The organism is Myxococcus sp. AB036A (assembly GCF_006547355.1).
GTDB lineage: Bacteria > Myxococcota > Myxococcia > Myxococcales > Myxococcaceae > Myxococcus > Myxococcus virescens.
The window spans coordinates 1-56,958 of the sequence record NZ_VHLC01000021.1 but is presented as its reverse complement, the minus strand read 5'-3'; the positions used below and the strand labels follow the sequence as shown (position 1 = coordinate 56,958).

At 69.3% G+C, this 56,958-nt stretch carries 48 protein-coding genes and 1 pseudogene (1 of these 49 only partly in view); 19 read left to right on the top strand and 30 right to left on the bottom strand.

What is annotated here, in order from left to right:
* Window positions 1-381 carry the 3' end of a hypothetical protein gene (locus tag FL344_RS11515; protein ID WP_011552729.1) on the top strand. The gene continues 1,155 nt to the left of window position 1, outside the view, so 381 of the gene's 1,536 nt are visible here — the last part of the coding sequence; the start codon falls outside the window, past its left edge; its stop codon occupies window positions 379-381.
* 80 nt (window positions 382-461) lie between these two features.
* On the opposite strand, the gene FL344_RS11510 is transcribed toward FL344_RS11515, so the two are convergent.
* The 6 genes from FL344_RS11510 to FL344_RS11485 all read right to left on the bottom strand — a co-directional run bounded on the left by FL344_RS11510 (window position 462) and on the right by FL344_RS11485 (window position 6,854).
* Window positions 462-2,309 carry a GspE/PulE family protein gene (locus FL344_RS11510; RefSeq protein WP_141618544.1) on the bottom strand — a complete coding sequence of 616 codons (1,848 nt, stop codon included), beginning with the start codon at window positions 2,307-2,309 and terminating at the stop codon, window positions 462-464.
* Between the two features lie 181 nt (window positions 2,310-2,490).
* A complete protein-coding gene (locus FL344_RS11505) occupies window positions 2,491-3,261 on the bottom strand; it encodes a uroporphyrinogen-III synthase (RefSeq protein ID WP_141589082.1) in 771 nt (256 codons plus the stop codon).
* Window positions 3,262-3,273: 12 nt separating this feature from the next.
* A complete protein-coding gene (gene hemC / locus FL344_RS11500) occupies window positions 3,274-4,218 on the bottom strand; it encodes a hydroxymethylbilane synthase (protein WP_141618543.1) in 945 nt (314 codons plus the stop codon).
* Window positions 4,215-5,540 carry a glutamyl-tRNA reductase gene (gene hemA, locus FL344_RS11495; RefSeq protein ID WP_141589084.1) on the bottom strand — a complete coding sequence of 442 codons (1,326 nt, stop codon included), beginning with the start codon at window positions 5,538-5,540 and terminating at the stop codon, window positions 4,215-4,217. The genes hemC and hemA overlap by 4 nt, the downstream gene beginning before the upstream one ends.
* A 2-nt stretch (window positions 5,541-5,542) precedes the next feature.
* Window positions 5,543-6,358: an inner membrane protein YpjD gene (locus FL344_RS11490; RefSeq protein ID WP_141589085.1), complete on the bottom strand. Its 816-nt coding sequence runs from the start codon at window positions 6,356-6,358 to the stop codon at window positions 5,543-5,545.
* 34 nt (window positions 6,359-6,392) lie between these two features.
* Window positions 6,393-6,854, bottom strand: coding sequence for a hypothetical protein (locus FL344_RS11485; RefSeq protein ID WP_090489132.1), 462 nt, complete (start codon window positions 6,852-6,854; stop codon window positions 6,393-6,395).
* A 99-nt stretch (window positions 6,855-6,953) separates the two neighbouring features.
* Between FL344_RS11485 and trxA the strand changes: the two genes are divergently transcribed.
* The gene (gene trxA, locus FL344_RS11480; protein ID WP_090489134.1) at window positions 6,954-7,286 is read left to right on the top strand and encodes a thioredoxin; all 333 of its coding nucleotides are present in this window, start codon (window positions 6,954-6,956) and stop codon (window positions 7,284-7,286) included.
* A gap of 76 nt (window positions 7,287-7,362) precedes the next feature.
* Here trxA and FL344_RS11475 read toward each other — a convergent pair whose 3' ends face one another.
* A complete protein-coding gene (locus tag FL344_RS11475; RefSeq protein ID WP_228564956.1) occupies window positions 7,363-8,064 on the bottom strand; it encodes a polyphosphate kinase 2 family protein in 702 nt (233 codons plus the stop codon).
* A 177-nt stretch (window positions 8,065-8,241) separates the two neighbouring features.
* Between FL344_RS11475 and FL344_RS11470 the strand changes: the two genes are divergently transcribed.
* Entirely contained in the window at window positions 8,242-8,577 is a 336-nt protein-coding gene (locus FL344_RS11470) for a hypothetical protein (protein ID WP_090489138.1), read from the top strand.
* Window positions 8,578-8,632: 55 nt separating this feature from the next.
* Here the strand turns inward: FL344_RS11470 and FL344_RS11465 are convergent, their stop codons facing one another.
* The 5 genes from FL344_RS11465 to mreC form a co-directional block, all read right to left on the bottom strand.
* A complete protein-coding gene (locus tag FL344_RS11465; RefSeq protein ID WP_141618541.1) occupies window positions 8,633-9,322 on the bottom strand; it encodes a PilZ domain-containing protein in 690 nt (229 codons plus the stop codon).
* A gap of 127 nt (window positions 9,323-9,449) precedes the next feature.
* Window positions 9,450-10,577 carry a rod shape-determining protein RodA gene (gene rodA / locus FL344_RS11460; RefSeq protein ID WP_141589134.1) on the bottom strand — a complete coding sequence of 376 codons (1,128 nt, stop codon included), beginning with the start codon at window positions 10,575-10,577 and terminating at the stop codon, window positions 9,450-9,452.
* A 7-nt stretch (window positions 10,578-10,584) separates the two neighbouring features.
* Window positions 10,585-12,624 carry a penicillin-binding protein 2 gene (gene mrdA, locus FL344_RS11455; protein WP_141618540.1) on the bottom strand — a complete coding sequence of 680 codons (2,040 nt, stop codon included), beginning with the start codon at window positions 12,622-12,624 and terminating at the stop codon, window positions 10,585-10,587.
* Entirely contained in the window at window positions 12,621-13,121 is a 501-nt protein-coding gene (locus FL344_RS11450; RefSeq protein WP_090489146.1) for a hypothetical protein, read from the bottom strand. The genes mrdA and FL344_RS11450 overlap by 4 nt, the downstream gene beginning before the upstream one ends.
* A complete protein-coding gene (gene mreC / locus FL344_RS11445; RefSeq protein WP_011552715.1) occupies window positions 13,118-13,978 on the bottom strand; it encodes a rod shape-determining protein MreC in 861 nt (286 codons plus the stop codon). The genes FL344_RS11450 and mreC overlap by 4 nt, the downstream gene beginning before the upstream one ends.
* A 211-nt stretch (window positions 13,979-14,189) precedes the next feature.
* Between mreC and FL344_RS11440 the strand changes: the two genes are divergently transcribed.
* The gene (locus tag FL344_RS11440; RefSeq protein ID WP_194863080.1) at window positions 14,190-15,755 is read left to right on the top strand and encodes a peptidylprolyl isomerase; all 1,566 of its coding nucleotides are present in this window, start codon (window positions 14,190-14,192) and stop codon (window positions 15,753-15,755) included.
* A 105-nt stretch (window positions 15,756-15,860) separates the two neighbouring features.
* Here the strand turns inward: FL344_RS11440 and FL344_RS11435 are convergent, their stop codons facing one another.
* Complete coding sequence (locus FL344_RS11435) at window positions 15,861-16,955, bottom strand: sensor domain-containing diguanylate cyclase (protein ID WP_141589090.1); 1,095 nt, start codon at window positions 16,953-16,955, stop codon at window positions 15,861-15,863.
* Window positions 16,956-17,008: 53 nt separating this feature from the next.
* On the opposite strand from FL344_RS11435, the gene FL344_RS11430 reads away from it, so the two are divergent.
* Both FL344_RS11430 and FL344_RS11425 read left to right on the top strand, forming a co-directional pair.
* Window positions 17,009-17,605, top strand: a complete 597-nt coding sequence (locus FL344_RS11430; RefSeq protein ID WP_141618538.1) for a nucleoside triphosphate pyrophosphatase — start codon at window positions 17,009-17,011, stop codon at window positions 17,603-17,605.
* Window positions 17,602-18,285 (top strand): YggS family pyridoxal phosphate-dependent enzyme, encoded by a 684-nt coding sequence (locus FL344_RS11425; RefSeq protein WP_141589092.1) that lies wholly within the window; start codon window positions 17,602-17,604, stop codon window positions 18,283-18,285. Before FL344_RS11430 ends, FL344_RS11425 begins: the two co-directional genes overlap by 4 nt.
* Here FL344_RS11425 and FL344_RS11420 read toward each other — a convergent pair.
* On the bottom strand, window positions 18,272-18,493 hold the full coding sequence (locus FL344_RS11420; protein WP_090489156.1) for a hypothetical protein: 222 nt from the start codon (window positions 18,491-18,493) through the stop codon (window positions 18,272-18,274). The two genes, FL344_RS11425 and FL344_RS11420, sit on opposite strands and share 14 nt — an antisense overlap.
* A 306-nt stretch (window positions 18,494-18,799) precedes the next feature.
* Between FL344_RS11420 and FL344_RS11415 the strand changes: the two genes are divergently transcribed.
* The 5 genes and pseudogenes from FL344_RS11415 (at window position 18,800) to FL344_RS11395 (ending at window position 22,944) form a co-directional block, all read left to right on the top strand.
* Window positions 18,800-19,603: a DUF3108 domain-containing protein gene (locus FL344_RS11415; protein WP_141618537.1), complete on the top strand. Its 804-nt coding sequence runs from the start codon at window positions 18,800-18,802 to the stop codon at window positions 19,601-19,603.
* A gap of 26 nt (window positions 19,604-19,629) precedes the next feature.
* Window positions 19,630-21,318: a DUF4091 domain-containing protein gene (locus tag FL344_RS11410; RefSeq protein ID WP_141618536.1), complete on the top strand. Its 1,689-nt coding sequence runs from the start codon at window positions 19,630-19,632 to the stop codon at window positions 21,316-21,318.
* 17 nt (window positions 21,319-21,335) lie between these two features.
* The gene (locus tag FL344_RS11405; RefSeq protein ID WP_141618535.1) at window positions 21,336-22,232 is read left to right on the top strand and encodes a DUF3108 domain-containing protein; all 897 of its coding nucleotides are present in this window, start codon (window positions 21,336-21,338) and stop codon (window positions 22,230-22,232) included.
* A gap of 4 nt (window positions 22,233-22,236) precedes the next feature.
* Window positions 22,237-22,443 (top strand): annotated as a pseudogene (locus FL344_RS11400) (di-heme oxidoredictase family protein); the annotation flags it as partial.
* A 129-nt stretch (window positions 22,444-22,572) separates the two neighbouring features.
* Window positions 22,573-22,944 (top strand): hypothetical protein, encoded by a 372-nt coding sequence (locus FL344_RS11395; protein WP_194863079.1) that lies wholly within the window; start codon window positions 22,573-22,575, stop codon window positions 22,942-22,944.
* Window positions 22,945-23,125: 181 nt separating this feature from the next.
* Here FL344_RS11395 and FL344_RS11390 read toward each other — a convergent pair whose 3' ends face one another.
* The 6 genes from FL344_RS11390 to cysS form a co-directional block, all read right to left on the bottom strand.
* Window positions 23,126-24,544, bottom strand: a complete 1,419-nt coding sequence (locus FL344_RS11390; protein WP_141618533.1) for a hypothetical protein — start codon at window positions 24,542-24,544, stop codon at window positions 23,126-23,128.
* Window positions 24,545-24,611: 67 nt separating this feature from the next.
* Window positions 24,612-25,130 (bottom strand): DUF507 family protein, encoded by a 519-nt coding sequence (locus FL344_RS11385; protein WP_011552704.1) that lies wholly within the window; start codon window positions 25,128-25,130, stop codon window positions 24,612-24,614.
* 137 nt (window positions 25,131-25,267) lie between these two features.
* Window positions 25,268-27,208 carry an excinuclease ABC subunit UvrC gene (gene uvrC, locus FL344_RS11380; RefSeq protein ID WP_141589098.1) on the bottom strand — a complete coding sequence of 647 codons (1,941 nt, stop codon included), beginning with the start codon at window positions 27,206-27,208 and terminating at the stop codon, window positions 25,268-25,270.
* Between the two features lie 12 nt (window positions 27,209-27,220).
* Window positions 27,221-29,335 (bottom strand): excinuclease ABC subunit UvrB, encoded by a 2,115-nt coding sequence (gene uvrB / locus FL344_RS11375; RefSeq protein WP_141618532.1) that lies wholly within the window; start codon window positions 29,333-29,335, stop codon window positions 27,221-27,223.
* A 53-nt stretch (window positions 29,336-29,388) separates the two neighbouring features.
* Window positions 29,389-31,116 (bottom strand): M28 family metallopeptidase, encoded by a 1,728-nt coding sequence (locus tag FL344_RS11370; protein WP_141618567.1) that lies wholly within the window; start codon window positions 31,114-31,116, stop codon window positions 29,389-29,391.
* A complete protein-coding gene (cysS, locus tag FL344_RS11365; RefSeq protein WP_194863078.1) occupies window positions 31,116-32,609 on the bottom strand; it encodes a cysteine--tRNA ligase in 1,494 nt (497 codons plus the stop codon). Before cysS ends, FL344_RS11370 begins: the two co-directional genes overlap by 1 nt.
* Window positions 32,610-32,707: 98 nt before the next feature.
* Here cysS and FL344_RS11360 point away from each other — a divergent pair, with 98 nt between their 5' ends.
* Window positions 32,708-34,177, top strand: coding sequence for an FHA domain-containing protein (locus FL344_RS11360; RefSeq protein ID WP_228564955.1), 1,470 nt, complete (start codon window positions 32,708-32,710; stop codon window positions 34,175-34,177).
* On the opposite strand, the gene FL344_RS11355 is transcribed toward FL344_RS11360, so the two are convergent.
* Window positions 34,155-34,802, bottom strand: a complete 648-nt coding sequence (locus FL344_RS11355; protein ID WP_141618529.1) for a hypothetical protein — start codon at window positions 34,800-34,802, stop codon at window positions 34,155-34,157. The two genes, FL344_RS11360 and FL344_RS11355, sit on opposite strands and share 23 nt — an antisense overlap.
* Before the next feature lie 91 nt (window positions 34,803-34,893).
* The gene (locus tag FL344_RS11350) at window positions 34,894-35,388 is read right to left on the bottom strand and encodes a CarD family transcriptional regulator (RefSeq protein ID WP_013939202.1); all 495 of its coding nucleotides are present in this window, start codon (window positions 35,386-35,388) and stop codon (window positions 34,894-34,896) included.
* Between the two features lie 183 nt (window positions 35,389-35,571).
* On the opposite strand from FL344_RS11350, the gene FL344_RS11345 reads away from it, so the two are divergent.
* Window positions 35,572-38,040 (top strand): DNA internalization-related competence protein ComEC/Rec2, encoded by a 2,469-nt coding sequence (locus FL344_RS11345; RefSeq protein ID WP_228564954.1) that lies wholly within the window; start codon window positions 35,572-35,574, stop codon window positions 38,038-38,040.
* Window positions 38,037-38,291: a hypothetical protein gene (locus FL344_RS39000; protein WP_228564953.1), complete on the top strand. Its 255-nt coding sequence runs from the start codon at window positions 38,037-38,039 to the stop codon at window positions 38,289-38,291. Before FL344_RS11345 ends, FL344_RS39000 begins: the two co-directional genes overlap by 4 nt.
* A gap of 11 nt (window positions 38,292-38,302) precedes the next feature.
* Here FL344_RS39000 and FL344_RS11340 read toward each other — a convergent pair whose 3' ends face one another.
* Complete coding sequence (locus tag FL344_RS11340; protein WP_141618528.1) at window positions 38,303-39,505, bottom strand: carbohydrate-binding family 9-like protein; 1,203 nt, start codon at window positions 39,503-39,505, stop codon at window positions 38,303-38,305.
* A gap of 167 nt (window positions 39,506-39,672) precedes the next feature.
* Between FL344_RS11340 and FL344_RS11335 the strand changes: the two genes are divergently transcribed.
* The 3 genes from FL344_RS11335 (at window position 39,673) to FL344_RS11325 (ending at window position 42,222) form a co-directional block, all read left to right on the top strand.
* Window positions 39,673-40,296 carry a hypothetical protein gene (locus tag FL344_RS11335; protein ID WP_228564952.1) on the top strand — a complete coding sequence of 208 codons (624 nt, stop codon included), beginning with the start codon at window positions 39,673-39,675 and terminating at the stop codon, window positions 40,294-40,296.
* Window positions 40,297-40,458: 162 nt separating this feature from the next.
* Window positions 40,459-41,229 carry a YqjF family protein gene (locus FL344_RS11330; protein WP_141589106.1) on the top strand — a complete coding sequence of 257 codons (771 nt, stop codon included), beginning with the start codon at window positions 40,459-40,461 and terminating at the stop codon, window positions 41,227-41,229.
* A gap of 132 nt (window positions 41,230-41,361) precedes the next feature.
* Window positions 41,362-42,222 carry an FHA domain-containing protein gene (locus tag FL344_RS11325; protein WP_141618526.1) on the top strand — a complete coding sequence of 287 codons (861 nt, stop codon included), beginning with the start codon at window positions 41,362-41,364 and terminating at the stop codon, window positions 42,220-42,222.
* Window positions 42,223-42,230: 8 nt separating this feature from the next.
* Here FL344_RS11325 and FL344_RS11320 read toward each other — a convergent pair whose 3' ends face one another.
* From FL344_RS11320 to FL344_RS11295, 6 genes are all read right to left on the bottom strand, one after another.
* Window positions 42,231-42,665 (bottom strand): PH domain-containing protein, encoded by a 435-nt coding sequence (locus FL344_RS11320; protein WP_141589108.1) that lies wholly within the window; start codon window positions 42,663-42,665, stop codon window positions 42,231-42,233.
* A gap of 62 nt (window positions 42,666-42,727) precedes the next feature.
* The gene (locus FL344_RS11315) at window positions 42,728-44,044 is read right to left on the bottom strand and encodes a tetratricopeptide repeat protein (RefSeq protein WP_194858265.1); all 1,317 of its coding nucleotides are present in this window, start codon (window positions 44,042-44,044) and stop codon (window positions 42,728-42,730) included.
* 92 nt (window positions 44,045-44,136) lie between these two features.
* On the bottom strand, window positions 44,137-45,447 hold the full coding sequence (locus FL344_RS11310; RefSeq protein ID WP_141589110.1) for an adenylosuccinate synthase: 1,311 nt from the start codon (window positions 45,445-45,447) through the stop codon (window positions 44,137-44,139).
* Window positions 45,448-45,459: 12 nt separating this feature from the next.
* A complete protein-coding gene (locus FL344_RS11305) occupies window positions 45,460-49,125 on the bottom strand; it encodes a UvrD-helicase domain-containing protein (RefSeq protein WP_141618525.1) in 3,666 nt (1,221 codons plus the stop codon).
* Window positions 49,122-52,361: a PD-(D/E)XK nuclease family protein gene (locus tag FL344_RS11300; protein WP_141618524.1), complete on the bottom strand. Its 3,240-nt coding sequence runs from the start codon at window positions 52,359-52,361 to the stop codon at window positions 49,122-49,124. The genes FL344_RS11305 and FL344_RS11300 overlap by 4 nt, the downstream gene beginning before the upstream one ends.
* 162 nt (window positions 52,362-52,523) lie before the next feature.
* On the bottom strand, window positions 52,524-53,345 hold the full coding sequence (locus tag FL344_RS11295) for a GNAT family N-acetyltransferase (RefSeq protein WP_141618523.1): 822 nt from the start codon (window positions 53,343-53,345) through the stop codon (window positions 52,524-52,526).
* Between the two features lie 86 nt (window positions 53,346-53,431).
* Between FL344_RS11295 and FL344_RS11290 the strand changes: the two genes are divergently transcribed.
* Complete coding sequence (locus FL344_RS11290) at window positions 53,432-54,340, top strand: phosphatase PAP2 family protein (RefSeq protein WP_141618522.1); 909 nt, start codon at window positions 53,432-53,434, stop codon at window positions 54,338-54,340.
* Here the strand turns inward: FL344_RS11290 and FL344_RS11285 are convergent.
* Complete coding sequence (locus FL344_RS11285) at window positions 54,337-55,269, bottom strand: metallophosphoesterase (RefSeq protein WP_141618521.1); 933 nt, start codon at window positions 55,267-55,269, stop codon at window positions 54,337-54,339. The two genes, FL344_RS11290 and FL344_RS11285, sit on opposite strands and share 4 nt — an antisense overlap.
* Before the next feature lie 194 nt (window positions 55,270-55,463).
* Here FL344_RS11285 and FL344_RS11280 point away from each other — a divergent pair.
* Window positions 55,464-56,958, top strand: a 1,495-nt coding sequence (locus tag FL344_RS11280) for an AlkA N-terminal domain-containing protein (protein WP_141618520.1), incomplete at its 3' end; no start/stop codon positions are given.

The window sequence follows — 56,958 nt, the reverse complement described above, 5'->3', positions numbered from 1 at the left end:
CTGCACTTCACGCCGGGCTTCATCATCGGTGTGCAGCAGCCGGCGTCGTTCCGCAGCCCCACGCCGGTGCTGGGCGGCAACAACCCGCCGGAGAACCTCATCGGCACGCGCACCGTCGTGGTGCGTGACGTGAACCAGCTCAGCATCCTTCCGGAGACGTGTGGCCGCGGCGGCGCGGCGTGCAAGGCGGAGCCCATCTACTCCGCGAAGGCCACGTTCCGCTGGGACCTGTCCGACTCCGTCGCCGCCGTTGGCGAGGTCTACTACACGTACGACACCAACCGGACCACGTTCCGGGACGACGTGACGGGTGTGGCGCAGCCGAGCTTCGAGCGTCCGCACGCGCTGGGCTTCAACACGATGCTCCAGGCGCGCTTCTAGTCCACCGCCCTGCCCCACCGGGGCAGCCGGAAGGGCTTCGCGGCCCGGCCTCTCCTCGTGGGGGGCCGGGCCGTCATGCGTCAGACGGTCGTCATCCGCACCACCTCGTCGAAGGCGGTGAAGCCCTGGGCCAGCTTGCGCACGGCGGCCTCGCGCAGCGTCCGCATGCCGGAGCGCCGGGCCGCATCCACCATCTGCGAATAGGGGGCCTCGCGGGCGATGAGGTCTCTCAGCTCGCCCGCGCTGGTGACGATTTCGAAGACGCCCGTGCGGCCCACGAAGCCAGTGCCACGGCAACGCACGCACCCTGTCCCCTTGAGCAGGCGCACGCCACCGGGCAGCAGCGGCAGGGGCGCCTGGAGCGCGAGCAGCTCGTCCGGCGTCAGCGTCGTCTCCTGCGCGCAATGACTGCACACCCGGCGCAGCAGCCGCTGCGCCATGACGCCCAGGAGGCTCTGCGCCAGGAGGAAGGACGGCACGCCCAAATCCCGCATGCGCGCCACCGCGCCCAGCGCGTCGTTGGTGTGCAGCGTGGACAGCACCAGGTGGCCGGTGAGCGCGGATTGAATCGCGTTCTCCGCCGTCTCCGGGTCGCGAATCTCGCCCACCATGATGACATCCGGATCCTGGCGGAGGATGTGGCGCAGCGCTCCGGCGAAGTCGAGCCCCACCTTGGGCTGCACCTGCACCTGGTTGAAGGCGTCCCACACCATTTCGATGGGGTCTTCGATGGTGGTGACGTTGACGTCCGGGCCCGCCAGCGCCTTGAGCGCGGAGTAAAGCGTCGTCGTCTTGCCACTACCGGTAGGGCCCGTGACGAGGATGAGTCCGTGCGGCTGGTCAATCCAGGACTCGAAGGCGCTCTTCTCGTCGGGCTCGAAGCCGAGCTGGGCGATGTCCTGCACCAGCGTCTCCGGGTCGAAGATACGGATGACCACCTTCTCGCCGAACGCGGTGGGCAGCGTGGACACGCGGAGTTCGACCTCGCGGCCGTCGCGCTCCGTCTTGATGCGGCCGTCCTGCGGCTTGCGGCGCTCGGAGATGTCGATGCGCGCCAGCATCTTCACGCGCGAGACGATGGGCGGATGCACCGGCGCCGGCAGCGTGTGCACCGGATGCAGCACGCCGTCGATGCGCAGACGCACCACGCTGGTGGTGCGCTTGGGTTCGATGTGGATGTCCGAGGCACGGTTGTCGAAGGCGTAGCGCAGCAGGTAATCCACGGCCTGCACCACGGGCCGGTCCGACGCCTCCAACTCCTGGGTGCCGCTGAGGGAGACGAGCTGCTCGAAGTTGGCGACCTGCGCTCCGGCGGCGGCGCTGAAGTCGTCGGCGGCGCGCGCCAGCGTCTTCTTGAAGCCGTAGATGTCGCTGATGGACTTGAGGATGTCCGCCTTCGCGCTGAGGACGGGCTCCACCGGCAGCCCCGTCAGGCGGTGGAAGCTCTCGAAGAGCTCCCGGTCGAAAGGGTTGGCCACCGCCACCAGCAGCCGGCCCTGCGGGGTGCGCTCCAGGGGAAGCAGCACGTGCTTCTGCGCATAGGGCCTGGACACGGTGCGCGTGGCCAGCGCCATGTCGAGCTTGAGCGGGTCAATCTTCCGGTAGGTCATGCCGGCGGCGCGCGCGGCAGCCTCCGTGACGCGGTCCTCGTCCAGCACGCCTCGGCCGTTGGACAGCGGCACCTGGAACGCCGCCACGATTTCCACCGGAGATACGTCGTACCGCGCGGCCTCCTTGCTGCCCCCCGTGCCCCCCTGGTGGGCCTTGAGCACCCGGGCGCGCGCGGCGCCCTCGCGGGCCAGCACCTCCTGGGCCTGCTGGGGTTGCAGCAGCCCCTGGGCAACGAGCGCCTCCAGCACGAACAGCGTGGTGAAGTCATCCCGGCTCTTCGGAGCAGTGCCACCCACGCCGCTCACTGGCTGTACCAAGCGCGTCTCCTTTCACCCCGGGCACCCGCCGGAGTGCGCCCCCGAAGCGTACCAGACGCATTCCGGCACACGGCCGTGCGCCGAGCGGAAAACACCCCTGGCGCCCTCCGCTCCACCAGCCAGGCATGGAGCCGCTGTCAGGCACGTCGTGCGGCCGTGCGGGCACGGCGCCGCGCCACCGTCAGTGCACGGTGCTCGTCACCGCGAGCACGGCGGCATCCACCAGGGCCTCTGGCGTCGGCCGCTCCGCGACGGCCGCTGCGGGCACGCCCAGCCGCTCCAGGGCGGACGCCGTCGTCGGACCGATTGCCACCACCCGCGCGGTGGCCAGACGCTCGCGTCCAGCCTCTTCCACGAAGGCCTCGGCCGTGCGCGGCGAAGCGAAGAGCACGACGTCCGGCGGTGAGGCATCCAGCAAGGCCAACGACTCCGGTGGCAGGGGCGCGGGCGTGGCGCGATACGCCGTCACCCGCGTCACCAGGAGGCCGTACTCTCTCAACCCGTCTTCCAGCTCACGCCGGCCTTCCTCGGCGGCGGGAAGCAGGACTTCGTCACCCGGTTGCAGCGCATCCTTGATGAGGTTGAGCAGGGCCGCGCCCGTGCCCTCGGAAGGTTCGGCCACCACGTCCAGGCCGTAGCCCTCCGCGGCGCGCGTCGTGCGCGGCCCCACGGTGGCCACCTTCACCCGCTGTATCCGGTCCTGGGTGCCCGCCTCGCGCAGGGCCTCCATCAGCGCATCCACGCCGGTCGGGCTCGCGAACACCACCCAGGTGTAGCGCTGGATGTGCTCGGCCGCTGACGCGAGCGGACGTGGGTCCTCCGGAGGATGCAATTCCAGAAGGGGCACGCTCAGCACTTCAGCGCCCTCATCCTCCAGGAGGAAGCACAACTCCTCGGCCCGCTCACGCGGGCGCGTCACCAAGACTCTCTTGCCTTCAAGTCGCCGTTCCACGTGAGCCGCAGTCTAGGACTCCCGCGCCTCGGAGCGGCGCGCGAAATCACGCAAGATGTCCGCCGCCCCACGAGACAGCAGGTCATCCGCCAGGGATTCACCCAGTGCATGGGCCTGCGACACGGGGCCGCGCACCTCGCCCCGCACCACGTGTGTGCCATCCGGACGGCCCACGAGTCCGCGCAGGAAGACGGTGTCGCCCGACACGATGGCATGCCCGGCCAGGGGCACGGTGCAGCCCCCCTCCAGCTTCGCCAGCAGCGCGCGCTCGGCGGTGACGGCGATGCGCGTGGTGGCGTGCTCCAGCGGCTCCAGCAGCGCGCGCACGCGCGCATCGTCCGTGCGGCACTGGATGGCCAGCACGCCCTGCCCCACCGCGGGCAGGCTCACCTCGGGCGGCAGCACCTGGGTGATGACGTCCTCCAGACCCAGGCGCTTGAGTCCGGCGTAGGCCAGCAGCGCCCCCGCGAGCCCCTGCTCCCGCGTCCTCGCCAGGCGCGTCTGCACGTTGCCGCGCACGCTGACGATCTCCACGTCCGGCCGGCGCGAGCGCAGGATGCAGCTCCGGCGCAGCGACGACGTGCCCACGCGCGCGCCCTGCGGAAGCGTGTCCAACGTCAGCCCGCCCAGGCCACAGAAGACGTCGCGCGGATCCTCCCGCTCCGGCACCGCCGCGAGCGTCAGCCCTTCCGGGAACACGGACGTCATGTCCTTGAGGCTGTGCACGGCGATGTCCGCGCGGCCGTCGAGCAGCGCCTGTTCGATTTCCTTCACGAACAAGCCCTTGCCGCCCACCGCGGACAACGGCGCGGACAGGAAGCGGTCGCCCTCGGTGGTCATCTCCACCAGGGTCACTTCCACACCGGGATGCCGCGAGGTCAGCAGCGCGCCCACGTGGCGCGCCTGCCAGAGCGCCAGGGGACTCTGCCGGGTGGCGATGCGCACGTGCGTCATCACTTGCCCCCCGTGGCGACCTGGACTGGCGCGGCCATGACGGAGGGCGCGGCGGCGGCGGTGCCGACCTCCTCCTCCAGCAGACCGAACAGCTCGGCGGCGGCACCCGCCAGGCGGTTGCCCTCCCCTTCCGGCCCCACGGCGCGCAGCCGCGCGGTGGGCTCATGCAGCAGCTTGTTGACGATGGCTCGGCCCATGGCCTCGATGCTCTTGCGTTGCTTGTCGTTGAGTCCGTCGCCCAGGGCGCCCAGCGTGCGCTCCACCTCGGAGCGGGCAATGGCTTCCGCGCGCTGACGCAGTCGCGCCAGCACCGGCGTGCCCTCACGCAGCGCACGCTCCTTGACGAAACGCGCTACTTCCTGCGCGACGAGCACGCCCGCCTTCTGCGCCTCTTCCGCGCGCGCCGCGGCGTTGTCCGCGACGAACTTCTGGATGTCGTCCACGTCGTATGCATGTACCCAGTCCAGCGTGCCCACCGCCGGATCGATGTCGCGAGGCACCGCCAGGTCCACCATGAACAGCGGCCGCCCCCGGCGTCCGCGCCCCAGCGCGCCCACGTTGTCCCGCGTGAAGAGCGGCGCCTGCGACGCCGTGCTGCACACCACCACGTCCGCCGCGGCCACCAGACCGAGCAGTTCCTCGAAGGGCCGCGCCTGTCCGCCCACCTCCGCCGCCAGCGCCTCCGCGCGCGACAGGGTGCGGTTGGTGACGTAGAGCTTCGACGCACCGGCCTGCTTCAGGTGGCGCGCCGCCAGCTCGCCCATCTCCCCCGCGCCCACCACCAGCACCGTCTTGCCCGCGAGCCCGTCGAACACCTTGCTGGCCAGCTGCACCGCCGCCGCCGCCATGGATGTGGCCGCGCGGCCAATGGCCGTCTCCGTGCGCACGCGCTTGGCGCAGCTGAAGGCGGCCGCGCACGCGCGCATCATCTCACCGCGCACCGCGCCCGCGCCCTGGCCCCGCTCGAAGGCTTCCTTCACCTGGCCCAGAATCTGGGCCTCGCCCAGCACCATGGAGTCCAGGCTGCAGGCCACGCGGAACAGGTGCACCAGCGCCGCCTCGCCCTGGTGCTCGTAGAGGTGCTCCAGGGCTTCCACGCCGCCCAGCACCTGCAGTTCCGTCAACGCGCGCTGCCGCGCCATCGCCGCGTCCGGCGCGAACAGGTACACCTCCACGCGGTTGCAGGTGGACACCCAGAGGGCCTCCACGGGCGCCTGGGCCAGCCGCTGGAGCACGTCCACCTGACGCGACTCCGGCAAGGCCAGTCGCTCGCGGACGGTGAGGGGCGCCGTCCGGTGGGACAGGCCAATGCAAATGAGCTCCATACTCAGGGCATCCTCATGGCCGCCGAGGGCGACGACACGTCATACGAGGACAGGAAGGACACCATGACCAGGCAGAACCCCGCCATGGTGAGGAAGGCCACCCGCCGCCCCCGCCAGCCCGCAACGGAACGCGCCACCAGCAGCGCGGCGAAGACCGCCCACGCAACGAGGGTGGCCAGCGTCTTCCCATCCACGGTCCAGGGGCCCGGCGCGGTGCCCACGAAGAAGGCCCCCGTGGCGAGCGTGATGGACAGCGCCAGGAAGCCCCACACCACCAGGCGCCGGTTCAGCGTGTCCAGGAACTCCAGGGAGGGCAGGCGGGAGAACAGCAACCCGAAGCGCTTCGCCTTCACCTGCCGCTCCATGAGCACGTACATGACGCCCACGCCCGCGGCGACCGCGAACGCGGCCAACCCCATCAGCGCCAGGGTGATGTGCAGCGGCAACAGCGGCTGACGCACCCCGGGAGGCAGCGGCGCTTGCCCGCCCTGCATCAGCAGACCGGGCAGCAGCGCGGCCAGCGCCAGCGGCGTGAGAAAGGCGCCGATGACGGGCCGGCGGTAGCGCACATCCAGGAACAGGAAGATGACCAGCAGCAGGAAGGCCAGCGCGGAGAAGCCTTGCGCCAGGCCCACCGGCCGCCCGCTCTGCACCCCGAGCAACTCGAAGAGCGCCACGCCATGCAGCGCCAATCCACCGCCCACCAACACACGCCCGGCCGTGGCCAGGGCCTCGGACTGGCGGACCAGGTAGGCCAGATAGACGACAGCGGCGATGCCATAGGCGTGGCAGGCGAGCGAGACGAGCGTGTGGCTCATAGGGGCAGGCTCATAACCACGGAAGACGGGCGAATCAGCCCATCTTGTTGAGGATGAAGGCAGCCAGAAGGTCTGCTTCAGAGTCCGGTTTCTTGTCCGCGCCCTCTGGCCTGGGCGCGCCGGCGGCGACCTCCGCTACATACCCTGGAACAACCTCATAGGCGTTGTCCCCCACCAGCACCGAGTCGGCCATCTGCTCGGCACCCAGTCGGGCAAGTTGCTCCTCGGTCTTCACCCGGGCCACCAACCCCTGGGTGTCTTCGCCCGACACGAGCTGGACGAAGTGGACCGCGGGCGTGAGGGGGAAGGCCACGCCGCCTTCCGCCATCACCACCAGCCGGCCTTCGCGCAGGTCTGCTTTGTCCGCCAGCGCCCACTCCTCGAGCTGGGTCTGGGGCAGGAAGAGCTTCGTCACGCCTTCCAGCTTACACCAGCCACCCCTCCCCCGGGGGAACGCTTGGGGGAAATGGTTGAAACAGGCGCCATCCATCCGCATCTGAGCCGCCAGATTGGCTGATGGCCGGCCGATCCTTGCAGGCCCACCGGACGCGTACTACACGCGGCGGAGGTGCCCGGACAGGCACGAGGAGACACCATGGCAGGCGCGGACGTGACGAACATCGGGGATGGCGACTTCAAGCAGCAGGTCCTGGACTCCCAGGAGCCCGTGCTGGTGGATTTCTGGGCGACGTGGTGCGCGCCGTGCCGCGCCATCGCGCCCTCCATCGAAGCGCTGGCCTCGCAGTACAAGGGGCAGGTGAAGTTCACCAAGCTCAACATCGATGAGAACCAGGACACGCCCCAGGAGTACGGCATCCGTTCCATCCCCACCCTGCTCCTGTTCAAGGGCGGCCGCGTGGTGGAGCAGATTGTCGGCGCGGTGCCCAAGGCCCGCATCGAAGACGCCGTGAAGAAGGCCCTGACGTAGACTTGCCGCTGCGGGGTCGGGCGCGCGAGAGAGCCCCTGCTGCTCTTCCGCGCACCACCCGTGGCCTCCTCCTGTCTCAGCTCAGCAACTCCACGCAGCGGCGGAGCACCTCCAACCGCGAGTAGCGCTTGTCGTTCCCTGGCACCACGTGCCACGGCGCGTCGGGGCGGTGCGTGCGGTCCAGCATCTCTTGGATGGCCGCTTCGTACTTCTTCCACTTCGCCCGGTTCCGCCAGTCCTCGGGCCCCAGCTTGTAGCGCTTGGCCGGGTCCGCCTCGCGCTCGCGAAACCGCTGCAGCTGCGTCTTCTTGTCGATGTGGATGAAGAACTTCACCATCCGCACACCGTCCGCGGTGAGCATGTGTTCAAAAGCATTGATTTCATCGTAGGCGCGCCGCCATTCCGCCGGCTTCGCGAAGCCCTCGACCCGCTCCACCAGCACCCGGCCGTACCAGCTCCGGTCGAACATGCAGACCTCGCCCGCGCCCGGCGTCTTGCGCCAGAAGCGCCACAGGTAATGGTGTCTGCGCTCCTCCTCTGACGGCGAGGAGATGGGCCAGACCTTGTAACCACGCGGGTCCATCAGCGTGGTGAGCCTGCGAATGGCGCCGCCCTTGCCGGAGGCGTCCCAGCCCTCGAAGACGATGACGGCCTTTCGCCCCGCCAGGTAGTTCTGGATCTGCAGCTCGAAGACGCGCTCCTGGAGCGTCTTGAGCGTCTTCTCATATTTCGCGTGTTCACCCGCCGAGACAGACGGGTCGACCGCTGCGAGTGTCACAGTGCCATGAGGACATACGGGAAACACGTATCCATTTGCAGTCTTGTCATCAATTTTTTGAGATCGTTTACGAGTCAAGACAGACCCTCCAAGGTTGTATTGACAGCGATGACTTCAACCGCCAAATAGGCACATAGCAGTGTCTGTGTTGGCTGACTGTTTTCACTTGGAGTATTCATGGCACGTCCACGCAAAGAATTGTCCACCGTCCCGCTGACGCCGGCCATGGTGAACTGGGCCGAAGCCTTGGGAGACGCCATTGGACGCGGCATGCTGCGCGCGCTCAACGACGGGATGCCCAGGCTGGGCAGCACCTCGCCCAGCTCTACCGCGCTCACCGCGGGCCGGCGCCGCGGCCGTCCGCCGAAGGTGATGGCGGGCGCCAGCCTGGTTTCACTGGATCGCCGTTGCACCATGGAGGGCTGTACTCGCGAACAGCGCTCGAAGGGTCTGTGCTCCGCGCACTACCAGGCCGAACGCCGCCGCCAGATTTCGGGCAGCAAGTCGGCCTGAGTGCCTGCACACCGGACACCCGCCCACGGCCCTGGGCGATGACCGGTCCAACGCATCAGCCCTGCCAAGGGTCGGAAACGGACGACGTCGCCTTGAGCAGCTCCCAGGCCGCCAGCACGTCCACCACGCGCTCCACCTCGTTGGGCAGGGAGCGAGCCCGCTGGGACTTGAGGTAGTCCTCCGCGAAGGCCCTCAGCCGCATCCCCACGAAGAGCCGCGCCAGTGCCACCTCCGTCTGACCGCTGAAGTCGAGGAAGCGCACGCCAAAGCCGCTGCGGCCCTCCGGCCCGTTCCCCCGCTCCTCCCGCACGATTTCCGCGCGCGCCTGCACGGGCGCGGCGCCCGGCTCCAGCGCGAAGCGCACGCCCAGCACGGTGCCCAGCGGCAAGTAGAAGGTGCTCTCCAGGAACGCCCCGCTGACGCTGACGTTGACGGACACGAGGCTCGCCTCGAAGCGACGCTCGCCCGCCTCGTCATCCACCCACACCTCGAAGCGCGTGGCGAGCTGGGCGCGGGGGAAGTGACGGTGCTCCGCCTCGCCCTGGTTCATCTCAATCAACGGCGTGAAGGTCGCTTTCGGCTCGGGACTCACCGCCGCCACGTTGCCACCAGGACGCGCCGGAACCACCGCGGGGCGGACCTCCTTCGCCAGCGCCGCGACCTGCGCTGGCGCTCGCGCGGGCGCGCGCACCGGCGCCTCCACCCGCGTGCTCCCGACTGCCTTCTGGCCACCCTTCCTCTGCATGATGCGTCCTCATCTGCCCGGGAGGGCTCGCCCTCCACGTGCGTTGGTGGGGTGATTCATACACCACCCCATGCCGCGCGCCGAGAAACGCTTGCGCCCGTCTCGCGAGGATAAATTCCGGAATTTCTCAGAACATGTGACGGCGCATGCTGATGTTCACCAGCAAGCCGATGCTGAGCATCACGGAAAGCAGGGATGAGCCGCCATAACTCATCAACGGCAGGGTGATTCCCGTCACCGGCAGCAGGCCAATCACCATGCCGATGTTCTCGAACACCTGCCAGAAGAGCATCGCCACGACGCCCACCGCGACGAAGGCGCCGAACCTGTCACGCGCGTTGAAACCCACGCCCAGGCCGAAGATGAAGATGGCGCCGTAGAGCACCAGCAGGACGATGCACATGACGAAGCCATGCTCCTCCGCCCACACGGAGAAGATGAAGTCGGTGTGCTGCTCGGGCAGGAAGCGCAGGCCCGTCTGGGTGCCCTCGCGCCAGCCCTTGCCGGACACGCCGCCGCTGCCCACCGCGATTTTCGACTGCGCCGCGTGATAGCCGCTGCCGCGCAGGTCTGCCTCGGGGTCCAGCCAGCCGGAGATGCGCTGGCTCTGGTGCTTCTTCAGGTGGTGCCGGACGATGGTGGGCCGAGGCTCCGGCACGTCGCGGATGTAGTCATTCCAGATGACGATGCCCGCGGCGAACACGCCCGCCACCAGCGTGGCCACCAGGTACCAGCGCACCTTCCCGAAGAGGATGATGGTGAGCGACGACAGGCCAATCATCAGCGCGGTGCCCAGGTCCGGCTGCACCAGCACCAGCGCGAAGGGCACGAAGACGACGAGCACCGGCTTCCACAGCCGCGTCAGGCTGTAGGAGGGCGCATTGGGCTGGAAGTCATCGTGATAGACCTTGGCCAGCATCAGCACGACGCCAATCTTCATGAACTCCGCGGGCTGCATGCGGAACGGGCCGATGACGAACCAGCTCTCCGCGCCCTTGGCCGTGTGGCCGAAGAAGCGCAACGCGATGAGCAGCAGGATGTTGCCCACGTAGATGGGCAGCGCCATGCGCTGAATCCACCGGTAGTCCACCAGGCACACCACCAGCACGGCGACCATGCTGATGCCCAGGTAGGCCATCTGCGAGCCCCAGACGGGCGAGTGCGGCGGCCGTGACGCCGAGGCGAGGTTCCAGATGCCCAGCCCGCACACCGCCAGCACGGAGAAGATGAGGCCCCAGGGGATGTGGGGCACCATCCGGCGCTCAATCCGCAGTTGCACGCGTGCGGTCCTCTTCATCGCCCGGAAGCCGGGCCGGTGGCCGTACCCTTCGCGTCAGCGCCGCCTCGTCGGCTGAGGGCGCGCGCGTCACGGAGGACGGCGTGTAGGGCTGGTTGGGACGCGGCGGCGGCGCCGTGGCGTCCTCCTTCTTCAGATCGAAGTACTTCTGGAACACCGCCATCGCGGTGGGCGCCGCGTCCGCACCGCCGCTGCCGCCGTGCTCGTTGAGCACGACGATGGCCAGCTCCGGCTTGTCCGCCGGCGCGAAGCCCGCGTACCAGGCGTGGTCGCGCTCGAAGTAGCTCATCTGGTGCTTCTTCAAGCGAATCGCCCCCAGGCGGGTCACCTGCGTGGTGCCCGTCTTGGACGCCACCAGGATGTCCTTGTCCCGCATGTGATTCATGCGCGCGCGGTAGGCGGTGCCGCCCGGCTCGTGCGCCACCACCACCAGGCTGTCCACCACCGCCTTGAGGTGCGCGGGCGACAGGTCCACCTTGCGCACCACCTCCGGTTGGAACGACTCGATGGTCTGCCCGTCCAGGTCCTCCAGACGGTTCACCATCTGCGGCTTGTAGAGGGTACCGCCGTTGGCGATGGCCGCGTACACCAGCGCGAGTTGGAGCGGCGTGACGTTGGTGTCGCCCTGACCAATGGAGCTGTTGAGCGCCATGCCCTTGGTGTAGCCGCCGGGCGACGCCTTGTCGTGGTAGGCGCTGGTCGGCATGATGCCTGGCACCTCCGCCACCACGTTGACGCCCGTGGGGCTGCCCAGGCCCAGGGCCTTGCCCATCTCTCCGATGGGGTCCAGGCCGATGGTGTCCGCCACCTTGTAGTACCAGGTGTCGCACGACGACTTCATGGCGGTGTATCCATTCATGAGCCCGTGCCCGGCATCCTTGTGGCAACGCCAGGTGCGCGCGCCCAGGCGGTAGCCACCGGGGCAGTTCACCACCGTCTCCGGACGGAAGGCGCCGGACTTGAACGCGGCCAGGGCGGTGACGACCTTGAAGGTGGAGCCCGGGCTGTAGTGCTCGGCGGCCACGCGGTTGATCATCGGGTCCAGCGGATCTCTCGACAGGAGCGCCATCTGCGCGGGCGTCACGCGGCCGGTGAGCAGGTTGGGGTCGAAGCCCGGGCGCGACACCAGCGCGCGGATGAAGCCCGTGTTGACGTCGATGGCGACCACCGCCCCCGCCACGCCGGGGAAGGCCCGCTCCGCCTCCTCCTGCAACCGCATGTCGATGGACAGCACCAGGTTGCTGCCCGGACGCGGCGACACCACGGCGTTTTCGCCCAGCTTGTCGTTCAGCTCTTCAATGGTCTGCCCGCGCGCGTTCACCACTTCCTTGCGCACGCCGTCGGTGCCGCGCAGGCGCTGCTCGAAGTAGCGCTCCAGCCCGCGCCGGCCAATGTAGTCCCCCAGGGCGTAGCGGGCGCCGTCGCCATTGAGGCGCTCCAGCTCCTCCTGGGTGATTTCATTCATGTAGCCCAGCACGTGCGACAGCACGGAGTTGGTGCGGTAGTGCCGGTGCGGCACGGGCGCCACCTCCACGCCGTCCAGGATGTCGCGGCGCGCGGCCAGCCGGTCGTACTCGTCGCGCGACAGGTCCACGCGCACCGGCACCGGCTGGAAGGGGGCGTTGCGCCGCCCCATGCGCACCATGTCCTCCACCTTCTTGCGCTGGTCCGGGTCCCACTGGAGCAGCTCCGCCAGGCGGGGGATGACCTGCTCGTAGCAGTCGGTGCAGAAGGCCGGGGTGATGAAGGCGTCGAAGGACGGACGGCTGTCCACCAGGATGGTGCCGCGCGCGTCCTTGATGACGCCGCGGTCGGCGCGCAGCCGCACCTGCTTGACGAAGTTGGCCACGCTCTTGGCGGCGTACTCCTCGCCCCGGGTGATTTGCAGGCGGTAGAGCTGGATGGAAATCAGCCCCAGGCCCGCCACCATGGCCAGGCCCAGCCACAGGAAGCGCCGCTTGAGCTCGCGCCCCGGCGTCGTGTTACCCAAGGTGGGTGGCGTCACCGCAGCAACCCCGCGGGCCGCTCCTGAGACGCCTCGAAGCGCCGCAGCAAGGGGTAGAGCGCCAGCGCCGCGAGGCCCGTGAGCGCCACCTGCAGCGGCATCTCCGCCAGCTGCGAGCCCGGACCGTCCTCCTTCACCGTCAGCCAGGTGAAGAAGGTGGCCAGCAGCGAATGGCCCACGTCCGCGCCCATGGCGAACAAGGCGAAGGCCAGCGGACCCCGGACCTCCACGAAGGTCGGCACCAGCCTTCCCACCAGGAAGATGAACACGGCCAGGAAGGTGTAGAGCCAGGTGGGCTGCCCGCTCATCAGGTCGAGCAGATACCCCACGGAGAAGGCGGAGAAGGTCCCTTCGAGCAGCGAGGCCCGCAGGGCCAGGAACGCCACCAACACCACGGTGACGTCAATCCGGCCGAGCTCCAGACCCGCCTGCTTCACCAGGACCGATTCCAGCGTGAGCAACGCCAGCGCCAGTGCGACGGACACCAGGAACTTCATTTCGACGCGCCCTCCGCGGCGCTGCCCGGCGCCATGGCGCTGTAGGGGCTGCCCACCACCAACACCTCTTCCAGCTTGCTCGTATCCACCGCCGGAACGATGTCCGCGCCCTGGAACATGCCGTGCTCCTTCTTCTCCAGGTTCGTCACGCGTCCCACCACCACACCGGGCGGATAGATGCCGTCCGTACCCGCGGTGATGATGAGGTCACCGTCCTCCACATCCTCGGTGCGCAGCATGTTCTCCAACTTCAGGGGCCCGCCTCCCGTTCCCGCCGCCGTGCCCCGGGCCCGCGAGCGCTGCACACGCACCGCCACCCGGCTCTGCGGGTCCGTCACCAGCGCCACATCCGCATACCCGCCCGTCGCCCGAATGACCTGTCCCACGATTCCATCCGGCGTCACCACGGACATGCCGCGAAACACACCCTGCTGCTCACCACTGCTGATGCGGACCGACAGCAGCTTCGCCACCGGATTGACGCCCACCACCCGCGCGGGGATTTCCGGCCCGGGCTCGGCCTCCGCGTAGTTGAGCAGCTTGCGCAGCCGCTCGTTCTCCATCCGTGACTCCCCCAGGGACTGCACCGCCGCGCGCAGTTGGAGGTTCTCCAAGCGCAATGCGTCATTCTCCTGCCGCACGCCTCGGAGGTCCAGGTAGTTCTGGACCCCGGCCACCCCACCCTCAATGACGGACGTCAGCCCCTGTTGCACGGGGGACGCCACGGCGATGATCGCCCGGTCGACGAAGTTGGGTTCCCTGCCCTTCCGGCCACCGAGCAGGAAGGCCACCAGCGGCGAAAGGAGCAGGAAGCCCACGATGAGGGGGCGGTAGTACCGCTTCAGGAGCGACCACACAGGCAGGAGTTTCCGGGGGTGTAATGGGGGAGCAGGGGCTGGCTAAGGGCTCTAAATCGCTTGCATTTTCCGGTGCGTTATCCTAGGCAGTCAAGGCCTGCATGGGGGGCGGTTCCTGGTCCACCACCCACCGGCCGGGCTACCAACAACACCGCGTCGCGAGTCCTTCCGCACGGCTTTTCTCGGCGCGTTTGCCCCAGAAGTGACGACAATGGACGGTCTGAATCCCCGGAAGGTTGCCTCGCTCCTGTTCATCATCGGCATCGCGGTGGTGTTCACGCTCCAGTTCGGCCCGGGCAGCTCTGGCTTCGGCGCCACGGGTGGGGCGACGGCGCCCGGTTCGGTGGCCTCGGTGAACGGCAAGGAAATCCCGCTGCGTGACTTCGCGGCGGCCTGGGCCCAGCAGATGAGCTTCCTGCGCTCGCAGGGCAGCCCGGTGCCCGAGTCGCTCGCCCGCCAGTTCGGCATGCATAACCAGGTGCTCGACCGGCTGGTGAACACGGAGCTGCTGGCCCAGGCGGCCGAGCGCCACGGCATCGCCGCGTCGGACGATGAGCTGCGCAAGCTCATCCACCAGAACACGGACTTCCAGAAGGATGGCCAGTTCGACTTCGAGCGCTACCAGCAGGTGCTGCGCGACTTCTACCGGAAGTCCCCGCAGGACTTCGAGGCGGAGCTGCGCCGGCAGCTGGCGGCCCAGAAGATGATGAACGTGGTGCGCGGCAACGCGGTGGTGTCGGACGACGAGGTCCGCGCCCGCTTCGAGAAGGAAGGCAACCAGGCGAAGGTCGTCTTCGCGCGCTTCCTGCCGGCCATGTACGCCGACAAGGTCCCCAACCCCACCGCGGCGCAGCTGACCGAGTGGAAGAAGGCGCACGAGAAGGACATCAAGGAGTACTTCGAGGCCAACCGCTTCGTGTACCAGCAGCCGGAGCGCATCCGTGCGCGGCAGGTGCTGGTGAAGCTGTCCCCGGAGGCCACCGCCGACCAGAAGAAGGCGGCCCTGGAGAAGGCGCAGGCGCTGCGCAAGGAAATCGAGGGCGGCAAGGACTTCGCCCAGGTGGCGCGTGACAGCAGCGAGGACCCGGGCAGCAAGGCGCGCGGTGGCGACCTGGGCTGGGTGGAGCGCGGCAGCTGGGAACCGGCGCTGGCGGACGCGGCCTTCGCGCTGAAGCAGGGCGAGGTGACGCAACCGGTGGAGACGAAGTTCGGCGTGCACCTGGTGAAGGTGGATGAGAAGCAGGCCGCCCAGGACAAGAAGCTCGAGGACGTCCAGGACGAGATTGCCACCACGCTCTACAAGCAGGACCGCGCCAAGCAGCAGGCCCGCGCCGAGGCGGAGAAGGCGCTGGCCTCCGTCAAGGCGGGCCAGGACCTGAAGACGCTCTTCCCGCCGGAGAAGGAGCAGCCCGCGCTGCTGCGCTTCGAGACGGAGACGCGCCCGGAGGCCGTGGAGACGGACAGCTTCACCGCCGAGGGTGAGGCGGTGCCGCACCTGGGCCCCGCGCCCGAACTGGTGAAGGCGGCCTTCGCCGTCAGCGCCCCGCAGCCGCTCGACAACGTGTTCCCCATGGGTGAGGGCTTCGTGGTGGCGCAGGTGGTGGAGCGCCAGAAGCCGGACGCCGAGGGCTTCGAGAAGCGCAAGGAGGAACTGCGCACCCAGGCCCGTCAGGCCAAGCAGATTGAGCTGACGGAGTCCTTCCTCAAGGCGCTGCGTGAGCAGGGCTCGGTGGTGACGAACACCGCCGCCATCGACTCCGTGGTGGGCACCGGGTGAGTCCCGGCGTCCAACCGTGACGCCCCCGAGGGCCGGGCCGAGGGTACTCCCCTCCCCGGCCCTCTCTCATTGCGGGCTTCGCGACCAACAGGGCCGAAGCGCCAGCTACCGCTCCGGGAATTCGTGGGAGCCTGTGCCGCCGTTGGGAGCAATGGGCTCGGCGATGCAGAGCGCGTCCCGGCCCCGGGCCTTGGCCGCGTACATGGCGAAGTCCGCCGCGCGGATGAGGTCCAGCGCGGACGAGGCATGGTCCGGGTAGGTGGCCACGCCCACGCTGGCGGTGAGGCGCACGTCCAGGCCCTGCTCCAGGAGGAAGCCCCGCCCCCGAAAGGCCTCGCAGACGCGCTGGCCGATGACGGCCGCGCCCTCCGGGTCCGTCTCCACCAGCAACATGGCGAACTCGTCGCCGCCGTAGCGGAAGACGGCGTCCAGGTTCTGCCGGCCCAGGGTAATCAGCAGGTCCCCCACTTCCTTCAAGGTGGCGCTGCCCACCAGGTGGCCGTGGGTGTCGTTGATGCTCTTGAAGTGGTCCAGGTCCAGGAAGACGAGCGACAGCGGGTGGCTGAAGCGCTCCGAGCGCTTCACCTCCTGATCCAACAAGGCGCGCAGGTGCCGGGCGTTGTAGCAGCCGGTGTGCTCGTCCGTAATCGTCAACTCCTGCACCCGCCGGAAGTTGCGCGCGTTCTCAATCGCGATGGCCGCGTAGTCCGCGATGGCGGTGAGGATGGTGAGGTCCTCGTTGGTGAAGGGTGGGTCCATGGGCCCGTTCACCAGTTCGATGATGCCCAGGACCCGGCCCCGGGCCAGCAGCGGCACCGCGAGGATGGAGCGGGTGTGGAAGGCGGAGGCTTCATCGAAGCGTGGCGAGAAGCTGGGGTCCCCGCCCACGTCATGGACGAGCCGCGCCGCGCCGGACGTGAAGACGGCGCCGGCAATGCCCTCGCCCGGGTTGAGCTGGAGGCCCTTGAGCACGTCCGCGCCGTCACCTACCGCGATTTCGAAGTAGAGCTTTCCGGTACGCTCGTCCTGGAGGATGAGCGACCAGTTGCGAGGCAGCAGCAGGCTGCTGACCTTCTGCATCACCAGCGCCAGCACCTCGCGGAGCTCGAGCGTGGACGTCAGGGCCTTCGCCATCTCATTGAAGGCGGCCAACTGCTCCACTGTCCGCTTCATGGCCGACAGGAGGTCCGCGGGATTCATCCGTAGAGTCCACTCCGGGGCACAAGTCTGGTAAGGCCGGACCGAGCCGTAACATGCACATGAACGCAGATCAAACGTTGCTCGTCCTGGCCTCGGCGTCGCCGCGACGCAGGGAACTTCTGGCACAGCTGGACATCCGTTTCACCGTTTCCGCGGCGGACATCGACGAAACGCCCCACGCCGATGAGGCGGCGGAGGCCTACGTCGGGCGGCTCGCCCGGGAGAAGGCCCGCGTGGTGGCTTCCCGCCACCCGGGCGCCTGGGTGCTGGCCGCCGACACCACCGTCGCCCTGGGCGCCGAGCTGCTGGGCAAGCCCCGGGACGCCGAGGAAGCCCAGGCCATGCTCACGCGCCTGTCCGGGCGGACGCATGACGTCTACACGGGCGTGGCCCTGGCCGGCCGGCATGAGGAGACGCTGGTGGTCCGCACCCGCGTCACCTTCCGCTCACTGAGCTCCGGGGAGATGTCCTGGTACGCGAACAGCGGTGAGCCCCTGGACAAGGCGGGTGCCTACGCCATCCAGGGCAAGGGAGGTTTCCTGGTGGCGGGCGTGGAAGGCAGCACGTCCAACGTCGTGGGCCTGCCGCTGGGCGAGACCGTGGCCCTGCTGGAGCGGGCCGGCCTCCCCTTGCCTTGGAGGGCCAAATGAGCGGAAGCGTCGCGGAGCGGCTGGCGTCGGTGCGGGAGCGGGTGGCGGCGGCCTGTGCCCGGGCGGGGCGGCCGGTGGAGTCGGTGACGCTGGTGGCGGTGTCCAAGCTGAAGCCCGCGGACCTCATCCGCGAGGCCTATGCCGCCGGTCAGCGCGACTTCGGGGAGAACTACGCGCAGGAACTGCGGGACAAGGCCGCGGAGCTGGAGGACCTGGAGGGCCTGCGCTGGCATGCCATTGGGGCGCTCCAGACGAACAAGGTGAAGTACGTGGCGCGGGCGGCTGGGGCCTTCCACGCCCTGGACCGGCTGGAGGTCGCCCGCGAGCTGTCGAAGCGCCGCGAGGGCGCCCCGCCCCTGCCCGTCTACGTCGAGGTCAACGTGGGTGGCGAGGCCACCAAGAGCGGCCTGGCACCCGACGCGCTCGGCGTCTTCCTGGATGAGGTCCGCGCCCTGCCTGGCCTCCAGGCGGTGGGATTGATGGCGCTGCCGCCCCCCACGGAGGAAGAGGCCCGGGCCCGCGCGGACTTCCAGTCCCTGCGCGAGCTGGCCCGTGTGCACGGGCTGCCGGGCCTGTCCATGGGCACCACCCATGACTTCGAGTGGGCCATTGAAGAAGGCGCCACCGTCGTCCGGGTGGGCACCGCCATCTTCGGTGAGCGCGCGCTCAAATCTCCTTGAACTTCACCCGCCCCTCCGAGTTCACGCTGACCTTGAACTCGGAGCCGCAGTAGTTGCAGCGCACCTCGTCTCCCTGGGCGAGCGCATCATCCACGGGGTTGTTGGCGTTGCACGAAGGACAGTCGAAGTCCTTGTGCGCCTTGCCACCTCCGCGCGCGGATTCCTTCTCGTCATCGTCGAAGTCGAACGAACCGCCACCACCAGACATGTGCCCCTCCTGCGGGATGGCGCCCGACACCGCGGGCTGCCCCGCGCGGAGGCTACCAGCGGTGTCGTCGAGTGGACACGCCGCTGCGCGGCACTCCCGCCTGCCGGGCGAACAGGCCCCGGCCGGGAAGAGGCGTGCGGGAGCGTGACGTGGGAAAGTGTGCCTCCCCGTGAAGTGAGCGGCCACCATTTGAATGGCTGGTCAACAACCGCGTCAGTGGAAATGGGCGGTGGCGGGAATGGTTCCAAGCCGGGTCTGGCGCGGTGCGGCCAGGCTACCTAATTTCCAAGCGAGGGAGCTCACCCGATGCAAACGCAGTCCAAGTGGGGGTTCGCGGCGGCGCTCGCGGGGCTGGTCTGGTCGGCGACGGCCATGGCGCAGGAATCCGTGAACCCGGCGTTCGGGCCTGGGGAGCAGAGCTCCTACCGCGTCAGGTACCTGGGCATCACCGCGGGAACCGCGCAGGTGACGGTGGGTGCCCACATGAAGCAGTGGGGCCAGGACGTGTGGCCCATCGTCGCGGTGGCACGCTCCAACGACATGCTGGGCGTGTGGCCCATCAAGGACAAGTTCGTGTCCTACTGGCAGCCGGAGAGCCAGCGCGTGGTGGGCAGTGACCTGCACGCGGATGAGAACGGCTCACGCCGCCGGCAGCGCATCAAGATGGAGCCGGACGGCAAGACGGCCTTCGTGGTGAAGCAGAAGGAAGGCGAGTCCCCGCGCGAGTCCACCCGCGAGGTGACGGAGGGCACGCTGGATGTCACCGGTGCGACGTTCGCGTTGCGCAACCGGGAGCTGATCGTGGGGCAGGAGTATGCCTATCCCGTCTTCACCGGAAGCAAGCAGTTCACCCTTCGCGCGAAGGTGGAGGGGCGTGAAGTCCTGGGCACGGCGCTGGGCGACAAAGAGGTCTTCAAGCTCAGCGTGAAGACGGAGTTCGGCGGCAACCTCGCCTCGAAGCGGGACATGTTCGTCTACTTCACCACGGACTCCAGCCACGTGCCGGTGCGGGTGGAGGCGGAGTTCGCGCTGGGCACCATCGTCGCGGAGATAACCGACTACAAGCCGGGCCGGAGCATGACGGTGGCCCGCGCCGAGAATGGCGGGTAGCACCCGCCGGAGAGTGAAGGGGGCGGATGGGTGCAGGATGGGCGTGGGCGGTGGTGGCGGCGGCGATGTCCGCCACGCAGGAGCCTCAGGTGGTGTCGCCCCTGGTCAAGGTCCGGCCGGGCGAAGCAGTGAAGGGACGCAAGGAGGCGCGCCTCAGCCTCGCGCGCGGCGAGTGTGAGGCCGTGCAGGTGGTGCTTCCCGGCCGGGTGGAGCGCCCCGCCGTGGAGTCGCTGACGTTGAAGGGCGCGGGCGCGGCGCTGAAAGCCCGCGTCTGGCGCGAGGCCTTCATCGACGTGAAGACGCCGTCCAACGGCCAGGGCCACAAGGGCCCATGGCCGGATGCGCTGGTTCCAGTGGATGCGCCGGGACATGACTCGAAGCTGCCCACCGTCTTCTACGTGGAGGTGTGCGCCCCGGAGAAGCAGAAGCCGGGGACGTACCGGGGACAGTTGCTGGTGAAGGCGGTTGACGCGAAGTTCCGGCCGGTGCCGTTCACCGCCGAGGTGCAGCCCTTCGCCCTTCCCGCTACGTCCTCACTGCCCAACAGCTTCGGGGTGTCGATGTACAGCATCGCCCGGGGCCACGGCGTGGCGCCGGAGTCGGCGGAGGCGCGCAAGCTGTTGCGTGACTACGGACGTGCGCTCCTGGAGCACCGGGTGAGCGCCCACGGCATGAGCATGACGCCGCCTCCGGTGCGCTTCGAGAAAGGCCGCGCGGTGCTGGACTGGCGCGAGTACGACGCGGAGATGGCGCCCTTCTTGGACGGCAGCCTGCTGCCCTCCGGCGCCCGCTTCACCAGCACCGACGTGCGTGACAGCAAGCAGGCGAAGACGGACGCGGAGAAGACGGCGTACTACCGCGCCTTCGCCGAGCACTTCCGCGAGAAGGGCTGGCCCGCGCAGCTCTTCTTCTACGCCAAGGACGAACCCAAGCCCGAGGACGTGCCGCTGGTGAAGGCCCAGTCCACGCGGGTGCGCGCGGCGGGCGCGATTCCCGTGCTCGTCACCAGCCCGCTGGATGACGCGCTGAATGGCTCGGCGGACATCCTCACGCCCACGCTCAACTGCTTCTACCCGCGCCCCGGGCCGCAGACGTGCCGCAGCGTGGTGGAGGCGCGCGCGCTGCGCAAACGGCTGGCAGGTGACACCCGGGTGTGGTGGTACCAGAGCTGCAATTCGCACGGCTGCAACGGCGGCCCCCCGGCGGACAAGGCGGTGGACGCGGCCTACAGTGGCTGGGCTTCGTACATGGTGGACCACCCCGCCCCGCTCAACCGGGCCATGGGCGTGCTCGCCTTCTCCTCCGGGGTGGACGGCGAGCTCTATTTCGACACCGTCTTCGCCTACAACACGAAGAAGGACCCCTGGAAGGACGTCTTCGAGTTCGGCGGCAACGGCGACGGCACTCTCTTCTATCCGGGGACACCCGCCAGGGTGGGTCCTTCTGGCCACCAGCCCGTCCTCACGCTGCGGCTGAAGCACATTCGGGACGGACTGGAGGACTACGAGTACCTCCGGCTGCTCGCTGAGCTGGGTGACGCTGCCTTCGCCCGGACGGCCGCGCGCAAGTTGGCGCGCACCGGTTGGGACATCAACGCGGATGCGGGAGAATGGGAGGCGGTCCGCGAGGAAGTCACCACCCGGCTCCGGAAGCGCTGGGCGGAGTCCGAATATGCGAAGCGCCCGGACCGTCAGACGCCGCAGAGCACCCCGTAGTCTCTGGAAGGAAAAGGATGAGCCCCCTGCGCACCCTCTTCGCGGCCCTGTTGTCACTGTCCAGCGTCAGCGCCTGGGCCCAGTTGCCGGACGCGGAGGCGGACGCGCCGGAGACTGAGAGCGCCAAGGCCGAGGAGCCCGAGGCGCCCCTCACCGTGGCGCCGTGCACCTCCGCGCTGCCGGCGCTGCGCACGCCCATGGCGTTCATGCCGGGTGAGGTGCTCGAGTTCGACCTCGACGCCATGGGCGCGCAGGCCGGCACCATGACGATGCGCGTCCACAAGCAGAAGGATGGGCATCTCCCCATCCAGGTGGAGGCGCAGACCAACACCTTCTTCTCCAAGGTGCGGCGCGTGCGCGGCAGTGCCACCGCGTACCTCCACCCTCGCACGCTGCGCCCCCATCGCTACGTCGAAGACACCATGGAGAACGAACAGCGCCGCAAGGTGAACGTCGCGTTCGGCCAGAAGGAGCGCACCGTCAAGGTCGACTACCAGTTCGGCCAGCGCCCCAAGGGGCAGTTCAACTACACCTTCGACAAGGACGGCCTGGATGTGGCCGGGGCCATCTACCTGCTGCGCCAGCTGCCGCTCAAGGACGACCTCCAGGTGTGCTTCGACGTCTACGGCGTGCGCCGCATGTGGCGCATGCAGGGCGCGGTGGTGAAGCGCGAGCAGGTGACGACGCCGCTGGGCCAATTCAATGCCTGGCACGTGACGGGCACCGCCGTGCGACTGGACCGGCCCAAGCAGAAGCGTGAAGTCCACGTCTGGATTTCGGACGACGCGCGCCGCCTGCCGCTGGCCGCCGTAGGCACCATCGACCTGGGCGCCGTGCGCGCCACCCTCACCTCCGTGTCGCGTCCGGGTGAGAAACCGCAGAAGAGCGAAGGGCAGGAAACGATGAAGTGGTGAGCGGCTCCACGACGTGGGCGTTGGGCTGGCGGATGGGCGTCCGGACGGAGCAGCGACGGGCACCGAGTGGCGCACCCCACCGCCGTGGGGCCTGGGGCTGACGCAGACGGTGCTTCCGGATGCGAGCTCTCTGCATGACGGGCGGGGCCCAGACCCTGGAGGAAGCCATCCTCTGGCGCGGCGCGAAGCCAAGCCCGCGCGCGAGGGCTGAGGGGCCTCGGTCCGTGCCGCGCTGGTGACGTTCCTGGGTTCGCGCTGAAGGCCGGGGCGTCTCGGCGCGCCGGGCTTCGGCCCTGACTGGAAAATTGACGGCGTGCTACCTGCCTGTAGCGTCGAGGCCATGCCCCCTCCGGCCCTGACCCTCGTCGCCCCTACGCCGTCGCGCCGTGCAGACCCGGTCCGGGTGGCGGTGGAACAGCTCGCCCGCTCACTGCCTGCGCGCACTGACGCGGCTGTGCTCGTGGACCTGCTGGAAGATGACCTCCGTGAGGGACTGGACGCGCTCGGCGAGGTGGAGGCCCATTTCACGGACCTGCTCGACACGCTTCGCACGGAGGCGGTGACACCGGCCGCGCTGGTGGAATCGGGTGATGACCTGCGCGTCCTTCAGCAGTTGGATTCACTCCACGACGCCGTCGTGCGGCTGCGCAAGCGCCTGTCCCAGGCCGCGAGCATGAATCGGCTGGCACATGCGCCGGTGCGCAGCCGCTGACACGCTGCTGTGAAGCCTCGCTCTTACGCCTGCCCCAGCCTCAGGCGGTGCCAGCGCACGGCCGCGAACGCCGATGCACTGCCTCGCCAGTGCCCGTTGCAAGCCGAGAGCAGGCGACGGCCCGCGCCAATGCGCTACCGCCACCCGTCATCCCGGCGGCCTTGTCGTTACGAACATCCACTCAAGGACCCGTCGCAGCAGGCGCGGCGGGCGCAGGAGCGGTCGTCGCGGGCCCCAACACGGGAGAAGGCGTCGCAGGCAGCGGGAGCGCTGGCGCAGCGTTGAGCGGCGCGGGCGTCCCCAGCAACGGCGCCGGAGTCCCAGCATTCAGCGGCGAAGGCGTGCTCAGCAACCCCGGCGGCGGCGTGGCAGGATTCGAGTTGAGCGGAGGCTCGGTGGCGATGATTCCCGCGCTGGACTGCCCCGTGCCGACAAACGCATCGAACGAGCCCGGCGCCAGCGGCTGCACCGTGAACGAACCGAAGGTGGACGGAGTGGGCGGCGTCGCGAACGCCCCCGTCGTCGTGCCTCTCCCGGGCGTCCCCGCCACCACGGTGGTCCCATCCAACGGCGTCGCCGGAAGCTGTCCCGAGTATGTCACGGGCGTGTTCGTCACCATCGGCACGGGCATGCCCCCACTGATGACCTCAGGCGTCACCGGCACCCCTGGTACCGTCGTGGTCTGCGCGGGCGCAGTCGCCAGGCGCCCTGGAGCCGTCGCCGGCACCGTCACCCGCGTCACGGCCCCCGAATCCTGAAGCGCCCCAGCCGCCCCACTGCCCCCCATGGCCGAAGGCGCGGGCGGAGGCGACGCGGTAACAGGCGCCCCTACCACGGCAGAGGGCGGTACCGGCGTCAGTGAGCGCCAGCTCAGCGGCGGATTGCCCGTGTTCTCCACGAAGGGCCGCGAACTCACCGCCGTGCCGCCCACGTCGATGGCTACGTCCTCGAACACGAACTGGATGAAGCCGCGCGGCTCGAGCTGCGGCGGGAGGTTCCACACCAGCACCACGAGCTCCGTGTCATCGTAGCGAGCCTGCCGCAGCAGCCGGTGGGTGTCGTCATCCGCGTACGCGCCAGCGGCCAGCGCCGCCGCGTGCACGAAGGCCGTGTCCGTCAGAAGCTGTCCGTTGCGCCAGACACTGCCCACACCCCAGACAGCCACCGCGGCCTGGGTACGCGTCATCGCCGTCCAGCCCAGTCCACTGTCCCCATAGAGCGGGACGTTCAGCAACACGCCGCCGCCAATGGCATGTTGAGGCGCGCGAGGAGGCGGGCCCGAGCTCCCCTGCCCCTGCTCGGGCGGGAAACCAGGCCGCATCAGCTCTACCCGGTACTCCGTGGCCCCCAGGCGGAAGGATGCTTCCAGCGTCCCTTTGTCCCCAAAGGTGGCGCCCGGAAGGGACACGCGGTCCTCCACCGTCAGCGACGCGCTCCCCGTGCCGCTTTCAGCAAGGTCCGTGAAGGGAAGTGAGCCTTGGATGAAGAAGCCGTCTGGCTGCTCGGTCCTCGCGCTGGCCTCGCGGCCCTCGAACGTGAACCCGCCTGGCGCCGCGGCCAGCAAACCGGACAGAACGAACGTGGTGAAGGGTCCCGCCATCGACGCTGCCTCCTTGGTTTACAAGGTAGGCAGCGGAGCGGGGAACGGCATGCCCCACCCCTGCGAACTAGATGAGGCCGCGCGCCCTGCGGATCTGCTCGACCGTCTTGTTGTACTCGATGTCGAAGGCGCTGGTGCCCTCCTGCAGGTGCTTCAGGCGGGAGCGGGCTTCCTTGTCGATTTCGTCGTCCACGTCGAGGTGACGCTTCATGACGGCGAAGATCTTCTGACGCAGCCCGTTATCCGCCGAGTACACCTCTTCGACGTTCCGGCTGATGAGCAGGAATTCAATCATCTGGTTGATGACGTACTCGATGCCCTCGTCGCCCATCTTGAAGCCGCGGACGTCCGCCATCTCGCGCTTCACCTGGTTGAACTTGGAATAGTCGTAGCCGCGACGCTCCAGCGCTTCACGCGTCGCCTGGTTCACACGCTCCTCGTTCGCAAGGTACTCACGCATGATGGCTGACAGGTCCATCTCGGCGTCGGCCACGCGCATCGGCTCCACCTCGATGTCCCCGTCCTGCATGAGCTGCTGAACGGCCTCGCGCGAGATGATCGGGATCACCTTCGGATACAGCCTCATGTCGGTCCCTCGCCCTCTGTGAAACGTGCTCGGAATCGTCAACCGCTATAGTTCAGCGCCGAGCCCAGTCGCAATGAAAAACCCCAGGAACGTCGCGCTTCCAGCGCACTTCCCATCAGGTCTGCAGCGGAAATTAATCACGCTGCCCCGGGTGGCGACCCTCCCTGCGTTTTTTCGTCGACGGGTTCGTGCGCGTCGTCAAGGGAAGCCTCCCGTACGGGATCTTCCGCATCCTCTTCTGGATGTCCGTGAAGGCCCGCATGGACGCGTTCCGCCATGGCCGGTCCGACGACCTCCGCGAGCTCTTCGATGGAGGCGTCCCCCACCCGCTTGAGCGAGCCGAAGTGCCGTAGCAGTTGCTTGCGCCGCGTCTCCCCCACGCCCGGGATGTCCTCCAGCGCCGAACGCACCCGGCTCTTGCGCAGCACCTGCTTCTGGAAGGTGATGGCGAAGCGGTGGGCCTCGTCCCGCATTCGCGTGAGCATGAACATCTCCGCCGAGTTCTGGGACAGGACGATGGGGTCCTTGCGCCCCACCACGAAGATGCGCTCGGGGCTCCGGGCGCTCTCCGCGTCGCGGTCGAACACCTCCAGGTCGCGGCTCTTGGCCAGACCCACCACGTCCACCGAATCCACGCCCACGTCCTTCATCGCCGCGTGCGCGCTGGCCAGTTGCCCCTTGCCTCCGTCGATGACGAGCAGGTCCGGCAGGTCATTGTCCTCCAGGCCCTTCTTCAGGCGGCGGGAGATGACCTCGTACATGCTGGCGAAGTCGTCCTGCTTCTCCAGCGTCTTGATTTTGTACTTCCGGTAGCGCGACTTGTCCGCGTCCCCGTCCGTCACCGCCACCTGCGACGCGACGATGGCCGAACCCTGGAAGTGCGAGATGTCGAAGCACTCCATCCTGCGTGGGAAGTTGCGCAGCCCCAGCCGCTGCTGGAGCCGGGACAGCACGGTGTCCGTTTCGTCCTTCGTGCGTCGGCGCTCCACGAAGGCCTGTTCGGCGTTCTTCGCCGCCATCTTCACCAGGTCCAGCTTCTCCCCGCGCTTGGGCACCAGGACGCGCACACGCTCGCCCTTGCGCTCCGTGAGGAGTGCCTCGAGCCCCCCGGTGCCGTCCTCCAGCTCCAGCGGCAGCAGCACCTCCTCCGGCACGAAGCTGCCCTGGTCGTAGTAGAGGTTGACGAACGAGGCGATCAGCTCCTCGTCGGGGAACTCCTGGCTGCCGAAGGGGAAGGCCTGCCCGCCGTTGAGCCGGCCCTGCCGCACCCACAGGACGTAGAACAGGATGCGGTCTCCTTCCCGGTGGAAGGCGAAGACATCCTGGTCCTTGAAGTCGGTGGTGGCGACCTTCTGCCGCTCCAGGCTCCGCTCGATGGCGCTGAGCTGGTCTCGTATCCGCGCGGCCTCCTCGAACTTCAGCTCCTGCGCGGCGCGCTTCATGCGCAGGCGCAGGCCCTCCACCAGCTCCCCCGCCTTGCCCTCCAGGAACATCACCACCTCGTCCACGCTGCGGTGGTAGTCCTCCTGGGGCACCGGGTACACGCACGGGGCCGGGCAACGGCCAATCTGGTGCAACAAGCAGGGCCGCTTGCGGTTGGCCAGCACGTGGTCGGTGCACGTGCGCAGGCGGAAGAATCGGTTGACCACCCGCAGCGTCTCGCGAATGGCCCCCGCGCTGGAGTACGGCCCGAAGTAGCGCGCGCCGTCGCGCTCGTATTTGCGCACCACTTCCAGGCGCGGATAGGGCTGGGTGCGGTCCAGGCGCAGGGAGATGAACTGCTTGTCGTCCTTGAGCAGGACGTTGAAGCGCGGCCGGTGCTTCTTGATGAGCTCGTTTTCGAGCAGCAGCGCTTCCTTCTCGTTGCTGACGAGCACCGTCTCCAGGTCACCCAGCAACTGGTCCAACAAGGACACGAAGACGCGCGTGTCGCCGGTGCGGTTGAAGTACGAGCGCACCCTGCTGCGCAGGTTGATGGCCTTGCCCACGTAGATGACCTGACCCCGGCGGTCCTTCATCAGGTACACGCCGGGCTCGGTGGGCAGTGCGTCCAGCTTCTCCAGGAGCTTCGCGTCCATGCCAGCCCCCGCCTACTTGCGGCTCCGGGCCCGCGCGGAGCGTCCTCCGCCCCCGCGCCCCTTGCCCTTCTTCGGGGCATCCGCTTCCGCCGCCTTCGCCGGGGCCCGGAGCAGCGAGCGCGACGCCGGCTTGAGCCCCAGGTCCATGTCCTTCAAGAGCTGCACGCGGTCCCGGTACTCGGCCGCCTTCTCGAACTGCATCTCGTCCGCGGCGGCGAGCATGTCCTTGGTGAATTCCTCGATGAGCCGCTTGATTTCCTTCGGCTGGAGGACGTCGTCCTCGCCTTCGGCCGCCATCGGCAGGGCGCCCACGTCACCCGCCTCGTAGGCCGCGTGCTCGGACAGGTCGGTGATGTTGCTCTTCACCGAGCGCGGGGTGATGCCGTGCGCCTGGTTGTACGCGCGCTGGATGTCGCGGCGGCGCGTCGTCTCCTCCAGGGCCTTCTTCATGGAGTCGGTGACGTTGTCCGCGTACATGATGACGCGGCCGTTCACGTTACGGGCCGCGCGGCCAATCGTCTGGATGAGGGAGACGTGGCTGCGCAGGAAGCCTTCCTTGTCCGCGTCCAGGATGGCCACCAGGGACACCTCGGGGATGTCCAGGCCCTCGCGCAGCAGGTTGATGCCCACCAGGACGTCGAACTCGCCCTTGCGCAAGTCACGGATGATGGCCATGCGCTCAATCGCGTCGATGTCCGAGTGCAGGTAGCGGACGCGCACGCCGACGTCGGAGAAGTACTCCGTGAGGTCTTCCGCCATGCGCTTGGTGAGCGTCGTCACCAGGACGCGCTCGCTGCGGGACACGCGCTGACGCACCTCCTCCAGCAGGTCGTCCACCTGATTGCCCACGGGGCGAATCTCCACCTCCGGGTCGGTCAGGCCCGTGGGGCGGATGATCTGCTCCACCACCACGCCCTGTGACTTCTGCAGCTCGTACTCCGCCGGCGTCGCGGACACGAAGATGGCCTGGGGCACCAGCTCCTCGAACTCACCGAACTTGAGCGGGCGGTTGTCCAGCGCGCTGGGCAGGCGGAAGCCGAAGCCCACCAGCGTCTCCTTGCGCGCGCGGTCGCCACGGTACATGGCGCCAATCTGCGGCACCGTCTGGTGGCTCTCGTCGAGCATCACCAGCAGGTTGCGCGGGAAGTAGTCGATGAGGCACGGCGGCGGCTCTCCCGCCGCGCGGCCGGAGAAGTGCCGGGAGTAGTTCTCGATGCCGCTGCAGTAGCCGACCTGCTCAATCATCTCCAGGTCGAACATGGCGCGCTGCTCCAGCCGCTGCGCCTCCAGCAGCTTGCCCTCGCGCTTGAAGGTCTGCAGCTGTTCGGCCAGCTCGTCGCGGATGGTCTGAATCGCGCGCCGGCGCACGTCCTCCTCGGCCACGTAGTGGCTGGCGGGGAAGATGACGATTTTCTCCAGCGCGCCCAGCGTCACGCCGCGCAGCGGGTCGAACTCGGTGACGCGCTCCACCTCGTCACCGAAGAAGCTGACGCGCACGGCCCGCTCCTCCTCGTACGCGGGGAACACCTCGACGGTGTCGCCGCGCGCGCGGAAGGTGCCGCGGTGGAAGTCCAGGTCGTTGCGCTTGTACTGGGCCTCCACCAGCTTGCGCATGAAGGTGTCGCGGCCCATCTCCTCACCCACCGCCGCGCGCACCGCCAGGTCCACGTAGCTGCGGGCCGCGCCCAGGCCGTAGATACAGGACACGCTGGCGACGATGATGACGTCGTCCCGCGTGCGCAGCGAATGGGTGGCCGAGTGGCGCATCCGTTCGATGTTGTCGTTGATGGACGAGTCCTTCTCGATGAAGGTGTCCGTCGACGGAACGTAGGCCTCGGGCTGGTAGTAGTCGTAGTACGAGACGAAGTACTCGACGGCGTTGTGCGGGAAGAGCGCCTTGAATTCGCCGTAGAGCTGCGCGGCCAGCGTCTTGTTATGGGCCATCACCAGCGTGGGCCGCTGCACGTTGGCGATGACGTTCGCCATCGTGAACGTCTTGCCTGACCCGGTGACGCCCAGGAGCGTTTGGTAGCGGTCCCCCCGCAGGACGCCCTGCGTGAGTTCGCCAATGGCCCTCGGCTGGTCGCCTCCGGGACGGTGTTCGCTGACGAGCTGAAAGTCCGACATACCCGCGAGACTTAACACCGCGCGGGTGGGAAGGCCGGATGTTCGTGACCGCGCTACTTCGAAGTGTCCTGCCGCTTCAACGCTTCCAGGGATTGCAGCCGGGCAGCCTCGAACTCGTCCCCCTTGTTCCAGCGAGGCAGCTCCGGTTGCCGGGCAACGTGGGCCCCCAGCAGGAAGAACAGGCGGATGTCCTCCACCGCGCCGGAAAAGTCCCAATCCGGACGCAACTCGTCCGACGGCTGGTGGTAGTGCTTCGACTCCCAGACCTCCCGCTGCTGCTTGCCCCAGCCCTCCGGCTTGCCGATGAAGTCCATCCCACTGCCGAAGTACGCGGCGGGAATGCCCCGCTTGGCGAAGTTGAACTGGTCCGACCGGTAGAAGAAGCCACGGTCCGACAATTGGTCCGCCTTCACCACCCGGCCCTGCGTCTTCGCCAGGGCAATCAGCGTGGCGTCCAGGTTGGACTTGCCCAGGCCGATGACGGTGAGGTCGCGGGTGCGGCCATGGATGTTGGCGCCGTCGATGTTGATGTTGGCGGCGACCCGGCCGTGGGGCACGGGCGGGTGCTCGGCCAGGTACTGCGAGCCCAGCAGCCCCTGCTCCTCGGCGGCCACGGCGGCGAAGAGAATGGAGCGGCGCGGCGCCTTGGGAAGGGCCTTGAACGCCTTGGCGATGTTGAGCATCGCCGACACACCGGACGCGTTGTCGAGCGCGCCGTTGTAGATGGTGTCCTCGCCCGGCTTGCCGCCTTCCTTGCGACCCAGGTGGTCATGGTGCGCGGTGTAGAGCACCACCTCCTGGGACAGCTTCGGGTCGCTTCCGGGCAGCAGCGCCAGCACGTTGGCGGTGGGACTGCGGCGCACCGTGTTGGTGAGGCGCGACGACACCGTCACTCCGAGTGGCACGGGCTGGAAGTCGCGCTTCTGCGCGGCGGCCCACAGCGCGCCCAGGTCCTTGCCCGCCAGCTGCAACACCCGGCGCGTGGCCTGCTCGGTCGTCCAGGCCTTCACCTGGAGGCGGGGCACCTCCGCCGCGGGCAGCTCGAACTGCTCGCCCGTCCACGACGTCTGCACCACCTGCCACGGGTAACCCGCGCTCGGCGTGGTGTGGATGATGATGGCGCCCGCCGCGCCCATCTTCGCGGCCTGCTCGTACTTGTAATCCCAGCGGCCGTACCAGAGCCGCGTCTTCCCCGCGAAGAGCTGCGGGTCATCCTCCGGGTCGCTGTTGAGGATGAGCAGCGTCTTGCCGCGCAGGTCCATCCCCTTGAAATCGTCCCACTGGTACTCGGGGGCCTGGATGCCGTAGCCCACGAAGACGAGCTCGGACGCCGCCAGCTTCGACTCGGGGGCCTGCACGCCGGACACGGCGATGAAGTCGTGGTGGAACTTCAGGTGCACCGCGCCCTGGGGCGACTGGAACGACAATTCCTCGGGGCTGCTGGTGACGCCCACCAGGTCAAAAGGCTGCAGGTACGAGCCGTCCGTGCCCAACGGCTGCAATCCGAGCGCCTCGAACTGCGAAGCGATGTACGCCTGCGCGAGCCCGTCCCCTCGTGTGCCGGGACCACGGCCCTCCAGCAGGTCATTCGCGAGGAAGCGCACGTGCGCGCGCAGCACCTCCGGAGCGATGACACCGGACGCGGACTTCTCCGCGGGCGTCGTCAACTGCACGCGCTGCGCGAGCGCCGGAGCGGAGCAGAGGGCGAGAAGCAGGGGCAGCGAGCGCATCATGGTGTCCCGAGCCCTAACACGAAGCCCGGGACACCCGAAGCACTGCATCAGCCCTGGAGCGGCGCCACCTTCCACGTCGTGCCAGCAGGCGTGTCCATGATTTCCACGCCCTTCTCCTTCAGCTCGCTTCGCACCCGGTCCGCGGCGGCGAAGTCTTTCGCCGCGCGGGCAGCGGTGCGCTCGCCCAGCAGGCGCTCCACCTCCGCCACGTCGATGCCCCGCTCGCGCACGGCGCGCTCGCGGCGGCGCAGCAGCCACGCATCGGGCGCGTCCTCGAAGAGGCCCAGGACGCCGGACACCCTGCGCACGTCCTCACGCAGCGCCTGCAGCGTGCGGCCCACCAGGGCCTTGTCCTTCACGGGCGGCTTGTCGGTCAGCTCGTTCATCATCCCGAAGAGGCCCGACAGCGCACCCAGGCCGCCCGCGGTATTGAAGTCGTCGTCCATGGCGGACTCGAACTCGGTGAAGAAGCGCTGCGGGTCGCCATGCAGGGGCCCCTTGCCGAAGTCCTTCCCCGAGATTCGCTCGTCCACCTTGCGGAGCGTCTCGTAGAAGTACTCCATGCGCGTCTCCGCATCCGCCAGCGCCTTGTCGGAGAACGACAGCGGGTGGCGGTAGTGCGTGGCGAGGAAGAAGAAGCGCAGCGCTTCCGGGTCCACCTTGGTCAGCGCGTCGCGCAGGCGCACCACGTTGCCCAGCGACTTGGACATCTTCGCGCCTTCCAGGTCCAGGAAGCCGCAGTGCATCCAATACCGCGCGAACGTCACCCCGTTGGCGGACTCACTCTGGGCGATTTCGTTCTCGTGGTGGGGGAAGATGAGGTCCAGCGCGCCGCCATGGATGTCGAACGTCTCACCCAGGTACTTCGCGCTCATGGCGGAGCACTCGATATGCCAGCCCGGACGGCCAGGACCCCAGGGGCTCTCCCACGCGGGCTCTCCCGGCTTGGCCGCCTTCCACAGGGCGAAGTCGAGCGGCTCGCGCTTCTGCTCACCCGGCTGCACGCGCTCGCCTACGCACAGCTCGTCCAGGTTGCGCTTGGACAGCTTCGCGTAGTCCGCGTCGCTGCTCACGGAGAAGTACACGTCACCCTGGGAGGCGTACGCGTGGCCCTTGTCCACGAGCTTCTGGATGATGGCGATGATTTCGGGGAGGTGGTCGCTCACCCGCGGCGAGAAGTCCGGCTCCAGCAGGTGCAGCGCCCGGGTGTCCTCCCGGAAAATCTCCACGTAGCGTGCCGCCAGCTCCACGGGGGCCTCCCCCGTCTCCGCGGCCGCCTTGATGATTTTGTCGTCCACGTCCGTGAAGTTGCGGACGTACCGGACCTTCAGGCCCCGGTGACGGAGGTAACGGACCACCACGTCGAAGGAGGTGAAGGTGCGGGCATTCCCGATATGGATGTAGCTGTAGACGGTAGGACCACAGACGTAGACCCCCACCTCGCCAGGAATGGCGGGCTGCAGCAGCTCCTTCTGCATGGTCATCGTGTTGAAGAGCCGAATGGCGGGCGGGGTCACGTGCGGCAATCCTCTCGGGTCCATAGGCGTGGGTGCGTCCCGCACTCTAGAGTCTCGGGTCGCGGACAGGCCAGTATTCGCAAGGGGTTCGTCGCCGCCCCCAATCTGGGAGAATGGGCATCATGGCTCCACCGAACCCAAAGCGGCCCCCTCGGCCGCCCCGCCCGCCCGGTACGCAGGCGCCCCAGGATTCAGATGTGGAGCTGCCCTTCGATGACGACGAGGTGGATCCGCTCCAGGCTGACGACCCGCGTCCCCAGCGGGTGCCCCAGTTTCCCGCCGGCTCCCGCCGCAGCCGGCGCCAGGGCCCGGGAGGGCGCGCCAACAGCGACCGCGAGCTCGCCTCCCGCTTCGACACCGCGAATGAGTACTCGGACCCCGGGTACGCGCCTGCCTTCCTGTACGTCGAGCGAGGCCCCGGCGCCGGGCAACTGGTGCCCGTCAAACAGGGGGCGCTGGTCATCGGGCGGTCCTCCTCGTCGGACCTCCGCCTGCAGCACCCGTCCATCAGCCGCCGGCATGCGCACCTGACCCGCCGCGGCGAGCGCTTCTTCCTGAAGGACCTCAGCAGCCAGAACGGCACCTTCCTCAACCGCCATCGCGTCACCTCGGAGGTCGAGCTGATGCCGGGGGACGAGGTATCCCTCGGCAATGCCCTGCTGCGCCTGCGCGGCCCCGGTGGAACCCCTGCCCTGGGTGTGCCCGCCGTCTCCTACGGCGACAAGCCGCCTTCGCGCAGGGCCTTGAGCACGGTGGGGGTGGCCCTGGGCGCCGCGACGCTGGGTTCGGGTGTGGCCGCGCTCATCGCGCTGCTTTCCATGCGGATGGCCGGCGGCACGGAGCACACCTCTCCCGCCCCGCCACCCGCGGCCCCCCAGAGTGCGACCGCCGCTTCGCCGACCGTGGCCGTGTCGGGTGCGCCCACGCGGCTCGACATGGAAGTGCCCGCAGCCGGCAGCGCCGAGAAAACAGGCCACACGGCAACTGGAGTCGCGACGGCCACCACGGAGAATCCGCCTCCCGCAGCGGAGAACACGCCCCTGACGCCCAAGGCCACGGGCATCAGCGCCCTGAACGTGGCGCGGGGCACCACGAAGCAGGTGCGTCCCGTGGCCGTGGCCCCCTCGAACAAGCGGGCGGCTGGGGCGCGCGATTCGGCGCCGGCGCCATCCGACGCCCCCTCCGCGAAGGAGGCCGAGGTCCTGCGCCGCTACGAGGCGGGAGATTTGGCGGCGGCCCGGGACCTGGCCCAGGCGGAGAAGCTCACCGCGCTGCACGGGCAGCTCATCCGTTTCGAAACCGCCGAGGCGCAGGCGAAGAAGGCCCTGGCGCAGCGGGACTTCCCGGAGGCCATTGCCCAACTGACGCTCGCCATTTCCGTGGACGATGCCCTGGCACATGGCTGGAGCAAACACGGACCGCCCCTGCGCAAGCAGTTGTCGCGACTCCATGTCCAGGTCGGCACGGAGCATGCCGCCGCGGGCCGGGTGAACGAGGCGCGCGCCGCCTTCGAGCAGGCCCTGAAGCACGACACTGGCAACCGCGAGGCCCGCGAGCAACTCGGCCGGCTCACCGGCGCTTCAGCCCCCTGACCAGCAGCATCGCGTTGAGCACCACGAAGGTGACCAGCGCCAGGCACACGAGCAGCAACCCCCTGTCCGCGCCGGGCCGTTCGCCTTCGATGAGCAGCCACAACCGGCCGTCCCGCGGTTGGAGCTCGCCCATGCGCTCCATTAGGGCCAGCGCATCGCGGTAGCGAGGGGCATCCTCTTGCGCCAGCAGCCGTCCTCGCACGGCGAAGGGACGCTGGTCGGGCTGCGGCGGTGGACGGCCATCCGTCCACTGCTCCCCCGGGAGCGCTGGCCTGCGCACCACGAAGGGCGAGTCCCGCAACCCCACGAGGACATACAGCGCGCCGTCCGCGCGCTCATAGGCGCCCCGGACCGTGGGCACGCCATGCACCTGGGCGTATCGGTTGGAAACGAGCGCCTCGAAACGGTACGCCCCTTCCGCCCCCAACGTCAGCGGCACGCTTGGGGACAGGAAATACGACAAGTCCTTCCACTGCATGCCGAGCAGCACCAGTCCCACGGCGATGGCCATGACCGCGGCCATGGGACGTACGCCCACGCGGCGGCGTGACAACCGGAACTCGAGCTCCGCGATGCGGCGCGCTCGCGCCTCTTCCGAGGGGGATTGCGGCAGCTGCTCACTCATGGGCGGGCATGATGTGGCGTGGAAATACGAAACCCCGAGTTCCCTGACTGGGGAACCCGGGGCGACGAGTCTTGGACGGCAGCTGGACGGCTCAGGCCAGATTGAAGATCTTCTTCAGGTCCGACTCGATTTCTTCCTCGGAGCAGTCCTTGGCCAGCGACAGCTCCTTGATGAGCAGCGAGCGCGCGGTATCCAGCATCTTCCGCTCGCCGAAGGAGAGGTCCTTGTCGCCCTTCAGGAGGTACAGGTCGCGGAGCACTTCGGCGATTTCGAACACCGAGCCCGTCTTGATCTTCTCCATGTACTCCCGGTAACGACGGTTCCACGTCGTGGAGTCAACGGAGATGTCCTTCTCCTTGAGGATGGAGTAGACCTGCTTGACGTCCTCCTCGCTGATGATCTCCCGGAGACCGACCGACCCGACCTTGTTGATCGGGATCATGATCCGCATTCCGTTCTCCAGGATGCGCAGCACGTAGAAGGACTGGCGCTGCCCGGCCACCTCGGTGTGTTCGATACCCATCACTTCACCGACGCCCTGGCCCGGGTAGACCGCCTTGTCACCAGTCTTGAAGCTGGTCTGCACTCACTGCCTCCTTGAAAGACTCGTTCCCGGCCTTTCAGCCGGGCACTACTACCACAAACCACATCCACGGGCAACGATAACGCCTTGACCACCCAGGATGCTCCCGACTACGTTGTCGGTTTCTACACGCGGTGTCGGCAGATGTGTGCACCAGCGTGACGGGCGGCGGGTGGGGGTTGGAAGGTGGAACGTCATGCTTGGCGCGACCTGGGCGCGCGTCCTCTCTTCTTTCCCGCCCTGAGCCTGTCACTCGGAGCCCTCTGCGCCCCGGTAACAAGCGCGTACGCCGAGCCATTTCTCGTTTGTGGGCTTTTACTGGGAGCGCTCGGGCTGACGCTTGCCCGGCTGCCTGGTGCGCACCTCGCCGTGCTGGCGTCGCTCTGGGCGGCGGGCGCGGGGCTGGCGCGCTGGGAATCCCAGGTGGATGTGCCGGCGGAGCTGACCCAAGGCAACACCATCGTCATCGAGGGAGAAACGGAGCGGGTGGACCGCTTCGACGGGACAACGCGTGTCCGACTGGCCGTCGCGTGGGCGGGCGTCTCTCCCGGGCCGCTCGCGCCCGTACGGTTTCGGATGAACCTGTCGCTGCGCGGCGAGCCGCCACCGCTCCTGCCCGGGCAACGTGTCCGGGCAGAGACGAAGCTGCAGCCAGACGCGCCCCCATCGAACCCGGGCGAGAAGGATTTCGGAGCAGCGCGACGGCGCCAGGGCGTGGCCTTCACCGGTGGCATGGACGCGCGGCGCCTGATGGTGCTCTCCCCTGCCCCGGCGTGGCGGGTGTCATTGGAGGACACGCGCACACGGCTGGCGGCAGCTGTCCATGCGGTGTCGCCATCGTCGGATGCGGCGGCGCTCTTCCTCACCCTGGCGGCGGGGCAACGCGCGGCGCTGGATGATTCGTGGGAAGAGGCCTTCTCTCGCGCAGGACTGGCCCACGTGTTGAGTGTCAGCGGGCTGCACGTGGCGGCGTTGGCACTGATGACGCTCGCGGTGCTGCGGCGACTGGTGGTGCGCACCGGCGAGCGGTGGCGGATGCTGGATGCTCGGCGGGTGGCAGCCCCCGCGGCGGTGCCCTTCGTCTGGGCCTACGTCGTGTTCACCGACAACCAGCCGCCCGCGGTGCGCTCCGCGGTGATGGCCACGGTGGTGCTGCTGGGGCTGGCGCTGTGGCGACGCGCGGACGGGCTCAACGGACTGGCCGCCGCGGCCGTGGCGCTGGTGGCCTGGGCGCCCTCCAGCGTGGCTGACCTGTCGCTGCGGCTGTCATTCCTCGCGGTACTGGGGCTGGTGTTGCTGTCACCGCCGCTGCGGCAGGCGCTGCCCCTGGCCGAGCCCGACCCGTCCGAGCCCCACCGCGTCCGGCGCTGGTGGGGACAGGCTCAGGAGACGGTGGCGCAGACGCTGTGCGCGAGCGCGGCCGCGACGCTGTCGGGACTCCCCATCGTCGCGGCGACCTTCGGACGGGTGAGTATCGCGGGGCTCATCTCGAATGTGGTCGCCCTGCCCTTGTGCGGGCTGCTCACGGGCCTGGCCGCGGGTGGCGCCGCGATCTTCGTCGTCGCCCCCGTGCTGGCGACGCCGGTGCTGTGGGCCGGCGCCTGGGCGTCCGAGCTGCTGCTGGTCATCACCCGGCTCTTCGCGGCGGCGCCGCTGGCCTCGGTCGAGGTGCCATCACTGGGCCTCCTGTCGGCGCTCTACGCGGCGGGGCTGCTGACGTGGGCGCTCGGCACGGGGCGCTGGCGGCTGGGCGGCTTGTTGGCTCCCGCGGCCGTCGTCGCCGCCATCCTGGCACCGGTGCTCACGCCGCAGCCCGGGCTGCGCGTCACCTTCCTCTACGTGGGTCAGGGCGACGGCGTGGTCGTCAGCTCCGGGGGTGAGCACATGCTCGTGGATGGCGGCGGCGTTCCCGGTGGCATGGACACCGCGGAACGCTTCATCCTCCCTTACCTGAAGCACGCGGGCATCTCCCGGCTGGACCTCGCCGTGCTGTCACATCCGCATCCGGACCATGCGCTCGGGCTGGCCTCCGCGTTGAAGCAGATTCCCACCCAGCGACTGTGGATGCCCGCGGGCGACGGAGACGGTCCGCTCTCGCGGCAGGTGGTGGCCGCGGCGGGGACGGCGCTCGTGGAGGAAGTCGAGGTGGGCCATCCACCCCTGCGCCTGGGCGAGGCGACCATCGAAGTGCTCGGCCCCCCAGAGTTGGAGGCACGCGACCTGCTGGAAGGCGCGAACGACCGAAGCGTGGTGCTCCTGGTACGCCACGGCGACGTCACCGTGCTGCTCACGGGCGACGTGGAGGCGGATGGCGAGGAGGCCCTGGCGGAGCAGCTGGGCCCGGTGACGGTGATGAAGGCCCCTCACCACGGCTCACGGACGTCCTCCACGGAAGCACTGCTGGCGCGCACACGCCCACGGCACGTCGTCTTCTGCGTGGGCCGGCGCAACCGGTACGGCTTTCCCCACGACGACGTGGAGGCGCGATACCGGGCGCTGGGAAGCGAGTGCTGGAGAACGGACCAGCATGGCGCCATCACCGTGGAAAGCGACGGCCAGGACGTCCGCCTCCTCAGCTTCCTGCCCCACGAGCCTTCTCCCCGGGTCGCACCGGTTGCGCGGGCTGGGGGCCCATCACCAGATTGGGGCCGATGATTCCAGAGGATATCGACCTCCAGCAGCTCACCGCCGACCTGAAGAGCGCGCTCGGCCCGGGAGAACCCATCGGGTACCTCCGTGGCAAGTCCGTGATGCGCAACCTGCTCGTGGACCTGCGCGGCTTCTCGCAGTTGGAGGCGGAGGAGCTCATCGACACGATGGAGACTCGCGGCTTCCTCCGCTTCCTGGGGGACCCCACAGAGCGGTCCGTCGCGGACGCGCACTGGGACATCAGCCCCCACGCGTGAGCGCGGGCGCCCTATTCGAACACGAGCCAACCGAAGCGCGGCAGCGCATGAAAATCGCCGACGAAGAGGGGCGAGAAGGACTGCCCCTCCACCACGCGACGGTCATGGTGCTCCAGCCGGTAGAGGTTGAAGCGCCAGCGGTCACCCGGCTGGGGCGGAATGTGCGGGACTTCGGCCAGCCGGTCGAAGGGAATCTGCATCTCCACCGACCAGCCCTCGTCGCGGTCCGAGGCATCATCCAACGTGCCCCGCACCTTCACGGCGGACGTCATCCCTGAATCCCAGGAGCGATCCATGCCCTGCCGACGGGCGGGGAAGTACGCGTCGAAGATGACGTTGTGCGGTGACACCTGGAGTTCGTTGTACGTGCGGCCATCCGCGTTCGCGTCGAGGAAGATTTCCACCACCTCCTCCTCGTAGATGGGGTCATCGCGCTTGCGAAGCGTGCCCCACACGTCTGGGTCATCCAGGTCGAAGGCCACGTAGAGGAACTTGCCGTCATGGACGAGCCGCGCCTCGGTGCGCTGGCGCGCGGCGCTCCCGTCGAAGCTCCGGCGCAACACCACCGGCTTGGACAGCTTCCACGCCGCGTCGTCGAGCACGCCGTCGATGGTGGGCGGCTGGCTCACGCGTGGGACGGAGTACTCGGGCAGCTCCTGCGCGGCCCCGCCCAGCTGAGGCCCCAGCATCCGCTGCGAGCCGTCATGCGCATTGGCGTCGTCCACGGGCAGCCGGGAGTTGCCCCGCCAGAAGCCGAGCATCACGCGCGCGGGCGTACCCGGCATGGGCACCGAGTGGACGTCCTCGATGACCTTGCCCACCGGCCATGACGCCAGTGGCGCGGCGCCCCCCTGCACCTCATGGTCCGCGTTCGTGAGCATGCCGCCACTGGCCGGGTCCACGACGTGAACGAAGAAGGCGAAGCCCTGCGGCGGCGGACGAACCGCTTGGAAGTAATGGGCCAACCTCACCTGCGTGCCGGGCGCGGCCTTCTCCGGTGACACCTTGGAGCCCAGGTACACCACCGCGCCACCGGCGAACGTCGCGCCGCTGCGGAACGTGAGGTCCGCGGGCGCCGCGTCCAGGGTGCGGAGCTGCGTGGGCGCGGGAATGCGGGGCGTCTGCTGACGTGGCCCGGCCTGCTCATCACGACAGGCGGTGGCAAGACAGGTGACGGCCAGCAGCGGAGCGAGGACGGAGGACGGGAGACGCATCGGGGCCGCGCATCCTAGCGGGCTTCGCGTCCAATGGGTTCATCACGAGGTGAGCGAGCAGGCAGCCATCGTGCCCCTCTCGCCTTGAAGTCCCGGCAATTGTCATGCCGAGCGGTGGCTCCCATCTTCTCGCCTCAACCAGCGGTTCAGGCCCAAGGGAGGCGCGAATGAAAACTCTACTCAAGTTGGGTGCGGTGGTGGGTGTGCTGGGAGCAGGGAGCGCCATGGCACAGGAGCGGCTGGAGTCCTCCGCGGACATGCGTGGACTGACGTTCCTGGTGGGCGGCGGTGTCGAGGGCTACACGAGCGCACTGGGCTCCGACATCAACCCGGGCCTTGGCTACGGCGTGACGGTGGCCATCAAGCCCACGAAGGTGCTGGGCATCGAACTGGGCTACTCGGGCGCCCTCAACGAGTTCGACCAGCGTGTGGTGACGGGCGCCCGGAGCGGCCCGGACCTGGTACGAAACGGTGCGCACGTGGTGGCCACACTGGGCCTGGGTGCCGCGCCCGTGCAGCCCTACGTCCTGGGCGGCGTGGGCATCAGCCGGTACAACGTGCGGGCCCCCACGGTCGCCTTCGCGGATGACACGGCGGGCAACATCCCGTTGGGCGGCGGCCTGCGTGTCCACATGGGCAACTTCACCGCCGATGCCCGGCTCCAGTACAGCTTCCTCCTGGACCAGCAGTTCGCGGCGAACGCCCCGCCCGGTGACGTCACAATTGGCGACCGGAACTTCAGCAGCGGCGGCAGCTACGCGGGCACCGTCAACATCGGCGCGACCTGGTAGCGACGCGGCCACCTGTGCCTGGGCATGGAGCGGGCCCGGACACCCGGCCTCCGCCGAGCGCCCCCCGTCGCAGAATGCCGGCTTCTGCGAGGGGTGAGCGCGACGCACGCCCGCCGTCAGACGGGGTGGCGCTAGGAGACGACGCCGCATTAGGACGGAGGCATGCGCCCTTTCCTCACGGCGGAGTGGCGGTATCTCGTCATGCTCAACTACGAGGTGGACCCGGAGGTACTGCGCCCCCTCGTCCCTCGTGACACGGAGCTGGACACCTGGCAGGGCCGGACCTTCGCCAGCATGGTGGGCTTCCGGTTCCTCGACACGCGCGTGCGGGGACTGCCCGTGCCGTTCCACCGCAACTTCGATGAGGTGAACCTGCGCTTCTACGTGCGCCACCTCGGCCCTGAAGGCTGGCGGCGAGGCGTGGTGTTCGTGAAGGAAATCGTCCCGCGACAGGCCATCGCCACCGTGGCGCGCGTGCTCTACAACGAGCCGTATGTCGCGCTGCCCATGCGGCACGTCGTGGAGATGGAAGGCGCGCACACCGGCGCCCCTGGCCGCGTCGAATATGCGTGGAAGGCGGGGGGAAAGTGGCAGCACCTGGCGGCGACGACGCTCGGTCCGCCGCAGGCCAGCGAGCCTGGCTCGGAGGCGGAGTTCATCACCGAGCACTACTGGGGCTACACAGCGCAACGGGACGGCGGCTGCGCGGAGTACCGCGTGGAGCATCCCCGCTGGTCCGTGTGGCAGGTGGACACCACCGCGCTCGATGTCGACGTGGAAGGCATGTACGGCGCGAGGTTCGTCCCCTTCCTGCGCGGCAAGCCCAGCTCCGCCTTCGTCGCGGACGGCTCGGCCGTGGCCGTGTATCCCGGCACACGAACGGGCTCCGGTGCCAGCCAGTCGCCAGCCGCCGAGAAGCCGCGCGCCGCCTGAGCCAGGTCCGCGTTTCCTCCGCGGGTGTCTCGCGCTTCGGACGGCCCCATCGCCACCGGGACGCACATGGACGGCAAGTCCGCGGAACCCTGGCCTCCTGGGACGGCCGGCCCGTTGCTTCCGGGCTGCCCCATGCGCTTCGAATTCGAACACCTGGGCTCCACCACCCCCTTCGAGCTCTCCGATGGCATCCACCTCCTGGGAGGCGGCCCGGATGACCACATCCGACTGGAGGGCCTGCCCCCGAGCCTTCTCAGTCTGCGCATCGAGGCACAGCGGCTCATGGTCGAGGCCGCGCGCACCTTCTCCGTCAATGGCGTGCTGGTCCCCCCGGGTGTCCCGAGGCTGGTGATTCCCGGAGAGGCGCTCGGCCTGCCCGACGACATGGGACTGCGCGTGCTTCAAGAGGCCGTCAGTGAGCGCGGGCTGGGCACCGTGGCGCTCCTCAAGGGACTGCTGACGGGAACGGATGAACCGGCCCCATCGCGCGCGGCCACCCTCACCTGCCTCACGGGACTGGATGTCGGGCGCGTCCATGCGCTCGCCGAGGCACAGACGGACATCGGCCGGGGCAGCGACGTGGCGATGCGGCTGAGAGACCGGGCCGTATCCAGGACGCATGCGCGCGTCCTCCACCGCGAGGGGGGATTCTCCCTGGAGGACCTGGGCAGCCCCAACGGCGTCTTCCTCAATGGCCAGCGCGTCGAATCCCGGGTTCCGCTGGCGGATGGCGACGTCATTGAACTGGGCCGTTCATTGCTCCGCTTCCAGGCCGCCGTGGAGGAGCCCCCTCCCGCCGCCTCGCCTGCTGGCGAGCAGGAATCGTCCGCTGGCGCGGTCAGCCCTACTCCCACCGAAGTCACGGTGGAGTGCACGCCCGAGGCACCTCCCAGCGTGCCCAAGCCTCGCGGCGAATGGTGGCTGATTGGACTGGGCGCGGTGGCCGCCTCCGTGGGCGTGGCCGTCACGTGGCTGCTCGCAACGGGAAGCTGACGCGGGGCTCAGCCTGGAATGGGGCCCAGCCCCGCGCGCTCCACGAGGAGCCGCGCGAGCTGCTGATGGTGCCTGAAGAAGCTGGTGAAGTGGACGAGGCCCGCCTTGCCCCGGATGGCGTAGACCGTCACGGGCCCAGGCAGGACATCGAGCTTGCGGATGTCCGCGAAGGTGAAGCGCCGCGTCCGCACCATGCCTCGGTAGGTCAAGCCCCGGGCATCCACCACGATGTGCGTGCGCCCGTAGTACATGAGCGACACGGCGAAGAAGAGGACGAAAAAGCCCGCTGAGAGGAAGGTCTTGAGCGGGACCTCATCGAAGAATCGGAGGAGGTACACCAACACGGCAACCCAGAGGAGACCCGCGGCGGCCATGGCCGCTGCGAGGACCCGTCGGGGTCTGAAGACCTGCCGTCCGTTCGGTTCCGCGTCGCGCCCGGTCATTTATGGAAGCTAATGCTTGGGGCTGACACGGTCCACCGACCCACAGGCGTCCTGCCTGCCGGTCAACGCAGGCGCGCCGCTTTCTGTCGGGATTCCTCCTGAAGCTGGGGGCGGACGTCCGCGGAGGAGGAAGCGGCATAGCGCTCGTAGAGGTCGCGTGCCTCCAGCGTGCGGCCCATCGCGCGGAAAGATTCGGCCAGCCCGTAAAGCGGAGACGCCGAGCCGGGCTCCAGCTCCAAGGCGTACTGATAGTCCGCCGCGGCTTCCGCGTAGCGACGCAGGCCGATGTTGGCGCTGCCTCGCGCGACGAAGGCCACGGCCAGCATGGGCTCGAGTTGGATGGCCTGGGTGAGGCTGGTCAGCGCGCCACTGAAGTCCTTGCTGGCGATGCGCTGTACGCCCTGCTCATACGCCCGGCGCGCCAGCGCGCGCGTCGTGTCGGCCACGGGGCCGGAGCCCGGTGCCTGTCCCGCGGCCTGGGGAGAAACGCCCGCCTGCGCCATCTTCGCCCGCGCGCGGTCGATGTTCTCCTTCGCGCTCTGCTGGATGGCCGCGTCCTTCGTGAGCGCGGTGGCCCGCTCCCACTGCGCCACCGCCTGCCCGTAGTAGCCCAGCACCGCCAAGGCGTTGCCCAGCTTGAACAAGGCCTCCACATGGCCCGCATCCGCGTGGGACGCATCCAGGAAGGCGAAGGCCGCCTCGCGGTAGCGGCGCTCCTTCATCAAGGCGTCGCCGTCACGGATGCGCGACGCCGCCAGCGCCGGATTGGACGTCACGGATTCCACGGCGGGCGCCGCCGAGGGCGTCGCAGCGGCCGGCGCGGTGGCCACCGCGAGCGGCTCTGCGCCCATGGCCTTCAAGTGTTCGGTCGCCTTGCGGACCCAGACCTGCTCCCCCTTGCGCTGCTCACGGGCGATGTACGCCTGGTACGCGGGAATCGCCTTGTCCTTCTGGCCGAGCTGCCGGTAACTCTCCCCCAGCCCGTAGAAGCCGTCCGCGTCGCCGGGCTCGAGCTCGGTGTAGCGCTCGTAGGCCTGTGCCGCGGTGGCCGCATCGCCCGTCTTCCGCGCGGCATAGCCCAGGTTGAACCAGGCCATCTTGAAGCCAGGGTCGGCCTTCGCGGCGTCACGAAAGAGCGTGAGCGCCTCCTGCACCTGCCCCTTGCGGAAGAGCACGCTGCCCAGCCCATTGAGGGCGGAGGGATAGCCGGGCGTGTCAGCCAGGGCCTCGCGGTAGGCGGTGGCCGCGTCATCCCAGCGGCCACGCGCCAGCGCCGACTCCCCGCGCAGGAATGCGGCCCGGGCCGCGGCGGATGGCTCCGCGGCCCCCAGCAGCATTGCCGCGGACAGCGCGATGACGAAGCTGCGCAAGACGACCATGACGGCTCCCGGGGTATCGATCCGGAAGCCGTAGCAGAAAAACCAGGGCCGCGTCAGCACGCCCGCGAGCGACGCCAGCCCTTCGCCTCCGCTCAGCTCCGGAACGGGTTCTGGAGCAGCACCGTCTCACCGCGGTCGGCGCCCACGGAGACGCACACCACGGGGACGCCGCTGACCTCTTCCACCCGGCGCACGTAGCGCTTGGCGTTCTCCGGCAGCTCGTCGAAGGTCCGCACACCGGCGATCTGCTCGTCCCAGCCCTGGAGCGTCTCGTAGATGGGCTTGACGCGCGCGAGGTCCTCGTAGTCGCCGGGCAGCTCCGTCACCTTCTGGCCGTCCAGCTCGTACGCGGTGCAGATCTGCAGCGTCTTGAGGCCGCTGAGCACGTCCAGCTTGGTGAGGGCCATGCCCCACAGGCCGTTGACGCGCGAGGCGTAGCGCAGCACCACGCCGTCCAGCCACCCGCAGCGACGGGGACGGCCGGTGGTGGTGCCGAACTCGTCGCCCATCTTGCGCAGCTGGTCGCCGATGGCGTCGTGCAGCTCCGTGGGGAACGGACCGCCGCCCACGCGCGTGGTGTAGGCCTTGCTGATGCCCATCACCTTGTCGATGGCCGTGGGCCCCAGGCCCGAGCCCACCGCCGCGTTGCCCGCCACGCAGTTGGAGGACGTCACGAAGGGATAGGTGCCGTGGTCCACGTCCAGCAGCGTGCCCTGCGCGCCCTCGAAGAGGATGCGGGCGCCGCGGCGCACCTGACCGGACAGATAGAGCGAGGCGTCGTGGACGAAGGGCTTGAGCCGCTCGCCCAGGCCGGTGAACTCCGCCAGTATCTGCGGCACCTCGAGCTGCGGCACCGGGTCGCCCGCCTGCGCGCACAGGTCCTTCAGCTCGTCCAGCGCCGCCGGCAGCCGGGCCTCGATGCGCGTGCGCAGCCGGTCCGCGTTGAGCAGGTCCCGCACGCGGATGCCGCGACGGGCCACCTTGTCCTCGTACGCGGGGCCAATGCCCCGGCCCGTGGTGCCAATGGCGCTGCCGCCGCGCGCCTTCTCGCGGAAGCTGTCCAGCAGCTTGTGCCACGGGAAGATGACGTGGGCATTGTCGGAGATGAGGAGCTGCGCGTCGTCCTTCAGGAAGCCGCGCACCTTCAGCGCGTCAATCTCCCCGACGAGGACGGCAGGATCCACCACCACTCCGTTGCCAATCACACACGTCTTCCCAGGGTGGAGGATACCCGAGGGAATCAGGTGGAGAACGGTCTTCTGCCCACCCACCACCAGCGTGTGGCCCGCGTTGTTGCCGCCCTGGAAGCGGACGACGACCTGGGCGTGTTCGGTGAGCAGGTCAACGACCTTGCCCTTCCCCTCATCTCCCCACTGCGCTCCGATGACGACGACGTTCGGCATGGTGCTCGCCGCTTAGCACGCGCGGGGGGCCGGGTGACAGTGTTCCGCGAAGCCACAATGCAGGGCCTGGCAGGCTGCCTTCTCCCTCCCATCCCATTCACCCCTCGCTTCACCGCGTGCCACGGCCCGTGCTGCCCCCGCGAGCCGCCCGGCTGCCTCCTCCAGGCCCCTCGTCCCGGACAGCCACTCAGGCTCTGGCTGGGACTCTTTCAGGAAGACGACTCCCACCCGCACCGGCACCCCTTCTCGCACCATCCGCCGAGCCACCAGCCCCAGCGCCGCCAGCTCGTAGGTGTACGCGGCCGCTCCCAGCGGATGACGCCCGCCGTGTTTGAAGGTCACCACCACGGCCTCCCCTTGGGGTGACTCCCACAGCAGGTCCACCGCCCCCTCGACACCCACCTCGCCCTCCAGGGCAAGCATGAACGGAAGGCTCCGGTGAATTGTCTGTGACGGCGCGCTCGCCAGTTGACGCGCGAACGACGACGTCAGGAAGCGCTCCACGGTGCGCAGCACCTCGCCCATGCCCTCTTCGTCCGGCAGCGCGCCCGCGTCACGCAGCAGCGTCTCCAGGTGAGCACTGCGCTCCGAAGTGTCCACATCCGGCGCCGCGAGTCGGAGGTCGACGCCGCGAAGCAGCCGCTGCACCAGGTCCTCCGGACGCTCGACAGGGAGCCAGCCGTCGGGCTCCACCAGGGGCGGCGCGCCACGGGGTGGCACCTCCCAGGGCCACGGCGCACCGCGAAGCCCCAGCCTGTGCACGTAGTGGAAGCGGCGCGGACAGGCAATGAAGTCCTGCAACGCCTCCGCGGAAGCCACGGCCGCACCCAGTGATTCGGCGTACGCGACATGCTGCCCCCGCACTCGCAGCAGCGCGGCTTCGACGCGCGCCTCGGCGAGCAACAAGGCCTCTGGACCGGGCGGCTCCGGATCCGCTGGCGGCGGGAGCGAGTCGACGTCCAGGTCATCGACAAGGCCCCGCAGCTCCGCGTCCACGTCCAAGCGCCCGTCGATGAGGTGCCACCAGGAGTCCTTGCCACCGCTTCGCTCCGCGCCGCCCGCCAGCACCAACATGTCCTTGGCGCGCGTGAGCGCGACGTAGAGCAAGCGGCGGTACTCGGCGCCCTCGCGTGCCTTCAGCTCCGCGCGCACCGCCTTGAAGCGGCTGGAGGTGTAGTCATCATCCAGCGAGTCCGGCACCCACGGCTGCAGGGAGATGCCGTGCGTGCGCTCGAAGTGGACACGCCCCGAGGTGCCACGCCTCCGGCTGCCCATCGAGGGCACCACCACCACCGGCCACTCCAGGCCCTTCGCGCTGTGGATGGTGAGGAGTTGCACCGCGCGAGGGTCGCTCGCGTCCAGCAGGTCCGCCTGGGCCTCCGTGGGGTTGTTCTCCGCCAGCATTCGCAGCTCGCGCGCGAAGGCCACGCAGCCTCCCGTGCCGCGCTCGTCCCGGCGTGACGCCAGCGCCAGCAGCTTCTCCACGTTGGCGCTGGCCTGCTCCGCGTAGGGCGAGCCCGCGAGCGCCTCGCGGTAGCCCGTCACGTCCAGCGCGGACACCAGCAACTCGCGCACGCCCAGCCGGTCGCGCTCGCGTCGCAAGCCGGGAAGCGCGGCGAGGAAACACTCCAGGCGCTGACGCTCTCGCTCGGACAACGACGCCAACACCTCCGGGTCCGTCAACCGGGGTGACGACAAGGATAGGGGCGCGTCCCCCGCCAGGAGGAACAGCGACGAATCCTTCAGCCCCACCAGGGGCGAGCGCAGCACCGCCGCGAAGGCCAACGCATCCTCTGCATCCGCCAACAGCGCGAGCAGCGAGGCCAAATCCAGCACCTCCTGCGCGCCGTAGAAGCCACGACCGCGCAGCACGCGGTGCGGGACACCGTGGCGGATGAGCGCCTGCCGGTACACCTCCAGATGCGTGAAGGTCCGGAAGAGCATGGCCACATCGCCGCCTCGCGCGGGACGCAGCCCTTCGCCATCCTCGCGCGCCACGGACGGCGGTGCCCCTGGCGCCAGCAGGCACCGCAGCCGGCGGGCAATCGCATCCGCGTCCAGCCAGCGCAGGTCCGCCGACGTGTCCGCTTCTTCCAGTTGCAGCCGCTCCACCACCTGCACATCCGTCAGCGACGACCTCGCCGCAGAGAGGTCATCCTGCTCCGGGACGTAGATGACCTCGAAGGGCCGAGGCGCCCCGGAATCGGCGGCGACGAGCACCCCCGCGAAGGCGCGGTTGAAGAACGACAGCAGCCCGGGCACCGAGCGGTAGTTGTGTTGGAGGAACCCGCGCGTGCCGCCCTCATCCACCAGCTTCGTCGCCAGCACGGAGAAGACGGACACGTCCGCGCCACGGAACTCGTAGATGGACTGCTTGCGATCACCCACCGCGCAGAGGAAGGCGGGCTCCAGCGGCAGCGCCGTCACCAGGTCCACGTCCGGCGCCAGCTCGCGCGGACCGTCTTCACGCCGCTCCGCCAGCAGCAGCACCAGCTCCAACTGGAGGCGGTTGGTGTCCTGGAACTCGTCCACCAGCAGCGCGCCGATGCGCTCCTGCACCTGTCGGCGGAACTCCGGGTGTGCCCGGAGCAGGTCGCGCGACTTCACCAGCAGGGACGTGAAGTCCAGCACGTTGCGGCGGGACAGCTCCGTGTCGTGCCGCGTCTCCACGCGCGTCAGCAGCTCGCGGAACGTCACCTCGAAGGGCGCGGTGCGCCAGGCGGCCCAGGCATCATCCAGCCGGGGCACGGAGCCATCGCTCTTGCCGAAGATGCGCCAGTAGAGCGCTCGAATGGGCCCCGCGGCCCCCTTGCTGAGCCGCGAGAAGTTGCGGCCGTCCGCCTTGAAGCACGCGCGCAGCCAGGGGTAACGCTCGCCCTGTCCGAAGTTCTCCGGCGTCATGCCGTTGAGCGCGCGCTCCAACCCACCCAGCAACCGGCTCCACTCGCCCTTCGCATCCAAGCCCCGCGCCTCGGCGCACAGCTCCAGGCACTGCGTGATGGACGACTCCAGCTCCGCGCGCGCTTCGGCGGCGTCACTCACGGCGGCCTTCTCCGCGCGCAGCCCTTCCTCGCGCAGCTTGCCGTAGACGGACATCAACGCGGCCACGAGCCCGTCGGAGAAGCCCGAGCCAGAGAAGCCCAGCTCCTGGCACAGCTCCCGGACCTGCGCGTCACCGACCTCCAGCGCGTCCAGCACCACGCGCTCGCAGACGTCCTGCACCAGCCCCGCCGCCTCCAGCGAGTCCAGCACCTCGAAGTTCGGGTCGATGCCCACCGCGGGCGGCGCGCGGCGCAGCAACTGGCCGCACAGCGAATGGAAGGTCCCCACCGTGGCCGCGCCCAGCTCCTCACGCAGTTGCCGCCAGGCATCTGGAAGGGGGAAGGGCTTGTCCAGGCGCGCCAGCGACGCTCGCAGCTCCGCTTCCTGGTCCAGACGCGTCTCGCCCTGGGCCAGCGCGTCCAGTCGCTGGCGGACGCGTGAGCGCATCTCCGCGGCGGCCTTGTCCGTGAACGTGAGCATGCACAGCCGTGACGGGCGTACCGCACCGCCGGCCTCGCGCGCGCCAGCCATCAGGTGCAACGTCATGGTGACCAGGCTGTAGGTCTTGCCCGCGCCGGCGCCCGCCATCAGGGCGAGGTTGCGCTCCAGCGCGAAGAGGGACGGCTCGCCGCTCATCCACCGTCCTCCGTGACGCGCCTGTCCGTAATCCGGCACACCGCGCGATAGCCACACGTCCCGCAGTCCTGCGGCCGCGCGGCGAACTGGCCCTTCCGCAACGTGCCCACCAGCGCCTCCACAGCGTTGGGCAGGTTGAGGCCCTCCTTCTCCGCCACCTTCGCGCGGACCTCGGGGTCCTTCGACAGCAGCTCGTCCAGCTCCGCGTCGGAGATGACCTCGGACAGGCGGATGGCCTTGCCCGTGCGCAGGGAGAACCACGCGGCCTGTCGTGCGTTCTTGTGGCCACTCTCGCGCGCCGCGTAGAGGTACAACGGGAGTTGGAAGTCCGACGTCAGCAACCGCTCCTTCAGCAAGCGTTCGTTCAGCCGACCCGACTTGTAGTCGATGACGCCCACCTCGCCGCCCGACTTATCCAGCCGGTCGATGGTGCCCTCGAAGTACACGGGCTCCTCGCCTGCGTGCAGCACGACGTTGCTCCACTTGTCGTCACGGGCGGCGGGGCCGAAGCGGAACTCGAAGTTCTCCGGCGTCATCGCGTCGAAGGGCAGGCCGCGCCGCTCGTCCACGAGGATGCGGCGAGCCATCGCCCGGGCCCGCTCGTGCGCCAGCTTCCACAGCTCGGGATGTCCCACGTGGTGCACGCGCTCGAAGTCCTTGATGGCGGCCTTGAGCGCAGCGTCCAGCACCTCGTCCGGAACCTCCTCCGGCGCCTTGCCCAGCAACTGCTTCTCCTTCAGCGCCGCGAAGACCTCCTCCACCACCTTGTGCCAGAAGGTGCCACGGCCCCGGGCGTCGAACTCCTCGCCGGGCACGTCTGGTTCGGCCACCTTCAGACCATACGAGAGGAAGCCCTGGAAGCCGCAGTTGCCAAAGCGCGCCAGCGCCGACGCGGAGAGCGGCCGGGTGATGTCGAAGCGGAACGTCTCGCGCAGGGACTCGCGCTGCGTGTCGAGGTCCACCGAGCCGGAGTACGGGCCGGGCTGCACTTTCGGATCGCCGAAGAAAAACAGGCGCTCCATCTCCACTTCGGACAGCTCGCGCGCGCCCGCGTACCAGGCCTCGGACGCGAAGCGGCGCCGGAGCACCGAGGCAGCGGCGTCGGGCTCGGTGACCCGCAGCTTGGGCTGGGACAGGGCTTCCAGCGCCACGCAGCGACGCAGCTCGGACTCGGTGAGCACCTCGTCCAGCGGTGGAATGGGTGACAGCGAGCGCGGCTCCCACTTCAGCGCGGTGAGCCGGCGCACCTCTTCCAGGAACGCCGACGGCACCTGCTCCTGGCCTCCCGCGGACTCCACCGCGAAGGACAGGCTGACGGTCGCCTCGGCGGCGGCCAACGCGCTGGCGAACAGCAGACGGTCCTCGGTGAGACGCCAGGCCGCGCGCTCATCGAACTCGCCGCCCGTGAGGCGGAAGACGTCACGGCCCAGGTGCTTGTTGAGCGCCGCGCGCTCCGCGTCCGCCAACAGCGGAGACGGTGCTTCACGCCCAGGGAAGCGGCCTTCCGTCAGTCCCGCGAGGAAAAGGTGCTGGAAGGAGCGGCCCGGCAGCTCGGCCACGTCGAGCACTTCGACGGCGGCGCCACGGGGTCCACGCGGAGGAAGGTGCGCGTCCGCCATTGCGTCACGCAGCCAGCGGCCAAACGTGCGGCGGCGCATCTTCGGTCCGCCGCCCACCGCATTCATCATCCGCGTCAGGCCCTGCACCCGAAGGCGGAGCGCTTCACGCGCGGCATCATCCCGTGCCCGAGCATCCGCCGCGCGCGCCCCCAATCCACCCTCCTCGCGAGGCGCCAACGCGCCTTCTGAGTCCACGAGGCCCAGCCGCTCCACCACCTGCCACCACGCCGCGAGCAACTCCACGGCGGTGCCTTCTTCGGGAATGCGGCGGCACGCTTCCACCAACAGCAGGCAACGCTCCCGCAGCAGCTTCACGGCGTGGACGCGGCTGCTGTCCTGCGCCTTGCGCGTACCGCTGAGCGCGAGCATCCGCCGGGCCAGCCCGTCCAGCCGCACGTCGTAGGCGCCCCGGTTCCGCAACGCACCCAACCGGTCATCACGCACGGCAGCCTGGGCGAAGAGCGTCGCGGGCGCGTCCGGTCCCCCCTGAGACAACGTGGGCGCATAGCGGCTGCCCATCAGGTCCGCCATGCGCTCCACCGGGAAGCCATCCTCCACGAGCAGCGGCAGGTCCAGCGCCAGACGCACGGGCCCGGCGAGTCCCAGCGGCTCGCCGAAGGGCAGGCGTACCGGCACGCCCAACTCCCCCAGCGACTCCGCGAGCCAGCCCGCCTCGGGCCCCAGCTCGCGGTACGCCACCGCGATGTCGCCGGGCGCCACGCCTTCTGCCAGCAAGCGCCGGACGTCCCGGGCCAACAGACGCGCCTCGTCCCTTGCCGTGGCCGCCTTCCACACGCGCAGGGACGGCACCGCGTCCTTCAACACGTCGCGCGGCGCCCGAGGTGAAAAGAGGTGGCGCCCCAGGTCGATGAAAGGCCGGCCCTCGAAGGTGACGTCCGCCTTGAAGAGGTCCACGTGCGTCATGGAATCGCCGCGGTTCTCGAAGGCGCGGAACAGCGCCGTCAGCGCCGCGTCCGCCGCGGGCGAGCCTCCCACCGGCGTCTCCACGCGCAACGTCACCCGACGGGACTCACACGCCGCCGCCAACGCCAGCAACAACTCCAGCCCCGAGGGCCGCACGTCGTACACGCCGTGCAGCACGAGCGTGCTCAGCCCCTCCCACCCCACGGGCCATGCGCCTCGGCCCAGCGCCTCGCGTGCACCGCGCAGCACATCCTCGCGGTCGGCGAGACAGAGCTCCGCCATCCGCTGCTCGTACAGGTGGTACAGGCGCGCAATCACGCGGATTCGCGTCCTGCGCTCCTGCGGCAGGACTTCCACCGCGTCTTGAAGCTCCCGAGCGGACAGGCGCCCGGCCTTCAGGTCCAGCACCACGTCCAGCGCGGCGCGCGCGAAGGCGGGCTCTCGCACATAGTCGCCGAAAGGCGTGGGCCCCAGCTCCAATCCCAGGGAGGCCACCACCGCTCGCGCCGCCACCGCCGGGCACGGACGCCGGTTGAGCTCCCGCGCGCCGCCCAGCGCCTGCAGCATCTCCTCCCAGGTCAGCAGGTGCGCGCCCACGCTCAACCCGCTGGCGTCGCCCATGGCCCGCAACGCGGCCTGGCGCCGGCCGGCGTCGGGGAACACGTGGAGGGTGTGGCCAGAGCGAAGGGGCATGCGGGGCGGATTCTAGAACGACCGGGCGGGTGACTTTCATGCTCCATTCAAGGCCCGCCGCCCAGGTCCTTTCCGTGCCTGCCCGGCCGCTGTCCGCGTATTCCCGGCCAGTCCATCGATATTCGCGCCGGGCCTCCCGGATTCACAGCGATTCGCGAGGGCTCATGAGCGCACCTCCAGTGGCAGCTCCAACTCGAGCTGTGTGAGCGGAGTCGCCCCCAATCCCGCCCCCAGGAAGAAGCGCGCCAGGGGGCCTTCCGGCACGACGGCGCTTACGGCCAGCGGCTTCCCGGGCCACCGGGCGGCCAGGGCCCCCAGGAGCCTGCGGCCAGCACCCTGCCTCCGGGCCGAGGGCTCCACCCCCACGGACCGGACGACCAGCGTGGGCGCCGACACATCCGCCACCATCGCCACCGCGGGGCCCAGCCGGAACGCACGCGCGGGCAACGCCAACCCCATGACTGTCGCGGGAGCCAGTTGCCAGGGCAATCCCTCGGGAAGCAGCCGCGCGCACTCCCACGGGTCCACTTCCTCCAGCGCGGAGGCCCCCACCCAGGGCTCGGGCGTCCCCATGAAGCCCACCAGCCGGCGCACGCGCTGGAAGCCCAGCCGTTCGTAGAGCGACACCGCGGGTGCGTTTTGTTCGATGACCTCCAGAAGCATCCGGGTGTCGCCACGTGCTCGCGCATCCTCCAGCAGTGGGCGCAGCATGGCACCTCCCAGTTTGCGATTCCGCCAAGCGGGCACCACCCCCATGCCCGCCACGCGGCTCTCCCGTCCCCGGCGCGCCATCAACACGAGCCCCACGGGCTCCCCGTCCACGCGCGCGACGCGGCTCTCCTCGAGCGAGATGTGCTCACTGCGTACGCGTGCATCGAACAGGCTGGGGGCATCCGGCACCGTGACGAAATACCCCTCGAAGGCGCGAGCAAACAGCGTGGAGAGGGTGCGCAGCGGCAGTTCCGAGGCGGGAGTCAATTGCATGAGGGGGCACGCATCCAAAAACCTGCGGGTCGAGTCAACGCACGAAGTCACGGGACTTCGCTGGAACCCGAAGGGTTTGCGCCCCTATGCTGCCAGCCGTGCGCCTCCCTTATCGAGCGTTTGCCATTGCCGTCCTGCTGAGCGTCGTCCCCTTCGCCCCCGCCGCCGCGCAAGGCGGCTCGGACGAGCCGCGGCTCCATGAGCTCCGCTTCGACTGGACCCGGGATGGCGTCAGCACCGGCGTGGCGGGCGTGCTGTGGATTTCCAGTGAGGCGTTCTTCAAGGACAACCTGGCCCCGGCGCAGTGCCGCTGGTGCGACCGCGCGCCGGATGGGACGGACCGCCTCAACCGGCTGGACCGCTGGGGACGCGGCATCGTCGGGTCGACGCCGTCCGCCCGCAAACGGGCCCACAACTGGAGCAACATCGTCGGCTTCGGCGCGCTGCCAGCGGGAGTGCTCGGCATCCAGTACGCCATCGGCCATGGCTCGGGCGCTCCGAGTCGCTACTTCGCCCAGGACGCCACCATCATCGTCCAGAGCGCGGTGTTCGCCTCCCTGGCGAACCAGACGGTGAAGTTCATCGCCGGTCGCGAGCGACCCTTCGTCCACATCCTGCCCGAGGACCAGAAGGCGCTCACCGACCATCCCAGCGACAACAACCTGTCCTTCTACAGCGGCCACACCAACCTCGCCTTCTCGCTGGTGGTGTCCGCGGGCACTGTCGCCGCGCTGCGCGGCTACAAGCACCAGGCGTGGCTCTGGGCGGTGGGGCTGCCCGTGGCCACCTCCGTGGGCCTGCTGCGCATGGGCGCCGACAAGCACTACCTCACGGACGTGGCCACCGGCGCATTGCTCGGCTCGGCGGTCGGCGTCGCCGTGCCCCTGCTGCTCCATGGCCGGAAGGGCGAGGCCACGCCGAACATCCAGTCAGGGCAGATCCAGATGGCGCCCGTGGCCAGCGCGCGGATGATGGGCATCTCCGGCACCTTCTAGTTCCGCGCCGGCATCGCCTCTCCCAGGCCGAACTCCGCGGGGGCGCCCTCTCCCTCTGCGACCAGCGGGGGCAGCGAGCTCATGTCCCAGCGCTGGCCGGCGGTCCATGAGATGGCGCCCGTCACACCCCAGCCCGCGCGCAGGGCCTGACGGTCCTCGTACTCCAACCAGAAGATGGACTCCTGGGCCCTGGCCGCCTGGTCCAGGCAGGCGATGCGGGTGGCCGGACGTCCCGGGCCCTCCAGCGTCACCGCGAAGCCCTTGTGCGAGTGGCCGCACAGCATCCACTTCGGCAACACCGTGTCCACCAGCCGCCGCGTCACGGGATTGCCAATCCAATACGAGGGCAACGGCCTTGGCGGTGACGGGTTCTCCTCCCTCGCGCGCTGGACGATGCCTCGCGGCCATTCGTGGACCAGCATCAGGTCCACGTCGCGGAGCTCCGCCACCTGTTCGACCTCCGGCGTGCGGAAGTAGCCGGCCTGCTTCACCATGTCCGGCGTGGAAGGTGGCTTCAGCGGCTGGTCGACGAAGCGCGGCGCGTGGATGCCCGACAGGTACGCCACCCGCAGTCCGCACAGCTCGCGAACCCCGGCTCGGCCCAGGTACGTCACGTTCGGCGCCAGCGTGCCGCCCAGCTGGAGGTCGTGCAGCGCCTCGAAGTCCTCGTTGTTGCCCCCGATGAAGTACAGGGGCCGCTTCACTTGCCGGAGTCCATCCGCGTATTCCGCGAACTCGGCGGGCATGGCTCGCTTGGCGGCCTTGCGCCGGTGGTCATCCGCGCGGCGGAAGGCTTCGACGTCGCCTACCGCCAGCACCAGGTCCACCCGGCGGCCACGAGCCTGCTCAAGCGCGTCCAGCCACGTCTCCACACGGTGGAAGCGGCCATGGATGTCGCCCACGGCCGCGACAAGTAGGGGTTCCGGCATCTTGCTTGAAAGGCTGCACGCGCCGTACCGCCCTGTCGAGTCGAGATCATCTCATGTCGCCAATGCCTGACAGAACGCAACCTCCCCAGGCGGCCAAACCCCGGGCGCGAAGGATGACGCACCCCGTCCAACCCGTGCCATTGAAGTCCGAAAGCGGCCAGACAGCGGCCACCCGGTATGGGAGTTTGCCCTCCATGAACGGCCTGGACGCCAGCGCGTGCTACCGCGCGATGCAGACCCGAGATGCCCGCTTCGACGGCCGGTTCTTCACCGCCGTCCGAACGACGCGCATCTATTGCCGACCCATCTGCCCGGCCCGGACGCCCCGGTTCGAGAACTGCACCTTCTATCCGAGCGCCGCCGGGGCCCAGGAGGCGGGCTACCGGCCCTGCCTGCGCTGCCGCCCGGAGACGTCACCGGACCTCGCCTTCTGGAGGGGCACCTCCAACACCGTCGCCCGGGCCCTGGCGCTCATCGCCGAGGGCGGCCTGGATGACGACGACGCCGGGGTGGAGGAGCTCGCGGGCCGGCTGGGCGTGGGCGACCGGCAGTTGCGGCGGTTGTTCCAACAGCACCTGGGGGCCTCGCCCGTAGCCGTCGCCCAGACGCGGCGCGTGCTGTTCGCCCGGCAACTCCTGCACGAGACGACCCTGCCCATGGCCGAGGTGGCACTGGCCTCGGGGTTCCGCAGCGTCCGCCGCTTCAACGACGTGTTCCGCGCCCTCTACGGACGGCCGCCCAGCGCGCTCCGCAGGAGCCGGGCGCCAGTGGCCGAAGCCGCCGCGGGAGTCACACTCTTCATCCCCTACCAGCCCCCCTATGACTGGGAGGCGATGCTGGCGCACCTGGAGGCGCGGGCCTTGCCGGGACTGGAGCACCTCGAGGCCGGGCGCTACCGGCGGACGGTGGCGACCGCAGGCGGTCCCGGCGCCGTCGAAGTCTGCCGAGCCCCTGGACGCGACGGGTTGCTCGCGACGCTCCGCCTCCCCCAGGTCCAGGCCCTACCCACGGTGGTGGGGCAGGTCCGGCGCGTCTTCGACGTGGGCGCGGACATGGACGTCATCCGGGACCACCTGTCCCGTGACGCCTGGCTGGCGCCGCTGGTGGCCCTGAGACCGGGGCTGAGGGCACCGGGAGGCTGGGACGGCTTCGAGCTCGCGGTCCGGGCCGTGTTGGGACAGCAAGTCACGGTCGCCGCGGCGCGCGGCCTGGGTGCGCGGCTGGTCGCGGCGTATGGCGAGCCCGCTGGCGTCGAATCGACGGGAGACGCGCGTCTGACGCACAGCTTCCCTCGGCCGGAGAGACTGGCGCGGGAGGACTTGAGCTCGCTCGGGATGCCCTCCGCCAGGGCCCGGACCTTGTCGAGCCTGGCCGCCGCGGCCGTCGCGGACCCGAGGCTGTTCCAGCCGCGCGCCACGCTGGAGGAGACCGTGGAACGCTTCAAACGCATCCCCGGCATTGGAGACTGGACGGCGCAGTACATCGCGCTGCGCGCCGTGCGCGAAACGGATGCCTTCCCTTCGGCGGATGTCGCGCTGCTGCGCGCGCTCACGGGCGCCGACGGCGTGCGTCCCGCTCCGGATGAAGCGCTCCGCCGCTCCGAGGCCTGGAGCCCCTGGCGCGCCTATGCCGCGCAGCACCTCTGGGCCGCGGATGCCGCTCGGCCCGGGCCCGCCCCCCACCTTCCCC

Coding starts and splice junctions, on each gene's coding strand:
- hemA (WP_141589084.1), bottom strand. CDS start 5,540: ATGGAGCTCATTTGCATTGGCCTGTCCCACCGGACGGCGCCCCTCACC.
- FL344_RS11490 (WP_141589085.1), bottom strand. CDS start 6,358: ATGAGCCACACGCTCGTCTCGCTCGCCTGCCACGCCTATGGCATCGCC.
- FL344_RS11485 (WP_090489132.1), bottom strand. CDS start 6,854: ATGCGGATGGATGGCGCCTGTTTCAACCATTTCCCCCAAGCGTTCCCC.
- trxA (WP_090489134.1), top strand. CDS start 6,954: ATGGCAGGCGCGGACGTGACGAACATCGGGGATGGCGACTTCAAGCAG.
- FL344_RS11470 (WP_090489138.1), top strand. CDS start 8,242: ATGGCACGTCCACGCAAAGAATTGTCCACCGTCCCGCTGACGCCGGCC.
- FL344_RS11465 (WP_141618541.1), bottom strand. CDS start 9,322: ATGCAGAGGAAGGGTGGCCAGAAGGCAGTCGGGAGCACGCGGGTGGAG.
- rodA (WP_141589134.1), bottom strand. CDS start 10,577: ATGGTGCCCCACATCCCCTGGGGCCTCATCTTCTCCGTGCTGGCGGTG.
- FL344_RS11450 (WP_090489146.1), bottom strand. CDS start 13,121: ATGAAGTTCCTGGTGTCCGTCGCACTGGCGCTGGCGTTGCTCACGCTG.
- FL344_RS11440 (WP_194863080.1), top strand. CDS start 14,190: ATGGACGGTCTGAATCCCCGGAAGGTTGCCTCGCTCCTGTTCATCATC.
- FL344_RS11435 (WP_141589090.1), bottom strand. CDS start 16,955: ATGAATCCCGCGGACCTCCTGTCGGCCATGAAGCGGACAGTGGAGCAG.
- FL344_RS11430 (WP_141618538.1), top strand. CDS start 17,009: ATGCACATGAACGCAGATCAAACGTTGCTCGTCCTGGCCTCGGCGTCG.
- FL344_RS11425 (WP_141589092.1), top strand. CDS start 17,602: ATGAGCGGAAGCGTCGCGGAGCGGCTGGCGTCGGTGCGGGAGCGGGTG.
- FL344_RS11420 (WP_090489156.1), bottom strand. CDS start 18,493: ATGTCTGGTGGTGGCGGTTCGTTCGACTTCGACGATGACGAGAAGGAA.
- FL344_RS11415 (WP_141618537.1), top strand. CDS start 18,800: ATGCAAACGCAGTCCAAGTGGGGGTTCGCGGCGGCGCTCGCGGGGCTG.
- FL344_RS11410 (WP_141618536.1), top strand. CDS start 19,630: ATGGGTGCAGGATGGGCGTGGGCGGTGGTGGCGGCGGCGATGTCCGCC.
- FL344_RS11405 (WP_141618535.1), top strand. CDS start 21,336: ATGAGCCCCCTGCGCACCCTCTTCGCGGCCCTGTTGTCACTGTCCAGC.
- FL344_RS11395 (WP_194863079.1), top strand. CDS start 22,573: ATGCCCCCTCCGGCCCTGACCCTCGTCGCCCCTACGCCGTCGCGCCGT.
- FL344_RS11390 (WP_141618533.1), bottom strand. CDS start 24,544: ATGGCGGGACCCTTCACCACGTTCGTTCTGTCCGGTTTGCTGGCCGCG.
- FL344_RS11385 (WP_011552704.1), bottom strand. CDS start 25,130: ATGAGGCTGTATCCGAAGGTGATCCCGATCATCTCGCGCGAGGCCGTT.
- uvrC (WP_141589098.1), bottom strand. CDS start 27,208: ATGGACGCGAAGCTCCTGGAGAAGCTGGACGCACTGCCCACCGAGCCC.
- uvrB (WP_141618532.1), bottom strand. CDS start 29,335: ATGTCGGACTTTCAGCTCGTCAGCGAACACCGTCCCGGAGGCGACCAG.
- FL344_RS11370 (WP_141618567.1), bottom strand. CDS start 31,116: ATGCAGTGCTTCGGGTGTCCCGGGCTTCGTGTTAGGGCTCGGGACACC.
- cysS (WP_194863078.1), bottom strand. CDS start 32,609: ATGGACCCGAGAGGATTGCCGCACGTGACCCCGCCCGCCATTCGGCTC.
- FL344_RS11360 (WP_228564955.1), top strand. CDS start 32,708: ATGGCTCCACCGAACCCAAAGCGGCCCCCTCGGCCGCCCCGCCCGCCC.
- FL344_RS11355 (WP_141618529.1), bottom strand. CDS start 34,802: ATGAGTGAGCAGCTGCCGCAATCCCCCTCGGAAGAGGCGCGAGCGCGC.
- FL344_RS39000 (WP_228564953.1), top strand. CDS start 38,037: ATGATTCCAGAGGATATCGACCTCCAGCAGCTCACCGCCGACCTGAAG.
- FL344_RS11340 (WP_141618528.1), bottom strand. CDS start 39,505: ATGCGTCTCCCGTCCTCCGTCCTCGCTCCGCTGCTGGCCGTCACCTGT.
- FL344_RS11335 (WP_228564952.1), top strand. CDS start 39,673: ATGAAAACTCTACTCAAGTTGGGTGCGGTGGTGGGTGTGCTGGGAGCA.
- FL344_RS11330 (WP_141589106.1), top strand. CDS start 40,459: ATGCGCCCTTTCCTCACGGCGGAGTGGCGGTATCTCGTCATGCTCAAC.
- FL344_RS11325 (WP_141618526.1), top strand. CDS start 41,362: ATGCGCTTCGAATTCGAACACCTGGGCTCCACCACCCCCTTCGAGCTC.
- FL344_RS11320 (WP_141589108.1), bottom strand. CDS start 42,665: ATGACCGGGCGCGACGCGGAACCGAACGGACGGCAGGTCTTCAGACCC.
- FL344_RS11315 (WP_194858265.1), bottom strand. CDS start 44,044: ATGGTCGTCTTGCGCAGCTTCGTCATCGCGCTGTCCGCGGCAATGCTG.
- FL344_RS11310 (WP_141589110.1), bottom strand. CDS start 45,447: ATGCCGAACGTCGTCGTCATCGGAGCGCAGTGGGGAGATGAGGGGAAG.
- FL344_RS11305 (WP_141618525.1), bottom strand. CDS start 49,125: ATGAGCGGCGAGCCGTCCCTCTTCGCGCTGGAGCGCAACCTCGCCCTG.
- FL344_RS11300 (WP_141618524.1), bottom strand. CDS start 52,361: ATGCCCCTTCGCTCTGGCCACACCCTCCACGTGTTCCCCGACGCCGGC.
- FL344_RS11295 (WP_141618523.1), bottom strand. CDS start 53,345: ATGCAATTGACTCCCGCCTCGGAACTGCCGCTGCGCACCCTCTCCACG.
- FL344_RS11290 (WP_141618522.1), top strand. CDS start 53,432: ATGCTGCCAGCCGTGCGCCTCCCTTATCGAGCGTTTGCCATTGCCGTC.
- FL344_RS11285 (WP_141618521.1), bottom strand. CDS start 55,269: ATGCCGGAACCCCTACTTGTCGCGGCCGTGGGCGACATCCATGGCCGC.